Source organism: Paraliomyxa miuraensis, from assembly GCF_026337845.1.
Taxonomy (GTDB): Bacteria; Myxococcota_A; Polyangia; order Nannocystales; family Nannocystaceae; genus Paraliomyxa; species Paraliomyxa miuraensis.
In genome coordinates this window covers 230,418-287,853 of sequence record NZ_JAOVZF010000156.1, presented here as the reverse complement: position 1 = coordinate 287,853, position 57,436 = coordinate 230,418, and the positions used below count along the sequence as shown (strand labels likewise).

At 67.9% G+C, this 57,436-nt stretch carries 54 protein-coding genes and 1 tRNA gene (2 of these 55 only partly in view); 30 read left to right on the top strand and 25 right to left on the bottom strand.

The features are described 5' to 3' along the window. Positions 1-355, top strand: partial view of a hypothetical protein gene (locus tag OEB96_RS26670; protein ID WP_266219565.1) — the 3' portion only. It extends 218 nt beyond the left edge of the window; 355 of the gene's 573 nt are visible here — the last part of the coding sequence; its start codon lies off the left edge, out of view; its stop codon occupies positions 353-355. Positions 356-412: 57 nt separating this feature from the next. Further along, entirely contained in the window at positions 413-889 is a 477-nt protein-coding gene (locus tag OEB96_RS26665; protein ID WP_266219564.1) for a hypothetical protein, read from the top strand. A gap of 51 nt (positions 890-940) precedes the next feature. Here OEB96_RS26665 and OEB96_RS26660 read toward each other — a convergent pair whose 3' ends face one another. Next, positions 941-1,474, bottom strand: coding sequence for a hypothetical protein (locus tag OEB96_RS26660; RefSeq protein ID WP_266219563.1), 534 nt, complete (start codon positions 1,472-1,474; stop codon positions 941-943). A gap of 1 nt (position 1,475) precedes the next feature. Further along, complete coding sequence (locus OEB96_RS26655) at positions 1,476-3,746, bottom strand: zinc metalloprotease (RefSeq protein WP_266219562.1); 2,271 nt, start codon at positions 3,744-3,746, stop codon at positions 1,476-1,478. A 232-nt stretch (positions 3,747-3,978) separates the two neighbouring features. Between OEB96_RS26655 and OEB96_RS26650 the strand changes: the two genes are divergently transcribed. After that, positions 3,979-7,068, top strand: a complete 3,090-nt coding sequence (locus tag OEB96_RS26650; protein WP_266219561.1) for a DEAD/DEAH box helicase — start codon at positions 3,979-3,981, stop codon at positions 7,066-7,068. Positions 7,069-7,113: 45 nt separating this feature from the next. Here the strand turns inward: OEB96_RS26650 and OEB96_RS26645 are convergent, their stop codons facing one another. The 5 genes from OEB96_RS26645 to OEB96_RS26625 form a co-directional block, all read right to left on the bottom strand. Next, positions 7,114-8,076, bottom strand: coding sequence for a hypothetical protein (locus OEB96_RS26645; protein ID WP_266219560.1), 963 nt, complete (start codon positions 8,074-8,076; stop codon positions 7,114-7,116). Positions 8,077-8,121: 45 nt separating this feature from the next. Beyond that, positions 8,122-11,217, bottom strand: a complete 3,096-nt coding sequence (locus OEB96_RS26640) for an efflux RND transporter permease subunit (protein WP_266219559.1) — start codon at positions 11,215-11,217, stop codon at positions 8,122-8,124. Then, the gene (locus tag OEB96_RS26635; RefSeq protein WP_266219558.1) at positions 11,214-12,752 is read right to left on the bottom strand and encodes an efflux RND transporter periplasmic adaptor subunit; all 1,539 of its coding nucleotides are present in this window, start codon (positions 12,750-12,752) and stop codon (positions 11,214-11,216) included. Before OEB96_RS26635 ends, OEB96_RS26640 begins: the two co-directional genes overlap by 4 nt. A gap of 110 nt (positions 12,753-12,862) precedes the next feature. Next, the gene (locus tag OEB96_RS26630; RefSeq protein WP_266219557.1) at positions 12,863-13,447 is read right to left on the bottom strand and encodes an alpha-ketoglutarate-dependent dioxygenase AlkB; all 585 of its coding nucleotides are present in this window, start codon (positions 13,445-13,447) and stop codon (positions 12,863-12,865) included. 240 nt (positions 13,448-13,687) lie between these two features. Further along, positions 13,688-14,251, bottom strand: a complete 564-nt coding sequence (locus OEB96_RS26625; RefSeq protein ID WP_266219556.1) for a serine/threonine-protein kinase — start codon at positions 14,249-14,251, stop codon at positions 13,688-13,690. 629 nt (positions 14,252-14,880) lie between these two features. On the opposite strand from OEB96_RS26625, the gene OEB96_RS26620 reads away from it, so the two are divergent. The 12 genes from OEB96_RS26620 (at position 14,881) to OEB96_RS26565 (ending at position 24,592) form a co-directional block, all read left to right on the top strand. Then, positions 14,881-14,957 (top strand) — tRNA-Asp (locus OEB96_RS26620). A 298-nt stretch (positions 14,958-15,255) separates the two neighbouring features. Beyond that, positions 15,256-16,317, top strand: coding sequence for a tyrosine-type recombinase/integrase (locus OEB96_RS26615; RefSeq protein ID WP_266219555.1), 1,062 nt, complete (start codon positions 15,256-15,258; stop codon positions 16,315-16,317). Positions 16,318-16,360: 43 nt separating this feature from the next. After that, on the top strand, positions 16,361-16,654 hold the full coding sequence (locus OEB96_RS26610) for a hypothetical protein (protein WP_266219554.1): 294 nt from the start codon (positions 16,361-16,363) through the stop codon (positions 16,652-16,654). A 2-nt stretch (positions 16,655-16,656) separates the two neighbouring features. Further along, a complete protein-coding gene (locus OEB96_RS26605; protein WP_266219553.1) occupies positions 16,657-17,202 on the top strand; it encodes a hypothetical protein in 546 nt (181 codons plus the stop codon). Next, complete coding sequence (locus OEB96_RS26600) at positions 17,195-18,112, top strand: hypothetical protein (RefSeq protein WP_266219552.1); 918 nt, start codon at positions 17,195-17,197, stop codon at positions 18,110-18,112. The genes OEB96_RS26605 and OEB96_RS26600 overlap by 8 nt, the downstream gene beginning before the upstream one ends. Then, positions 18,102-18,668 (top strand): hypothetical protein, encoded by a 567-nt coding sequence (locus OEB96_RS26595; RefSeq protein ID WP_266219551.1) that lies wholly within the window; start codon positions 18,102-18,104, stop codon positions 18,666-18,668. The genes OEB96_RS26600 and OEB96_RS26595 overlap by 11 nt, the downstream gene beginning before the upstream one ends. Next, positions 18,665-19,051 carry a hypothetical protein gene (locus OEB96_RS26590; protein ID WP_266219550.1) on the top strand — a complete coding sequence of 129 codons (387 nt, stop codon included), beginning with the start codon at positions 18,665-18,667 and terminating at the stop codon, positions 19,049-19,051. The genes OEB96_RS26595 and OEB96_RS26590 overlap by 4 nt, the downstream gene beginning before the upstream one ends. Beyond that, the gene (locus OEB96_RS26585; RefSeq protein ID WP_266219549.1) at positions 19,036-19,803 is read left to right on the top strand and encodes a site-specific DNA-methyltransferase; all 768 of its coding nucleotides are present in this window, start codon (positions 19,036-19,038) and stop codon (positions 19,801-19,803) included. Before OEB96_RS26590 ends, OEB96_RS26585 begins: the two co-directional genes overlap by 16 nt. Beyond that, positions 19,800-20,237, top strand: a complete 438-nt coding sequence (locus tag OEB96_RS26580) for a hypothetical protein (protein WP_266219548.1) — start codon at positions 19,800-19,802, stop codon at positions 20,235-20,237. Before OEB96_RS26585 ends, OEB96_RS26580 begins: the two co-directional genes overlap by 4 nt. 449 nt (positions 20,238-20,686) lie before the next feature. Continuing rightward, positions 20,687-21,805 (top strand): hypothetical protein, encoded by a 1,119-nt coding sequence (locus tag OEB96_RS26575; protein WP_266219547.1) that lies wholly within the window; start codon positions 20,687-20,689, stop codon positions 21,803-21,805. Positions 21,806-22,181: 376 nt separating this feature from the next. Then, the gene (locus OEB96_RS26570; RefSeq protein WP_266219546.1) at positions 22,182-23,051 is read left to right on the top strand and encodes a DUF4238 domain-containing protein; all 870 of its coding nucleotides are present in this window, start codon (positions 22,182-22,184) and stop codon (positions 23,049-23,051) included. A 512-nt stretch (positions 23,052-23,563) separates the two neighbouring features. Then, positions 23,564-24,592: a hypothetical protein gene (locus OEB96_RS26565; RefSeq protein WP_266219545.1), complete on the top strand. Its 1,029-nt coding sequence runs from the start codon at positions 23,564-23,566 to the stop codon at positions 24,590-24,592. A 941-nt stretch (positions 24,593-25,533) separates the two neighbouring features. Here the strand turns inward: OEB96_RS26565 and OEB96_RS26560 are convergent. From OEB96_RS26560 to OEB96_RS26490, 15 genes are all read right to left on the bottom strand, one after another. Further along, complete coding sequence (locus tag OEB96_RS26560; RefSeq protein WP_266219544.1) at positions 25,534-26,574, bottom strand: hypothetical protein; 1,041 nt, start codon at positions 26,572-26,574, stop codon at positions 25,534-25,536. 19 nt (positions 26,575-26,593) lie between these two features. After that, positions 26,594-27,169 carry a hypothetical protein gene (locus tag OEB96_RS26555; RefSeq protein WP_266219543.1) on the bottom strand — a complete coding sequence of 192 codons (576 nt, stop codon included), beginning with the start codon at positions 27,167-27,169 and terminating at the stop codon, positions 26,594-26,596. Between the two features lie 70 nt (positions 27,170-27,239). After that, a complete protein-coding gene (locus OEB96_RS26550) occupies positions 27,240-27,737 on the bottom strand; it encodes a hypothetical protein (protein ID WP_266219542.1) in 498 nt (165 codons plus the stop codon). 57 nt (positions 27,738-27,794) lie between these two features. Then, positions 27,795-28,046, bottom strand: a complete 252-nt coding sequence (locus OEB96_RS26545; RefSeq protein ID WP_266219541.1) for a hypothetical protein — start codon at positions 28,044-28,046, stop codon at positions 27,795-27,797. Then, positions 28,043-28,588, bottom strand: coding sequence for a hypothetical protein (locus OEB96_RS26540; protein ID WP_266219540.1), 546 nt, complete (start codon positions 28,586-28,588; stop codon positions 28,043-28,045). Before OEB96_RS26540 ends, OEB96_RS26545 begins: the two co-directional genes overlap by 4 nt. A 16-nt stretch (positions 28,589-28,604) precedes the next feature. Further along, positions 28,605-29,300 (bottom strand): Ntn hydrolase family protein, encoded by a 696-nt coding sequence (locus tag OEB96_RS26535; RefSeq protein WP_266219539.1) that lies wholly within the window; start codon positions 29,298-29,300, stop codon positions 28,605-28,607. Then, positions 29,297-29,968 carry an N-acetylmuramoyl-L-alanine amidase gene (locus tag OEB96_RS26530; RefSeq protein ID WP_266219538.1) on the bottom strand — a complete coding sequence of 224 codons (672 nt, stop codon included), beginning with the start codon at positions 29,966-29,968 and terminating at the stop codon, positions 29,297-29,299. Before OEB96_RS26530 ends, OEB96_RS26535 begins: the two co-directional genes overlap by 4 nt. 5 nt (positions 29,969-29,973) lie before the next feature. After that, a complete protein-coding gene (locus OEB96_RS26525; RefSeq protein ID WP_266219537.1) occupies positions 29,974-30,726 on the bottom strand; it encodes a hypothetical protein in 753 nt (250 codons plus the stop codon). After that, entirely contained in the window at positions 30,723-31,301 is a 579-nt protein-coding gene (locus OEB96_RS26520; RefSeq protein ID WP_266219536.1) for a hypothetical protein, read from the bottom strand. Before OEB96_RS26520 ends, OEB96_RS26525 begins: the two co-directional genes overlap by 4 nt. Beyond that, a complete protein-coding gene (locus OEB96_RS26515) occupies positions 31,298-31,849 on the bottom strand; it encodes a hypothetical protein (RefSeq protein WP_266219535.1) in 552 nt (183 codons plus the stop codon). The genes OEB96_RS26520 and OEB96_RS26515 overlap by 4 nt, the downstream gene beginning before the upstream one ends. Then, positions 31,849-32,988, bottom strand: coding sequence for a hypothetical protein (locus OEB96_RS26510; RefSeq protein WP_266219534.1), 1,140 nt, complete (start codon positions 32,986-32,988; stop codon positions 31,849-31,851). The genes OEB96_RS26515 and OEB96_RS26510 overlap by 1 nt, the downstream gene beginning before the upstream one ends. Next, complete coding sequence (locus OEB96_RS26505; protein WP_266219533.1) at positions 32,985-33,416, bottom strand: hypothetical protein; 432 nt, start codon at positions 33,414-33,416, stop codon at positions 32,985-32,987. Before OEB96_RS26505 ends, OEB96_RS26510 begins: the two co-directional genes overlap by 4 nt. A 12-nt stretch (positions 33,417-33,428) precedes the next feature. Beyond that, entirely contained in the window at positions 33,429-34,226 is a 798-nt protein-coding gene (locus tag OEB96_RS26500) for a hypothetical protein (RefSeq protein WP_266219532.1), read from the bottom strand. Between the two features lie 170 nt (positions 34,227-34,396). Continuing rightward, a complete protein-coding gene (locus OEB96_RS26495) occupies positions 34,397-35,206 on the bottom strand; it encodes a hypothetical protein (RefSeq protein WP_266219531.1) in 810 nt (269 codons plus the stop codon). 197 nt (positions 35,207-35,403) lie between these two features. Further along, the gene (locus OEB96_RS26490; RefSeq protein ID WP_266219530.1) at positions 35,404-35,790 is read right to left on the bottom strand and encodes a hypothetical protein; all 387 of its coding nucleotides are present in this window, start codon (positions 35,788-35,790) and stop codon (positions 35,404-35,406) included. Between the two features lie 475 nt (positions 35,791-36,265). On the opposite strand from OEB96_RS26490, the gene OEB96_RS26485 reads away from it, so the two are divergent. Continuing rightward, positions 36,266-37,450 carry a DUF4062 domain-containing protein gene (locus tag OEB96_RS26485; protein WP_266219529.1) on the top strand — a complete coding sequence of 395 codons (1,185 nt, stop codon included), beginning with the start codon at positions 36,266-36,268 and terminating at the stop codon, positions 37,448-37,450. Between the two features lie 441 nt (positions 37,451-37,891). Here the strand turns inward: OEB96_RS26485 and OEB96_RS26480 are convergent, their stop codons facing one another. Together OEB96_RS26480 and OEB96_RS26475 are read right to left on the bottom strand one after the other, a co-directional pair. Then, the gene (locus OEB96_RS26480) at positions 37,892-39,250 is read right to left on the bottom strand and encodes a serine/threonine-protein kinase (RefSeq protein WP_266219528.1); all 1,359 of its coding nucleotides are present in this window, start codon (positions 39,248-39,250) and stop codon (positions 37,892-37,894) included. Positions 39,251-39,324: 74 nt separating this feature from the next. Continuing rightward, a complete protein-coding gene (locus tag OEB96_RS26475) occupies positions 39,325-39,753 on the bottom strand; it encodes a hypothetical protein (protein ID WP_266219527.1) in 429 nt (142 codons plus the stop codon). Between the two features lie 101 nt (positions 39,754-39,854). Between OEB96_RS26475 and OEB96_RS26470 the strand changes: the two genes are divergently transcribed. The 10 genes from OEB96_RS26470 (at position 39,855) to OEB96_RS26425 (ending at position 54,611) form a co-directional block, all read left to right on the top strand. Continuing rightward, complete coding sequence (locus OEB96_RS26470) at positions 39,855-40,790, top strand: hypothetical protein (RefSeq protein WP_266219526.1); 936 nt, start codon at positions 39,855-39,857, stop codon at positions 40,788-40,790. A 236-nt stretch (positions 40,791-41,026) separates the two neighbouring features. Further along, complete coding sequence (locus tag OEB96_RS26465; RefSeq protein ID WP_266219525.1) at positions 41,027-41,686, top strand: hypothetical protein; 660 nt, start codon at positions 41,027-41,029, stop codon at positions 41,684-41,686. Further along, positions 41,683-41,922, top strand: a complete 240-nt coding sequence (locus tag OEB96_RS26460; RefSeq protein WP_266219524.1) for a hypothetical protein — start codon at positions 41,683-41,685, stop codon at positions 41,920-41,922. Before OEB96_RS26465 ends, OEB96_RS26460 begins: the two co-directional genes overlap by 4 nt. 96 nt (positions 41,923-42,018) lie before the next feature. Then, positions 42,019-43,254: a hypothetical protein gene (locus OEB96_RS26455; RefSeq protein WP_266219523.1), complete on the top strand. Its 1,236-nt coding sequence runs from the start codon at positions 42,019-42,021 to the stop codon at positions 43,252-43,254. 87 nt (positions 43,255-43,341) lie between these two features. Beyond that, complete coding sequence (locus tag OEB96_RS26450) at positions 43,342-43,569, top strand: hypothetical protein (RefSeq protein ID WP_266219522.1); 228 nt, start codon at positions 43,342-43,344, stop codon at positions 43,567-43,569. Continuing rightward, entirely contained in the window at positions 43,569-44,087 is a 519-nt protein-coding gene (locus OEB96_RS26445; RefSeq protein ID WP_266219521.1) for a hypothetical protein, read from the top strand. The genes OEB96_RS26450 and OEB96_RS26445 overlap by 1 nt, the downstream gene beginning before the upstream one ends. A 3-nt stretch (positions 44,088-44,090) precedes the next feature. Continuing rightward, positions 44,091-44,240: a hypothetical protein gene (locus OEB96_RS26440; protein ID WP_266219520.1), complete on the top strand. Its 150-nt coding sequence runs from the start codon at positions 44,091-44,093 to the stop codon at positions 44,238-44,240. A gap of 166 nt (positions 44,241-44,406) precedes the next feature. Further along, the gene (locus OEB96_RS26435) at positions 44,407-44,556 is read left to right on the top strand and encodes a hypothetical protein (RefSeq protein WP_266219519.1); all 150 of its coding nucleotides are present in this window, start codon (positions 44,407-44,409) and stop codon (positions 44,554-44,556) included. Positions 44,557-44,614: 58 nt separating this feature from the next. Then, on the top strand, positions 44,615-53,056 hold the full coding sequence (locus tag OEB96_RS26430) for a DUF3560 domain-containing protein (protein WP_266219518.1): 8,442 nt from the start codon (positions 44,615-44,617) through the stop codon (positions 53,054-53,056). Between the two features lie 4 nt (positions 53,057-53,060). Further along, complete coding sequence (locus OEB96_RS26425) at positions 53,061-54,611, top strand: hypothetical protein (RefSeq protein WP_266219517.1); 1,551 nt, start codon at positions 53,061-53,063, stop codon at positions 54,609-54,611. On the opposite strand, the gene OEB96_RS26420 is transcribed toward OEB96_RS26425, so the two are convergent. Further along, positions 54,583-54,891: a hypothetical protein gene (locus tag OEB96_RS26420; protein ID WP_266219516.1), complete on the bottom strand. Its 309-nt coding sequence runs from the start codon at positions 54,889-54,891 to the stop codon at positions 54,583-54,585. The genes OEB96_RS26425 and OEB96_RS26420 overlap by 29 nt on opposite strands. A 144-nt stretch (positions 54,892-55,035) precedes the next feature. Between OEB96_RS26420 and OEB96_RS26415 the strand changes: the two genes are divergently transcribed. The 4 genes from OEB96_RS26415 to OEB96_RS26400 all read left to right on the top strand — a co-directional run. Continuing rightward, entirely contained in the window at positions 55,036-55,626 is a 591-nt protein-coding gene (locus tag OEB96_RS26415) for a hypothetical protein (RefSeq protein WP_266219515.1), read from the top strand. Further along, complete coding sequence (locus OEB96_RS26410; protein ID WP_266219514.1) at positions 55,616-56,446, top strand: hypothetical protein; 831 nt, start codon at positions 55,616-55,618, stop codon at positions 56,444-56,446. Before OEB96_RS26415 ends, OEB96_RS26410 begins: the two co-directional genes overlap by 11 nt. Before the next feature lie 77 nt (positions 56,447-56,523). Further along, positions 56,524-56,961: a JAB domain-containing protein gene (locus OEB96_RS26405; RefSeq protein ID WP_266219513.1), complete on the top strand. Its 438-nt coding sequence runs from the start codon at positions 56,524-56,526 to the stop codon at positions 56,959-56,961. 60 nt (positions 56,962-57,021) lie between these two features. Further along, positions 57,022-57,436: the start of a tetratricopeptide repeat protein gene (locus OEB96_RS26400; protein WP_266219512.1), read on the top strand. It continues 1,175 nt past the right edge of the window; 415 of the gene's 1,590 nt are visible here — the first part of the coding sequence; its start codon is at positions 57,022-57,024; its stop codon lies off the right edge, out of view.

Sequence of the window (57,436 nt, the reverse complement as noted above, 5' to 3'; positions counted from 1 at the left end):
GACGACCGATCCCGACACCACGGAGGGATCGGAAGAGACCACCGAGGGCCTCGTGTGCGAGGGCGAGCTGCCGCCGCTCATGGGGGAGGTCGACCCGCTGTGCGTGGCCTTCAACGAGCAGTACAACGAGTGCTACTACGACGGCACGTTGCCGCAGGAGTGCGTCGATCTCTATGCGGCCTACTGCCAGTACTACCTCGAGTACGCCATCATGGAGTACGGCGAGGCCTGTGGCACGGCGTACCTCGACTTCTACACCTGCCTCACCGCGCTCACGTGCGAGGAGCTCGAGTCGATGGAGGATCCCTGCGCCAAGCAGATCACCGCCCTCGACGCAGCGTGCGCGCCGAGGTAGCGGGTTGCGAGCCCACGCGACCACGGCATCACGCAGGTGCGATATGCTCGCCGCGTGATGCGTGCAGGCAACAAGACGGGGTTCGTGTTGATGGTCGTGCTCGGAGGGTGCGGGCCCTCGGTGGGGGACGACGCGGGCAGCGGCAGTGGGGGCAGCGGCGAAGCGGGCAGCGAAGGCAGCGGCCCGGGCAGCGGCGAGGCCACCGGCGCGGGGACGGTGAGCAGCGCCGAGTCGGGGACGACGGCCGTGGATGGGAGCGACACCGGGATGCCGATCGACTGCGCCGCGCTCGGGGGTGACGAGTGCGGCGAGCACCCGGAGTGCGAGACCGTGAGCGGGGCCGAGACGATGGCCACGGATGTGGATGGCGTGTACTCGTGCTCGGACCTGGTGGTGCCGTTCGGGTGTGCACCGGCCAGGTGCGAGAGGGTGGAGGCGCTCGTGTGCAAGGTGGACGAGCCCGAGGTGGTGCGGTGGGTGATTGGCGATTGCGTGCCGGGGGGGTGGGAGGTTTGTGACGTGGTGTGCGAGTGAGAGGAGCGGCGGTTCCACCGCGCGATCGACCGGTGGTGGAGCGCGGGGCATTCATGGGCACGGTAGGTCGGGCTCGATGGCGACGTAGGGCTCGCCGTCGATGTTGGCCGTAATACCCGAGAAATTGTTGAGACTCATGCTGTAGACGATGGCGGCCCAGTGCAGGTCTGGATGACAACATTCGAAGCCACAATCGAATGGGCTGTGGTCGAAGCCCTCGATATACACCCGCTTTCCAGGGTGCTCACATTCGAGGATCTCGGGATCGTAGCCGTAGTCGACGTTGGGATCGAGCACCGCAAGCGTGCGTTCCAGATCATCGTACGCGCGATCGGTCAAGAAGCCACATTTCCCTTGGAGGCGATCCTCGCGTTCGTAGTCGAAGATCACCTCGACTCGGCGGTCGAGGCGGTAGAGCCTTTCGTATGAATCCTCGTATACGAGCTCGCCGGGAGGGTGTTCTTCGTCGTCCACGTGGGGGCCACAGGCCGATGCGAAGGTGGCGAGGGTCGAAACGATGATGGCCTTCCTCATGAGCCATGCTCCGTCATGATCGTATCTGCGCGCCGTGAGCGATGTTAGCATCTCAGAATCCCCAGTGCATCCCCACGGGAGCAGCGTTGGGCGGCGTGGGCGCAGGAACGCCGCAGTCGAAGTCTCGGCTGCCCGGCAGGCAACGCCATACGTGCAGCATGTCGCCGACCGCGTCGAACCAGGCGATGTCGTGACAGCCGTCGGCATCGAAATCACCCACGTAGGGGCTGTAATCTGCGTCGAGCACGAACGCCTTTGCTTCGTGGCCGCCCATGGCGTCGAAGTACCATACGAAGCTCGGACCCGTGGACCAGGCCGAAGGTCCATGCGACGTCAGGCCCCAACTCCGCTGCCAGAAGATGTCGTCGATGCCGTCGCCGTCGAAGTCACCCACGAACGGGCGATAGCTGTAGCCGACGCTCTTGGAGACCACCGCGAAGGAGAGTTGCGTCGCGGTGCTCTGCGAGAGCCACAGCACGTCGACGGTGTCCTGTAGACCGGCGGGGAGGTTGGAGACTCCTTGCCACATGATGTCGGCACGACCATCGCCGTTGAAGTCGCCGATCGCCGGTATCTGCTCACCGCGGACGAGCCCGAGCTCGCTCTGGCCCACCTGGGTGGCTTGCTCGACCGCGAGGACACCATCGCCGAGGCGCCACGTGGTCACCCGGCGCTCGTGCGGCTCGAGCCACACGATGTCATCGGGGAAGCCCTCGCCGCGGTAGGGAGCCGCCAGGGGGTACGCGAAAGCGGACTGCTGGGCCACGTTCGCCACAATCGAGATCTTGCCGTCCGAGGCCACCAGCGCGGAGTCTTGCCCGTCTCCGGGCTGGTACAGGTAGACGATGTCTCGATCGAGGTCGCTGGTGTCGAAGCGGCCGATCACGGGCACCGCGAACGAATCCTGCGGGTGCTCGAAGGTCGTGGTGGTGAGCCCGGAGTTGAAGACCGCGAGATCGGTGACGTCGGGGCCGGGTCCGTGGAAGAAGAGGTCGAACGAGGTCACTCCGCTGGTGAGCTGCAACGGGATGACGACCTCGCTCTCGTTCGGATACCAGCCCCCGGGAGGTGGTGGCACGGGCCAGGAATGGGCAAATGCCTCCTCCACGAACGCAATCCCGCCGGGTCCTGCCAGAGGCCGCCAGAGGATTCCCTCGGTGGAGCCTTCGATGTGCCAGAGGATCTCGGCACCCTCGCCGAGGACACCGGCGTACCGGTATCCGAGCGAGGGTGACCGGGTCTCGAAGCGCGCACGAGGGGTGTGCTGAAGGAAGAATGCCGAGAGTCGGTCGCGAGGAGTGAGATGGTCGGCGTCGTCGGATAGCACGCCATCGCACACCTGAGACGGAGTCGTCATTATGGAGTTGGCATCGACGGGAGTCAGAGGCCGCGCGTCGGGGATCTCGCAGGGTTGATCGGGGACGTTGCCCTCTTCATGAACGAAGCCCATGATGTGCCCAAGCTCGTGTCGGAGGACCAGGAGCAGAGTGGCGTCGCCGAAGCTCGCGATGATTTGGGACTTGACTTGCAGGAGGCGGGGCAGCACCCCGCCAGGCAACGGTTCCAACTCAGGGTCGTCCCAGTCCTGCGGGGCTGCGTTCGTCACACCTTGCCAAGCGGAGTCAAACGCGAACATCCCAAAGTATGCCTTCGTCCCCGTTGCACAATTCGCTCGCGCGATGACGGTTCCATCACCCGCGGGGACCGCATCAAAGAGTTCATCCGGTGTGTCGTCAGCGATGATGTGCACGAAGTTTGCACCCGTGACCCGCTCCCACTCCGCCATCGTCGAGTGGAGCGCTCGAATCGTCTTGTGATAGTTCTCCGTCAGCACTGCATCCTCGCCAGGGACCGAGTTGATGCAGTACGACAACTCGAGCTTCCTCGACTCCCCCCAGCGCTCGTGGATGTGAGGCCCCTGGGTCGTGGCGCCGACCGGGCGGTCATCTCCGGTGAGCGTCGCCGGCGCTGGCGATGAACCCCGCGGCGGTGGCTCGTCCTCCGCAAGCATGGGCTCGCCCCGCAGCACCACGACGCGTTCGACCTCGCCCGGCTGCGACGCCCACGCCAGGTCATCAGGCGAGCCTTCGGGCACCAGTCCGCCGGCCCGTTCGCCACACGCCGGGCCGTGGGGCCCAGGGTCTTCGTCGGGCATGTCCTCGTCGCCACCCGTGCCCGAGCCCGCCGGGTCATCATCGCCGGGGCAGCCCGGGCAGGCGGACGCCATCCCCACGACCCACGAGAGGCCCCATGCCCCGAATGCCGTCCGGAGCCGTTGGCCCGCTTTCGCGTCGATCTTGCTGCATGGGGGACGATCGATCACCGCGCCAGCCTACGGAGCGATTCGGGCCCCGCAACACCGCAGACCGGCAAACCATCCCCGGGTGAGATGAGCGGTTCGAGACGTACCGAGTCCAGCCGGCTCGCTCGGGTCGTGCTCATCCGAGTCTCTCGTAGCGACCGAGGGAGAACTTCCGCATGGTTTCCTCGGTCGGTAGCGGTGGCCTCGGCTCGACTTGGACGAGACCTCGCAATCCGGCACGATCTACCCTCGGATGCCCCGATATGCACGCGGCCTGTACGAAGTCCTCGTCACCGACGACGCGGCCAATGCGCTCGAGCGGCTCGATGAACGCCTCGAGGCCGAGCTTCGAGGTCTACGGTCGGCCGAAGCGGCCGACCGAGTCGCGCTGCACCTCTCGCGCGTCGTGGAGCGTGCAGTGGCGTCGCTCGGTGACAAGGAGCGGGTCGCCCGGGGCATCCAGCTCGCGCGCACGCTGATCGACACCATCGACCGGGCAATCGCACCTCGTCAGTACGTACCCGATCGGCCGCGCCAGCCCGGTCGTGTCCTGCATGCCATCCGAGGGCATCTTCCCGATGGGCGGCTGGAGTCGATCGAGCAGCCGCTGCTTCCGCTGCTCGACACCACGATGCTGACCAATGCGCCCGGTGAGCCCGGGGTGGGTCATCAGATCCGCGCGGAGATCCAGTCGGCGGACCACATCGACCTCGTCATGGCCTTCATCCGTCGTAGCGGCATCAAGACCATGCTGGACCCTCTGCGGGCGCACTGTGCCGCTGGCCGGCCGCTGCGCGTGCTCACGACCACGTACACCGGCTCGACCGAAGCACGGGCCCTCGACGAGCTGCGAGACCTCGGGGCAGAGGTGCGGGTCTCCTATGACGACAGCAGCACCCGGCTCCACGCCAAGGCATGGCTCTTCCATCGCGAGTCCGGTTTCTCCACCGCCTACGTCGGATCCTCCAACCTGACTCACTCGGCCCAGGTCAGCGGCCTCGAGTGGAACGTGCGCATCTCCGGAGTGCGCAATCCCCATGTCATCGAGAGGATCGTCGCCGCGTTCGATGGCTACTGGAACGACGGTGACTTCGTCCCCTACGACTCCGCGCAGTTCTCGGCCCTCGTCCGAGCCAGCCGCACCGATGCGATCGAGCTGAGCCCGTTCGAGCTGCAACCCAAGCCGTTCCAGGAGCGCATGCTCGAGCAGATCGCACTGTCTCGCCAGCGCGGGCACCATCGCAACCTGCTCGTCTCGGCCACGGGAACCGGCAAGACGGTGATGGCCGTGCTCGACTATGCGCGGCTACGCCAGACGCTCCCACGGTCCCGGTTGCTGTTCGTGGCCCATCGCACGGACATCCTCGAGCAAAGCCGTCGCATGTTTCGGCACGGGCTGCGCGATCCCACGTTCGGCGAGCGCTGGGGAGACGGCGAGCGGCCCGAGCGCTTCGAGCACGTGTTTGCCTCGATTCAGAGCCTGCAGTCGACGGGCCTCGAGCACCTCGATCCCGGGCAATTCGACATCGTCATCATCGACGAGTTCCATCACGCGGCGGCTCCGTCGTACGTGGCGCTGCTCGAGCACTTGCAGCCACAGGAGCTGCTGGGGCTGACCGCCACCCCCGAGCGCAGCGACGGCCTGCCCGTGCTCGACTGGTTCGACGGACGCATCAGCGCCGAGCTGAGGCTCTGGGACGCGATCGAGCAGCACCATCTCGCACCCTTCGTCTACTACGGCATCCACGACGATCTCGACCTGCGGGCGCTCCCCTGGCGGCGCGGTCGCTACGACGTGGAGGGGCTCTCGAACCTCCTGACCGGCAACGACGTGTGGGCTCGCTTCGTGATCAAGGCGGTCCACGAGCGCGTCGACGACGTCTCTCGCATGCACGCACTGGGCTTTTGCGTGAGCGTGGAGCATGCCCGGTTCATGGCCCGTGTGTTCACCGACGCAGGGATCCGGGCCCAGGCCATCTGGTCCGACACTCCGACCGACGAGCGCCGCCGCGCGCTCGACCGCTTGGCCGCCGGTGAGCTGGCCGTGGTCTTCTCGGTCGATCTGTTCAACGAGGGCATGGACGTTCCCGCAGTGGACACGTTGTTGATGCTGCGCCCCACCGAGAGCCCCACCTTGTTCATCCAGCAGCTCGGTCGCGGGCTTCGGCGCAGCCCGGGGAAGACGGTGTGCACGGTGCTCGACTTCGTGGGCCATCACCGCGCCGAGTTTCGCTTCGATCGACGCCTCCAGGCCCTCCTCGGAGGAACTCGTCGCGAGCTCGAGCGCCAGGTTCGCGACGGCTTCCCCTTCCTCCCCGCGGGCTGTCACATGGAGCTCGACCGCGTGGCCACCCAGATCGTGCTCGAGAGCATTCGCAACGCGGTGCCCTCGAAGTGGACGATCAAGGTGGCCGAGCTCCGTGCTCTGGAGCGCGACGGCATGCACTGCTCCCTGATACGATACCTGCAGGAGACCGGCCTCGGACTCGAAGACGTCTACCCCGACGCCAAGAAGGGCTGGTCCAGCCTCCGAGCCGACGCCGGCCTGCGCGTGCTCGGGTCGGGTCCGCACGAGCGGGCCCTTCGGTCCGCGTGCGGGCGGTTGCTCCACATCGACGACATGGTGCGGATCGAGAGCTATCGACGGCTGTTGTCCGGACGATCCGCGCCCGTTCCCGAGCGCCTCGACCCTCGCGATCGACGGCTCCTTCGCATGCTCGTCGGCTCCATCGTCGACCAAGTGGTGACCACGGACACCACGCTCGCCGCCGGCAGCAGGCTGCTGTGGAAGCATCCGCAGGTGCGTGCCGAGCTGCTCGAGCTGCTCGACGTACTCGCCGGCCGGGTCGACCACGTGACCGTGCCGCTCTCCGATCGACCCGAGGTCCCGCTCCAGGTCCACGCCCGCTATACCCGCATCGAGATCCTCGCGGCCTTCGGAATTCGCGACGGAGCCAAGGTTCCCGCCTGGCAGACCGGCGTCTACTGGGCCGAGGCCGCCAATGCCGACCTGCTAGCGTTCACGCTCGACAAGACCAAGGGCCAATTCTCCCCGACCACGCGCTATCGCGACTATGCGATCAGCCGCGAGCTGATCCACTGGGAGAGCCAGTCGGTGACCCGAGCCGACGGCAAGACCGGCCTGCGCTACCAGCAGCACGCACGGCGCGGTAGCGACATCATGTTGTTCGCTCGCCTACGCACCGATCAGCGAGCATTCCACTTCCTCGGCCCGGCCACCTACGTGCGGCACGAGGCCGAACAACCGATGGCCATCACCTGGCGCCTGCGCCATGCGTTGCCCGGCGATCTGTTCGCCTCCTTCGCGGCCGTGCTGGCGTAGCCTCACCCTCTCCATGACCGGCAGCGCGGGCCTCACCGGGCCCGGTTAGAACCAGCCCATCAGGCCCAGCCCGGCCCCGCGTCGGTCGATCCCCGCCGACGCCGACACCCGCGAGCGACGGCGAACCGACGAGGCCAGCAGCGCGGCCCCCAGCGTCACCACGATCATCGACACGTCGGTGGCCACGATGCGCACGAGGGTGGCACGGGTCAGGCACTCCACGTCCTCGCAGCCACGTGCGGTGCTGGCGAGGCCAAGCGACGTGGCCAGCACCCCGGCGCCTCCGATGGCCGTGAGCGTCGCCCCCACGCCCAGGCGCGCCCGACGGGCTCGCTCGCGGCCCCGCGCATCGATCCCCAGGCGGCTCACTCCTCCCGCGGTCAACCCCGCTCCGCTACCCCACAGGAGCACCGCACCGAGCTGCGCCCACCGAATCGAGGGGCTGGGCCGGCTGCAGTCGAAGTCGAGCGCGCTCCCGAAGCATCGCTGCTCCACGATGCGCAGCTCGATCCGCTGCACGACCACCCCCGCCACGACCACCGTCGCCGCGCCACCCCACAGCCCCGCTGCGATCATCCAGTCGCGACGGCTCGGCCCCGGAGCGTCCGGAAGCTCGACGAACGGATCGTGCAGCTCGGGGTCGGTCGGGCCCGTCGCCTCGCGCGGCGGCGAGGCTGGCCCGACCACCGGTGCCTCGGGCGTGGGGTCCTCCGGCTCGGGTGCTGGGCTCGGGTGCGGCACGGGCATCCCCGCCGGCTCGGGTGCCGGCACGGGCATCCCCGCCGGCCGCTGCACGACGGGAGCCGAGGGCGGCGCACCCGAGTCGGCCGAGGGTGGCGCACCGGGAGCGCCCTCGGGCCGCTGCACCGGCACCGGGCTCGCTTCCGTGGGAGCTGGCGTCGTGGGGCGCTGGACCACCGGTCGCTGCACCTCGATCGTCTCGGGGGTCGCGCTCGAGACCGCAGCGCAGAGCCAGAAGAGAGCGGGGCCGATCGTCACGGACAGCATCTCACGGTCCTCGGCCGCCGAGGTTCCGAACCCCGAGCATGCCCGTCAGTCCTCGGCCAGCCTGGCCGTCAGCCCGAAGTCGGCCAGGATCGCATACAGCGAGGGCACCACCACCAGCACCAGCACCGTCGAGGCCAGGATCCCGAACACGATGCTGATCGCCATCGGGATCAGCACCTGCGCCTGGAGGCTACGCTCGGCGAGCAGCGGCAGGAGCCCCGCCACCGTGGTCGCCGAGGTCAGCAAGATCGCCCGAAAGCGCAGGCGGCTGGCCTGCCTCGCCGCCTCGCTCACGTCCTGCCCCGAGCGGATCCCGGCCTTGACGAACTCCACCAGCAGGATCGAGTCGTTGACCACGATCCCCGCCAGCGAGACGAACCCGAGCAGACTGGGCATGGTGAGCACGGTGCCCATCAGCAGGTGACCGAAGATCACCCCGATGAGCGCCAGCGGAATCGCCACCATCACGATGAGCGGCTCGGCGTAGCTGCGAAACTGGAAGCTCAGCAGCACGAACACCCCGAACAGGCCCAGGGCCATGCCGCTCATCATCGATTGCATGGTGGTCGCCGACTCGGCCGACTCGCCCATCACCGCGATCGTGACATCGGGGAACTCCTCCCGCAGCGCGGGCAGCAGCTCCGCACCGAACACGGTGATCAGCTCGCCCACGTTGGCCACGCGCGTGTCCACGTCGCCGGTCACCGTCACCGTGCGCAGGCCATCCACGTGGGTGACCTTCGACCAGCCCCGCCCGTGTTCGAAGCTCGCGATCGACCCCAGCGGAATCCGCTCGCTGCCCGCCTCCACCAGGAAGTACTCGAGGTCGCCGAGATCGCTGCTGTCGGGCCGTGACAGCGCCACGTCGACCGCGGTCGACTGCCCGTCCACCTGCACCTCGCGCGCCGTCTGCCCCTGGAACGCGGCCCGGAGCTGACGCACCAGCGCCGAGGTGTCGACCATGGCCGTGGTCGCCCCGGGCCGCAGCCGGATTCGAACCTCCGGCTTGCCCGGGCGCAGATCGTCGCCCAGCTCGCTCACTCCCGCGTACTCGCCGAAGAACGCCTCGATCCGCCGCGCCGCCTCTTGCAAGCGCGACAGGTCGTCGCCCTGCACCCTGATCTCGATCGGCCGCCCCGCCGGACCCAGCCCGGGCTCGGCGTACGTCACCGAGATCGTGTCCGAGAGGATCCCCGCCTCGTGCGACCACGTGGCGAAGAATTCGTCGATCGGTGCGTCGCGGATCTCCGCGCTGAGCAGGTCCACCGAGATCGTCGCCACGTGCGGGCCCGACTCGGCCGCGTCCGCGTTGGTGTCGTAGAGCGTGCTCACGTGCTGGATCAGCCGCTGCCCCTCGGGCTGGCGGGAATCGAGCCCCGCCCCCGTGCGCTCGAGCGCCGCGGTCATCCCCGCCACCACCTCCTCGGTGCGCTGGAGCGACGTGCCGGCCGGCAGCAGGATCCTCGCCTGCGCCGTGTCGCCCTCGATGTCCGGAAAGCCCTGGAACTTGAGCACGCCGCCGCCGAGCATTCCGATCGCCACCAGGAACGCCGTGACCACCAGCCCCAGCGTGACGTAGCGCCAGCGCATGGCCAGGTCGATGGTGCGGCCCAGCCCCTGCTCGCGCACGCGGTCGAACGCCGCGTCGAACGCCCGCCGAAAGCGCCCCGGCGGATCCTGCTCGTGACCATGCAGCGAGTGCGCGAGGTGATTGGGCAGGATCAAGAATGCCTCGACGAGGCTCACCGCCAGCACCACGATGAGCACCACCGGCAGCACCAGCAGCACCCGGCCGATGCTGCCCTCGAGGAACGCCATCGGCAAGAACACGCAGATCGTGGTCGCGAACGACGACAGCACCCCGGGCACCACCTCGCGCACGCCCTCGACCGAGGCCGCCAGCGCCGACTCGCCGCGCTGCAGGTGCGCGGCCACGTTCTCGGCCAGCACGATCCCGTCGTCCATCAGCAGGCCCAGCGCCAACAGCAGCCCCAGCATGGTGATCATGTTCAGCGAGTAGCCGACCAGCCCCATCACGAAGAACGCGCCCAGGAACGACACCGGCAGCCCCGCGGCCACCCATAGTGCCAGTCGCCAGTTGAGGAACAGCCACAGCGTCACGAACACCAGCACCAGCCCCTGGTAGCCGTTGACCACCAACAGCTCCAGGCGGTCCTCCACGATCGACGTGGCGTCCTGCGTGAGCGCCATCGTCACCCCCGGCGGCTTGGTGTGCTCCTTGGCTGCGATGAACCCCTCGAGCTCCGCCAGGATCCGCAGGCTGTCCTCCACCGACGTCTTGGAGATCTTCAGCAGCCCCGCGCGCTTGCCATCGAACAGGATCTTCTGCTCGTCCCGCGCAAAGCCCAGCTCGATGCTCGCCACGTCGCCGAGGCGCACCTCGCCGCCGCGGGGATCTCCCATCAGCACCAGGTCCTCGTACTCCGACGGCGTGCGGCGCTGGTCCGCGATGCGCAGCAGCACCTCGCCGTCCTCGTCGAGGATCGAGCCCACCGGGGCGTCCACGCTCTGGCGGCCGATCGCCCCCACCACGTCCTCCACCGTCAGGTCGTACTGACGGATCGCCACGTCATCGAGGCGCACCTGGATCTCGCGCTCGGAGAACCCCGTCACCTCCACCAGCGAGACCTCGGGTAGCCGCGACAGCTCGCGCTCGAGCACGCGGCAGTAGGCCTCGAGGTCCGCATCCGGCATGGGCCCGGTGACCGCGATCGAGACCACCGGCTGCGTGTCGCCCTGCCGCGTGATCACCGGCTCCTCCGCATCGTCGGGGAACTCGTCGATCGCCCCCACCGCCGCCTCCACGTCGGCCTGGAATGTCACGATGTCGCGATCGGCCTGCATCTCCACCGTCACCACGGCCAGGCCTTCCTGGGCCGTGCTCACCACCTCTTCCACGCCCACCACGCCATCGACCGAGTCCTCGATCGGCTGCACCACCGACTCCTCCACCTCGGTGGCCGAGGCGCCGGGATAGATCACCCGAATGGTCACCGTGGTGCTGGCGAAGTCGGGGAACGTCTCCCGTCGCATGCCCGGCAGCGCCGTGACGCCGAGCACGATGATCATGAGCATCAGCAGGTTGGCTGCCGTGCGATGGCGTGCGAGGTACTCGATCACGGCTGCTCCCCCGCGCCCGCCCCTTCGTTGCCGTCGACTGCCGCGGGCGGGGTGGCCCCGGCTTCGTCGGGCGGCGGTGGGGTCGACGGGGTCTCGCTCGGAGCCGACGGGACCTCGCTCGGAGCCGACGGGACCTCGCTCGGAGCCGACGGGGCCTCGCTCGGAGCGGCTGCCGCCTCGCTCGGAGCGGCTGCCGCCGCCAGCTTGGTCCCGGCCTCCTCGTCGGTCACGGGGTCGAGCAGCATGCCCTCGATGGCCGGCACGAGATCGGTGAGCACCACCTGCTCGCCCGCCGAGAGCCCCTTGGCGATGCAAGCATACTCGGGCTGTCGCAGCTCGAGTTCCACCGTTCGCCGGGCGAGCCGCGAGTCCTGGTCGACCACGTAGAGCACGTCGCCGTGCAGCGCCGAGCGTGGCACCGCCAGGCAGGCCTCGCGGGCTCGCCCCTGCAGCTCCACCTCCATGTACATCCCGGGCACCACCGGTGGCTTGCGCTCGGTTCGGCCCGCCCGGTAGGGATCGGCGATCGTCACCACCACGCCCACCGTGCGCGTCTGCGGGTCGACCGACGTGAAGCGATCGAACGACGCCGACCACTGTGCATGCAGGTCCGACGACTCCAGCCTCACCGTGGCCGAGAGCCCCACCAGCTCCGGCAGGCGGCTGAGGCTACGGGTCGACAGCGGCGTCTGCGTGGGCGAGAACGGCACCAGCGGTCGCAGCTCGCCGATCGTGAACTGGGCGGGGATCTCTGCCATGTCGATCCCATCGGCCACCGCCAAAACCTGCCCGCCGCCCACCACCTCTTGAAGCGACGTACGCACATCTCGGATCCGCACGTCATAGGGCGCCACGATCTCGGTGCGGGCCACGTCGCGGGCCGCCCCCTCGAGCCCTGCTTCCTGCTGCTTGATCTGCGCCTCGAGCACCTTGCGGCTCGCGGGTAGCTGTCTCAAGGTGTTGCGCTGGGCCTGCACTGCCTTGCGCTGCGCCAGCACGTTGCGCTCCTCGGCATCGACCTCGGCCGCCGACACTGCTCCCGAGGCGCGGAGCGTTCGCAGGCGCTCGAGCGAGGCCTCGGCCAGCTCGAGCGAGCGCTCCTCGATCTTCAGCGACTCGCGCGTATTGGCCTCTTGCACCCGCAGCTCGGCGATCTGCGCCTGCACGCCCTCGAGGTTGGCGGCCTGACGCGCCTCGCTCAGCTCGTAGTCTCCCGGATCGATCTTGATGAGCGTCGTGCCGGCCTCGACGAAGTTGCCCTCTTCCAGCTGCGGCGCCAGCTCGACCACGCGCCCCGAGACCTCGGCCACCATCTGCCACTCCTCGCGCGCCTGCACCACGCCGTAGCCCGTGGCTCGCGGCACCACCTGCATCGGCTCTGCCGTCAGCGCTCGCACGCGCCGGCCCGTCTCCGTGCGATCGACCTTCTGCGGCTCCGCCCGCGAGGCTCGCAGCGCCACCAGCACGATCACCCCCACTGCGGCCACCGGCACGAACGCCAGCCGCCGACGCCACGACTTGCCCGGGTCGTCCATGCGCCGCACGCTACCACGCACCTTCGCGCGCCGGACCTCGCTTCGGGTCGATGCTCGTCGGTCGGTGTCGATCGATGCCGATCGAGGTTTCGCGCTCGGATCGGCCGAGGTCACTCGTGGAACGCACGGATCGTCACCGAGATCCGGCGCCCCTGGGTCTTCTTGGAGGCCGGCACCTCGTGGGTGAACGCCCGGTTGGTGTCCCACGGGATCACGATCACCGAGCCATCCGTCGCCGGCACGTCCACGAACCCCTGGGCTCGCCACGGTCGCATTCGGAACATGCGCACGTCACCGAACGACAGCGTGACGATCGGCGAGCCCTCCACGCGGTTGATCTCGCTGTCGCGATGCTTGCCGATGTAGTGATCCGCCGTGCCGTCGTACCAGTTGAGCAGCAGACCATTGAGCGTGGGGTCGAAGTGCTCCCGGGCCCAGCGAAGCCAGGGGTGCATGGCGGGGGTGAGGGGGAGCGCGCGGTTGGTGTTGCCCGTGTAGCGGTAGTCCGCGCCGTAGGCTTGCTGCCAGCGCGGGGTCTTCACCGGGCGGCCGTGCATCTTGATCTCGTGGAACGCGGCCGGGTGGATCGACCACAGGGCATCGAACGCGGGGCGATCGGGGACGAGCGATGCTGGCAGCTCGCCGACGAGGACGGCGTGCGTGTCGTCGAGGGCGATGCGTCGCAGGTCGGGCATGGGGCGGGGAGGGTAGCGCGAGCGGGCGGGCGAGAGCGCGCGGACTTCCGAGGGGTCGGCTCGACGCCGACGACCGTGCCCGTGCACCCGTCGATCGTCACGGACACGACGACCTTCTCGCTCCACCGTCGGCGACGTCGGTGTTGGCGTTCGAGGGGCGCACCGTGGCGAGCACGTCCTCGGGGCTTGCTGGCGTTGGCCGAGTGGCTTGCTGCTGCAGCTCGGTGAGCGCGTCCTGGGTCAGACTCGTTCGCTTGCGTGCGCGCGCCGACGAGGGATCGAAGACCAGCGCGGCGACGTAGTGGTCTCGCGCGAACGGTCGACCGCGAGGTGTCGATACGACGCGGACGGCCCGAGCCCCTCGGTGCCATCGAGCCCCCGGGCCAGCCCGAGGTCGAGCACCCGCACTCGTCCGTCTTCGTCGATCACGCAATTGCTCGGCTTGAAGTCGCGATGCACGAGCCCCGCGGAGTGCACGGCCGCCAGCCCCAGGCCGGCCTGCCCGTAGACCACCACGCACTCGCGCCAGCTTCGCACGCGCTCGTATTGCCATCGCAACAGGCTCTGGCCCCGCACGAGCTCCATTGCGATGAAGGTGCGCCCCTCGATCTGCCCCACCTCGTACACGCCGACGACATTGGGATACGACACCTTGGCCAGCGCCTGGGCTTCGCGGAGCAGTCGCTGCGAGTGGTGCACATCGACCTCGCGGTGCAGGAGCTTGATTGCCACGCGGCGGTGGAGCTGCTCGTCGTAGGCTGCGAGCACCGTCCCCATGCCGCCCGACCCCAGCTCGTCGAGCATGAGGTAGCGACCGCTCCGCAGGCGGGCCTGGCCGACGGCACGACGACCGACGGCACGGCGGCCGACGGCGGTGCGCTCGAGGAATGCCGCGGCAGGAGCCGCGCCGGGGAGGGGCGCCGCACGAGCGACCAGGGAGCGGCCGCGAGGCCGTCCTCATCCACGCCGTTGCGGAGCCGCATGACATCGGGCGCAGAGCCGGCGCAACGAGCCATGGAGGCCGGTCTGCGGTCCCTCATCACCGCAATGAAGCCCTCCATGCCCGCGCGCATGTCGTCGTCTGGAGCGGGTTCCGTGGAGACTTCCATGATGCCGGGGGCCTTCGCGTCGGGTCGTCTCCAATGGATAGTGGGCGCGCTGTAACCAATTGGACGACATGGGCAATAATTTTGGAAGAACGGTGTTTAGGTGGGGTGGATCGGGGGAGTGGCTGAGAAAGGGCGGTTGAGGGTAGGCCGGGTGGGAGGTGAGCGTTGCGTGGGGTGGGTGATGGGCGTGGGGAAGGGTCGGGAGTGTAAGGCGATGAGATCAAAAGGTTTTGTGCGATGGACGGCGGGATCGAAAAGGTACTTGACAGCCCCGAGGGTGGGAGGCATCTTCCCTGCCCTCGATGACGCTGTTTCGGCAGCGTTGGGGCGGTAGTTAAGTTGGTTATAACGCCGGCCTGTCACGCCGGAGGTCGCGGGTTCGAGCCCCGTCCGCCCCGCCAACCGTGCTCCCCGAAGGTCTGAGAGAAGGACCGACGGGGGGAGCGGAGGGCTCCCTTGGGGAGCCTGGCGGTCGCAGCGGGTACCGCTCCCACGACAACCGGTAGAGCAGGTCGGTGGTGAACCGGCGGCGACATCGCTCTTGCCAGACGAAAGGCAAGAGCCGTGTACCAGGCACCTACCATTCCCTCGGCGATCACCCCTCGCCGACATCCGACTACCCGCTCGAAGGGCACCGACTGGATCCAATTTCGAGAAATCGATCACGACCCTGACGATTCTCTGCAACGACCTGCGCTCGTGGCCGAGAAGGTCAATGTGCAGTTCGACAAGATTCCCTCCTTTGCCGACTTCGCACTTGCTTGGCTCGGTGAACGAGAGGCAGAGCATCGCTGTGGCGAGCTGGCAATCGCCACGTTCCGTTCGTACCGACGCACCGTGCTGGGGCTCTTGATCCCCATGCTCGGAGACTTCAGCCTCGATTCGGTCGGGCTCGACGAGCTTCGCGATCTACGGGTGGCCACCGAGCGCATCCCGGCTCGCGGCAACCAGGCGTTGGATCTAGCGCGACGCATCCTCAGCGAAGGCGAGCGATTGGGCCTTCGCAAGTCGCAAGGCATCCTGACCCGCCGCATCAGGCGCCACCCAGAAATGGCGAGCGCCCGGCCTGCCGACCCGGCGATGGTCTACATCATCTTCGAGACCTGCGACGAGATCATCCACGGCGAGCTCCAGATCTGTCACCCGAACATGGCGGCGATCTTCCAGCTCGTGGCGCTCACGGGGGCACGGCCGGCGGAGATCCGCAACCTGCGATGGAAGGAGGTCTACCTCGAGGAGGGCGACTACGGCACGTTGCGACTCCGCCGCCACAAGACCATGCGGATCATTGGTGAGAAGCGAATCGTGCTTGGGCCGACGGCGCGCGCGGTGATCGATCGGCAGCGACCTCACCGTCCCCAGGACGCGATCTGGGTGTTCCCGTCGCACGTCAACCGCGGATACCCGTACAACGACATCACCCGGGCGTGGCGGCGCGTGGCGTTGCATGCATCGCTCGATGACCTGTGCTTGCGAGACCTGCGAACCGGGCTCGCCACCAACGCCTATGACAGTGGGGTGCCGCTCGAGCAGATCCAGGAGATGCTTGGCCACAAGTCGATCGCGACCACACGCCGGTATACGCGGATCTCGGCCGCGCGTGTGGGCAAGGCCTACGAGGTGGTCGAGCGCGTCGTGTTCTCGAAGCGGCACCGGCCCAAGGAGGAGCCGAAGCTCGAGCCCTGGCGGTGCGGACCCAGGGAAGAGCGGCAGCCCGAGTCCGGGCAGAGTGACCGCGGGAAGGAGGAGCGCCGTGAATGATGCGACGCTTCGAATCCATCGGAGCCGTGAGGCGGGGCCTGCGTTGCTCTCCACGGTTCTGCTCGATCGCCGGGCGGGGGTGATCTCGCATCGCGAGCTCGGCGTGGTCGAGATCGTGGACCACCTGACCGCGTGGGTGTTCGAGGACGGCACGGTGCTCGCCGCGGTGAATCGGCGCTCCGCCGTGCACGACGATCGAGTGCTGAAGGAGTACGTCGTCGCTCCGGCGCAGCAGGTCGGACTGACTGCGATGGAGCGGCTCGACGTGCTGCACGTGGCGGGGCTGCGGGGCGTGCCCGCGCCCGAGATCGGTCACGTCCGATGGGAGGTGGCGTAGCCATGGTCGGCCAAGGGATTGCGCCGCTGCAGGCGGCCACGTGGGTGGTTCGCTCGTGCAGCAAGGAGAAGGTGACCTGCCCGCACTGCGAGGAGGAGCTCGAGCTGGGGTCGGCGCTGCGGGAGGACAGCCCGTCGATGGTGTGCCCGTGCTGCGAGCACGAGAGCTTGCTGGTGCGGATGACGACGGTGCTACACCGTGCGGTGCGGCAGCCCGAGGAGGTGCTGGAGTTGCTCGGGCTCGAGACTACGCCGACGCCGGCGGTGATGACACCGGAGGAAGTGTTCTCGCTTCCGGCGTCGAGGGGCTCGGTGCTGCTGCTCGCGATGATGTGGAATCGCGCCGAACAGACGGGGTCGACCCTGGTCGAGATATCGATCTCCAAGCTTGCCCGACGACTACGGGCCCAGCGAGGCGTCATACGGGGATGGCTCAAGGAGCTGGCGAAGCACGGGGCGGTGCGGGAGCTGTCGGAGTCGGATGAGCCGTCGCGGGTGTGGGAGCTGCTGCCGATCGCCGGCGCGGGGGAGGAGGTGGGTCGTGGTTGATCTGCTGACCTTCTTTCGAGGAACGCTGGGGCACCGGGTGCCCCGGGAGGCCGAGGGGTGGCTGCGTGGGTACGTGGAACCCGACGAGGCGATCGAGCGGGCGCATGCGGTGCATCTGATGTGGCTGTCGTCGCTGTGCGAGGAGCAGACGTCGCAGGAGATCGTGGCGGTGTGCTTCGGGCGGATCGAGGCGCGACAGATGTACGCGGAGGCGCAGCGGGAGCCGCAGGACTCGGCGGCCGCGGCTGCGCTGGCGCTGGCAGCACGGCGGCTGCGGGAGGCCCTGCAGGGCACCCGGTGGTGGGCGGCGCTGGTGGAGCGCTGGGAGGCTCGGCAGACGCGAGGGCTGGGGGTGGCCCGGTACTCGCTGGCCAGGGTCGACGTGGAACCCGTGCGAGGGACGCGGGTGGGGCGGTTCGCGGTGCGGGAGCTTCGGTGGGACGAGGCGCGGCCGGTGATGCTGCCGGCGCTGCGGTACCGCGAGGAGACGCCGCGGTGTCGAAGGCACGAGGCGGGGCCGGAGCGGCTGTATGCGGTCGACCTGGTGGAGGACGGGCGGTCGCTGGGGTCGTTCGCGAGTGCGGCGGTGGCGTTCGAGGTGGCCGCTCGGTTCGACCGACGGGGGCTGATCGAGCCGCCGGTTCCGAGGGCGCTGCAGCGGGTGCTCGACGAGTACCGAGGGCGACCGCCTCGGGTGCACGCACGGTCGTGGCCGGCCGAGCCGCACTGGTCGTTCGCGGAGTGCCGGCGGCGTATGCTGGGGTGGGGTGACGGCGATCGTCGTGATCGGGACGACGGTCGCGGTCACCCCGTTCGTGTCGAGCAGCTCGGCGAGCGGGTACACGGTGGCGACGCCGGGCGCGTCGAGGCCGACTGTCGGCGCGGAGAGGAGGTGGGTCATGCTCGGTAGCGGCTGGCACCGGCTCCCGTGTGGGGCAGCGGTTCGCGTGGACGAGGTCGGCCAGCCGTTGCAGGTGTGCGACCTGGGCACGGCCACGCTGGAATTCGACTACGGGGTGTTCGCGGGCGACCAGGACTTCCTCGACGCGCTCGCCGACGATCTGCGCGACCTGGGCTTCGAGGTGGTCCTCGATGACTGGGAGTCGGCATCGGACGCGCTGCGGTCGTCGCTGGTGCTGGCCCTGGGTGACGACGAGCTCGAGGAACGAGCCGCGTCGGCGGCCGACGTGCTGCGGGTGGAGCCGACCAACGCGAGCACTCCGCCCACGCGGGTGGTGCCGGGGTTGCCCGGGCGGGCCGACGTGGAGGTCGACCGCTACGGGGCGTTCGTGGTGGAGCGCGGCGCCGACGGTCGCCGGCGCGAGCTGCCGCTGCGGGAGCACGGTGGTGTGCTCGAGGTGGAGCTCGACGGCGTGACGTGGTGCGTCGACGAGCTGGTGCGCCGGGCCTGGGACGACACGCTCGTCGAGCTCGCGCGCGTGGACGAGGGGAGGTCGCTGCCATGAGCGATGCTTCCCAGCAGGGCCTGCTGTTCGGGTGCGACGGCAAGGTGGTTTACCTGCCCGGGCCTGGTCCCGGGCGGGAGGCCGAGCCGCCCGTGGCACGCGAGCGGCCGACCAGCGTGGTGGCGGGTCGGAGGATCCGCATGCCAGCCAAGACCTACCGCGCCCAGGTGCACGATTCGCTGCGGGCGGGGCCCAAGACCGACGAGGAGATCTGCAGGGCGACCGGGCTGCGGGGTAGCACGGTGCGGCCGCGTCGGCTCGAGCTTCTGCGCGAGGGTCTCATCGAGGACAGCGGGACGGTGCGACCGACCCAGAGCGGACGCGAGGCCATCGTGTGGCGGTGCAGGGAGACCGCCGAGGAGACCGGGTGCCGGTCGAGCTGATCCACACGGACGCCTTCGACCCCCAGCTCGGACTCGTTGCCCACGGCCCCGTCGACCACGTGGTGGCCGACCCGGCGTACGGCGACAAGGTGCACACGCGTCACCGGACCACCCTCGAGGGCGCGGGCGGGGTGCGTGCCGAGCAGGACCTGGGGTTCGAAGCGCTTACGCCCGACGTGCGACGACGGGCGGCCGAGGCGTTCGCCGCGGTCGTGCGGCGGTGGGTCGTGGTGTTCAGCGATCTCGAAGGCGCGGGGGCGTGGTGCGACGACCTGGCGGCGGCGGGGCTCGAGCCGGTCCGGGTGGGCGTGTGGGTCAAGACCAACGCGACGCCGCAGCTGGTGGGCGACCGGCCGGCGTCGCCGGGCGAGGCGCTGGTGGTGGCGCACGCGAGGAACGGGCGGCGGCCAAGGGCCAAGCGATGGAACGGCGGCGGGCGGCCGTTGCTCTACCGCGGGCCGACCGAGCGCGTACGTGGGGGTCGAGGGCATCCGACCGCCAAGCCGCTGTGGTTGATGGAGGCGGTGGTCCGGGAGCTCACCGATCCCGGTGAGCTGGTGGCCGATCCGTTCGCGGGATCGGGGACGACGTTGGTGGCTGCGAAGGGCCTGGGCAGGGACGCACGCGGCTGGGAACGCGTGGAGCAGTGGGCTCGGGTGGGTTGGCGGCGGCTTGCGAGGACGTGGCCGCAGCTCGACCTGCTCGAGCGGCCGGCCGTGCGCGCGAAGCAACTGAAGCTGGAGGGCTCGTGAAGCAACACCAGGTGAAGCTGGGGCAGCAGTATCAGGACCTCGATCCGCGACGGGTCGAGCGGATCGGCACGGTGGTTTGCGTGCGGCGGTACAGCGTGCGGCTGCGGTGGAACATCTCCGGGCACACGACGATGGTGGCGCGGCGGCAGCTGTCGGCGTGCGGGAGTCGGGGGTACGTGCTGATCGAGGACGTGAAGGAGCCGCCGGTGGCGTTGCTGCCGGTGGCGAAGCCGACGACGGCGGGGGACCGGCGGGCCGGGTTCGATGCGCAGGGGTGGCGGTTGTGGAAATGCTTGGGGTGCGGGGCCAAGGGGCGGCTGCGTCGGCCGTGGCGGGTGCTCGTGTGGACGCGAGGGGCGTGGGCCGAGCGGAGCACGGTGGTGTGCTCGGACGAGTGCCATCGGCGAGTGACGGGAGGGCACGATGCTCGGTGAGCCGAGGTGTCGCGCGGGTACGCGTCCATCGGTGGGCGGACGCGTGAGGGTGAAGTGGTTGTTCCAAGGAAGCGATCGAGATCGCAGCGAGCGAGGGAACGATGGCTGAGATGCCGAGGGAGCTGTATGCGTTGCCGGTGTCGTTCGGGGCGCGCTCGCTGCTGGGGCTCTTGTGGAGCTTCGGAGGGAGCGATCGGTTCGTGTGGCCGTCGCGGCGGAAGCTGGCGGAGACGTTGGGGGTGGATCCGCGGAGCTTGCGAAGGATGCTGCGGAGCCTCGTGGAGGTAGGGGCGATCGAGGAGGGCAAGGCGCGGCGTGGGGCGTACGTGCGAGAGGGGTGGTGGTTGGTGGAGGCGCCGGCCGGGCTTGGTGGTGGGGGTGATCGAGGGGGCGGTGGAGCGGAGGACGAGCGCGGTGGTGCGGACGACGGGCGGGGCGAGGAAGAGAGAGTGCTCGAGGCGATCGAGGCGATGCCCGAGCAGGTCGAGATCGAGGCGACCGCGGACGACGTCGAAGGGGACGAGCGCGACGTCGTTGGGGTCGGCAACCTCGGCGAGGGTGAGGTCGTGGAGCGCGGGGACGTGAGGAAGGAGGAGGACCGTGCGGTCCGAGGCGGACGCGAGGGCCCGGGGGGCGTGGGTGTTCAGCGGACCGATGAGTCCGGGGAGGGGGACCCTGGAGTCCGGGGGGGAGGACCGTACGGTCCGGGGGGGAGGACCGTACGGTCCCCCCGAAGAAACCAAGAACCACCAGGAACCAACCAGGAACTCTGTGTGCGGGTTCGCGCCAGTCGGGGCGAGCGCGGGGCGTCGGACCCGGAGGGGGAGGACGCGCTCGACGTGGAGGACGAACTACGGGCACTGGCGCGGTGGCGGAGGGACGGGGGCGATCCCGACGGGCTGGGACCGTGGCCGGAGGCGGTGGCGCCGGATGGGACGGTGCTGCCGCGGTTGGCGTTGCGGCGAAAGGATCTGCGGGCGCGGCTCGGCGAGGGGCGATCGGCGGTGGAGATCCACCGGGCGGTGCACGGGTTCGCCGAGCTGGTGCGGGCGGGGGTGCTGGGGGTGGAGAACTGGCGGGCGCCGTACTGCTTCGCGGGGTTCTTCGATGGGCTGGTGGTGGAGGTGCGGCGGTTGGAGACGAAGCGGGAGGCCGAGCGGCGGCGAGAGCTGGATCGACAAGCAGAAGCTCAGGAGCATCGCATCAGCGAACAGCAGGCGGAAAACCTCGATCTCACCACAGAGCGAATGGCAGTCGCCTATGCAGAATCGGAGACATTGCAGTCCATGGTCGCAGTCGTCCGGGCGGAGGCAACCCCGAGCCACTCGACTAGACGGCCCAGCCTAGACCAAGCCGAAAACGAGCTGCTGAATGTTCGCATCCGAGTGCATGCTGTGGCGGACATGCTCGACCGAGAGGTCGACGAAGTACTTCACGCCTTGGGTCGGGCCTCTATGCGAGAAGTAGTACGAGCGGATGCAGACCAGCTTGATCGAGTCTTCGTGGCCCTACGCGATGGGGCCTGTCAGCACCACGCCAAGGTGTGCACGTATGGTCTGGAAGACTGACATCCAGAAGACGCGGTGTGAATGCGCGTTTTCTGGCCCTTCGTGGCGGAAGACTCGATCGCAGGCCGAGACCGAATACCTGAGTCGTTTTTCATCTGGACATTGCGCAATGGTCTGCTACCTGACCACAAAGCCCCTCTCTACAACCCATCCTAGAGATCACACGACCTGAGAAGCGCACCGATTTGAACTCAACAAGGCGAAGAACAAATTCTCCTTGCGTCTCACTTTCGCTCTGCTACATGGCTGGGAGGACCCCCCCCCCCCACAGGACCCAAGGGGCTACCACGCCGAAGTTTCACCTAAGAAGAGGCCCAGTAGGGGTGCTCTCAGGTTTGCTCAACGAAAACTAAAACCGACGGAAGAGGAAGTCATTATGTCAAACCAATCGACAAGCTGGCGACATCACTATATCACACAGTTCTACCTGCAGCAGTGGGCACTTGATGGCGGTAGACTGTGGGAGACGAAAAAGATCGCCCACAACCAAAAGATCGTCTCATATCCCAAGTTTCCAAAAGAGACAGGATTTGCATCTTACCTCAACACACTGGAGCCTGATCTTGTGACCATTTCGGACCCGAATGCCCTTGAGAAGCGCCTTGCAGTTGAAGACGACAGAGCTTGCCACGCTCTGAACGCCTTGCTGGAAGCCGACAGATCTGGCGTGCCGATAGAGATCAAGCGGGCATGGGCGTGGTTCATGTACCTTCAACGTGAGCGACACCCCGAAAAAATGGCGCGCCGAATCGAACTGGGCGAACAGATTCGCGAGGAAATCCTGACCAGTACACCCTGGCTGCCACCGGACAGTACCGTACGCGATTTATTCTCACCTGAAATGGTGCGCAATCTTGCGCGCAGTTGGATGGTTAGCTCGGCTCGGGAGCAGGACTGGGAGAGCCTAGCCGAATGGACCTGGTACATTGTGGGAGGACGACGGGACTTCATCACCACAGATTCTCCGGTGCTTCTCAATGCGGCTCATGGTGAGGCAGAAGAGGCATCAGTCTACATGGTATCCATGGCCTTATCACCAAAGCGATTGCTTATATGTGTTCCGGCATCATGGGCAGCCGAAATCGACGACGAATGGCTCGGCGTTGTAACCACCATGCACAACGGACTACTGATTTCGTTGGGGCCAAGCTATATCTACTCATCTGTGGCGCTAGGCGGGATGTCAGAAATCAATCTTCTTGCGATGGCGGCCCACTGTTTGAAGCCCTATTGCGAGCCTGGATGAGCATTCGGGTCGGCAGAATGCCGTACTGGGACAAGCGGGTCCAAAATTGGCATTCGCTCTCGATGAGAGGGTCTGGCGGCCACGCTCATACGGGACGCGCCGCGAGGCTCACCTTCGCGGCGGTCACGGCCGCCTGCCAGCCGCAGGCTGAAGTCCTGCCCGGTCGAGGCGAGTCGCCAGCCGGAAGCGATGTGCTTCTTGAACTCCTTCGGCTGGTCCCGTCCTAGCACCGAGGGTCCTTCAGCACACCCAGGCGAACGAGGCACCGAGTTGGTGGCGGTCAAGCACGCGGTCAGGCCGTCGAAGTGGAAGCCTTTGAGCGCCTCGGGGGCGTGTGGGCCATGGGGCGACGTAATAGGTGAATCGTGAAAGGCGCCCAGCGCCGGCTACGACCTCGTGCCCGAGGTCGTAGCCGGACCCGGACACGTCGAGAAGCCGAACAACTCGTGGATCGAGGGGAGGCCGACGCCAGCCGGTGGTGGTATGCTTCTCAAACCAAGGGATCGCTGTTCATGCCCTCCAAGGAAGAGACGGACGCGATGTTCGCGGCCCTCGTGTCGAACGGCATTGAGTTCATCGAGAGTTCCATTGCCGAGCTTGGGGCGCGGCCCAGTTTTTCTGTTGCTCACTTCGCCACGGGCGTCGAGCTCTTGCTCAAGGCGCGTTTGTTCGGTGAGCACTGGACGCTCGTCGCCCATGACCCGCATTCGTGCGCTTGGACCGGAATTAAGGACGGGTTGGTGACGACGGTTGCCGCTTCCAGCCTGTGCGCTGCGGTGACCTCGGTGACGGGGACTTCTCTGCGAGTCGAGCAGGACGTATTCAGCAAAGTGTTCGCTCACAGAAACCGCGTGCTGCACTTCGTTCCAGCCGATGACATTGCGACCACCGCGGCCGAGCAGTGCCGAGCCTGGTACCTCCTTCACAACCTGCTTCGGCGGCGGTGGTCGTCGGTGTTCGTCTCCTTCGCTGACAAACTGGACGAGATCGACAACAGGCTCCTCGCGCACCGGCCATACCTCCAGGCGCGGTATGATGCCACCGAACTCCAACGGCGAGGGCTTGATCACGCTGGCCGGCTGTTCGAGTGCCCCGCGTGTCGGTACCGTGCGGCGGTGCTTACGCCTGCAGCTGAACCCGTCTCCGATTTCGAGTGCCTCGTCTGCAAGACACGCGGCCACGTCGCGCTCGTTTCATGCGGCCGTCATCTCTCGCTGGATGAGATTCCCGCGGAGTGTGAATGCGGTGCGGAGCATGATCGGGACGAACTTCTTGAGCGCCTCGACCCGACTCCCGTCCTCGGTCCCAAGGAGTCGCTGACCTATTACCCCGACCGGTCCTACTGTGGCGAGTGTCTCGACCCCGAGGTCAGCATTGTGCGTCAACGGAGCGTGTACGTGTGCGTGGCGTGCGGCCAGACCTTCAAGCCCGACGACCAAAGCGAGTGCCAAAATTGCGCGGAAACGTGGTTCGGCTATGACACGGAGTCCAGCGCGTACACGGGCTGCGAGTGGTGCAATGGTCCCGAACATCGCGACTGAGCTGCAAGATCGCCACAACCAGCGCTATACGGTCATGGATGCGGGCAGGAGGGCTAAACGGAGCCCTGCTTCAACGCGAGGGTTCTACTCGAGCCAGGCCGCCGGAAGATGACGACGATCTCGTTGGGCTAGCGCGCCACCGATGTCTAAAGTCCAAGCAGTTGACCCCCCAGCGCCCCCACGGGATCGCAAACTCAGGCGTGAGTCCCGCGCGAGTGGGCCAAGGAGGTGGAGTCCGTCATCGATCCCCAAGCTCGCTCCCTCGGACAAATTCGCCATTATTGGCCCCTTGCGATGGGCGACGGACGGATAGTTGCCATAAGGACCCCGACCCCAATGGGATGACCGTTCAGGCACCGCACTGCGCCACGATGGCTGCGTTGCTCGTCAGTTACGTAGCCCCGTTACGCGCCCTCCTCGCGCCTGCCCTCGTGGCGCAGCCCGGCACCTGAATGGCCATTCCATTGGGGTCGAGGTCCAAAGGCCGGAGTCATTCTGGCCAACGCAGCTCAATCTGATCCAGATCTGACCTACACCATGCATTCTCGGGAAAGGGAGCCCCCTTCGGCCACCATTGGGCCTTTACAAGACAGCAATACCACCGTATTTTGCCAGCCTTTCGCGTGGGGCGACAGAATAGCTTGTCATCCACCCACTCCCCGTCGTCGTTGCGACGTTGGACGGAAACATAGCCCTCGATTCTTCGCCCCTCAAGATAGACGCCGTCGGGTCGGCGCTCAATTCTGTTGGATTTGGTCATTTTGGTCTCTATACGAGGCAGAAACGGGTGCCATTCCGCTGGGCCTCGGGCGTAATCGCCCGTCCGTTCTGGTGTCCCTTGTCTTCCGAAGTGCAACCAGTCGTATAAGTGGTACAGGTAGCAAATTTCGGGTGGACCCTCGGCGTTCCTTCCTCACGCTGACCCTCCCGCGGAGAGCGACTTACTCCGCCGGGGTGTCCTCGACCTCGACGTGGTAGCCGAGGTAGGCGAACTCCGGTGGCACCACCGGGGGCGCCCTCTCCCCCACGAGCTCGGCCACGGCTCGCTCGAGCGGAAGCGGCTCCCACGGTGACTGCGGGGGCCACGGCTTGCCCGCTCGTACGGGCGCGAAGTACTTGGCGTCCACCACGGCGAGCTGCTGGAGAAGGCTCCGCCCGTTGGCCACACGGACCTTGGCCAGGTTCCACGTACATCCCGGGAAGCTTGCCTCGAGCAGCCCCTGGACCAGCCTCACCCGCGACGTGGTCCTCACTCGGTTGCGGATCCACGACTCCGCCCACGCGATCCACGAGACGATGCTGTCGACGGTGATCCGCGTGCAGTCGTCCCACACGTTCAGCCCGTGGCGCCGGGCCATCAGTGGCGACGAGCCGTTCGACGAACCCACCTCGAAGCCAACGTCGCCGTTTCCCTTGACGTACAGCGGCCCGGGACCGGGCCCGGCCTCGGGCGGGGTCACTCCCTCCAGCCCGGCCTCCGCCCCGGGCGGATCCGGCTGCGGCTTGGGTGGCATCGGGAGGAACGGCTCGACCGGCAGCACGCCGAGTGCGTCCACGTAGGCATTGGCAGCCACACGGGAATCGTCGTCGCTCTCCTCGATCCCTGCCCCGAGCTTGACCGCGTCCTTCTCGGCCTCGGTCGCCGGGTGCTCGGCGGTGGCATGGACCCGCCACCGGATACCGGTCGATAGCCCAGTCAGGTCGATGGTGTACGGCCCTCGCGTGTACTCGTCGTAGGGCTTGGGGAGCCAAGGCTCGGTGGGCTTGGGCCCGGCGGGCTTTGGTTCCGTGGGCTTCGGAGTGCCTCCGCCCCCGGGCGCGGGTGTCTCTCCACCTCCTGGCGCGGGCGCATCACTGCCCCCGCTCGAGCTCCCGCCGCCGTTGCTCGAGCCACCGTTCGCGGCGGTGCTCGCCGAGCCCCCAGCCGCGAACGCGACCGTCCCGATTCCCGCAGCCCCCATCAACCACAACCACTTGCTCATCACGTACCTCGTTCTTCCTTCAAAGCACCACGTCGCCCCCGCCGGGCACTGCTCCGAACCCTCGCGCCAGATCGTTCGGCGCCACCGGCCGCCCCTTCGGCCACGCGGGTACCCGCCCTCGCAGCGCCCGGGGCAGGCACTCGTAGACCAGCTGCGAGCACACCAGCCCGCCCACCGGCCCCTCCTTCGGGACGATCAACCCCAGCGCATCGTAGGGCTGCCCCACTCGCCCGCGGACGCACCCATACAGCTCCCGCCCTTCGCACAGCGGTAGCCACACCCGCAGGCGGCCGCGGTCGCCGTACTCGGCCTCGAGCACCCGCGCCACCCCGAGCCCGGGCCGGCAATCGATCAGCAGCGGCCGCCCCTGGTCGTCGGCCTCGCACCCATCGATCGCCACGTGCGAGAACCCGTGCCCGCCCGTCGCCTTGTCGAGCAGCGTCGACTCCACCCCGTCGGGCTCGAACAGCACGATCGACACCCCGCATGCCGGGCGGATCGTCCCGACCGCGGTGCCCTGTCCCGATCCGCGCGCCAGCGTGAGCACGGCCAGGGTGAGGCCCACGCCGACGACGGTGCCCGTCAGCAACGTCATGCGCCCTCCTCGGCCTCGCCGCCCTCTACGACGAGCTCGGCGGTCCCGGGAGGCAGCGCATCCCGGAGGATCACTCCCGACGCTGTTGCGATTCCCAGACGCGTCGCTGGGCGTTCTCGACCTGCACGAGCAGCACCGAGCGCTCGATCTTCATCGCTGCCTTGGCCCGTTGAAAGCGGACGGCCGTCACGTACTCGAGCACCGTTACGAGAACCAAGACACCGATGCACGCCAGGCCCAGCAAGTAGCCCAGCAGGAGGCCGATCGAGTCCAGCGTCTCGAAGCGAACGCAGGCAATGAAGAAGATGCCGGCGGTCGTGAAGGCCACTACCTCGGCGACCGCGCGACGGAGCGACGGAACCGGCTCGTGGTCCTTCTCGAAGGCCATGAAGGGCTTCTTGCGCACTGCCCACTCTCGGTCGACCCGGTCGAGGTCGTTCTGGAGCTGACGCACGCGTACGTTGCGCGTCTGCCATTCCCGATCGAGCTGCGCCCAGTGCGTCTGCCACTCCCGATCGAGCTCGTTCAGTCGATCGTTCAAGTGCCGCTCGTTGGTGCTCTCGAGCATCGGGCAGACGATACCGACGAGACCCAAGCGTCATGCCCACGATCGTCCTGGCCGGCGTCACCCGTCGTCCTCCTCGCCCAGGTCGTCGAGCTCGACCTCGATCTCGTCGTCGTCGTCGAGCTCACCCGCCTCGCCCCCTGCCACGCCCGCGCCCGCCAGCTCGTCGGCCGACACCGCGACCACGACCACCTCGGGCTCCTTGCCGAACACCCGCCGAAGCAACAGCCCCGCCGCCGCCGCGCCCAGCGTGAACACGACGCCCTTCACGAACACCGCGGCGAGACCCTCGCCGTCGTCTTGGGTGCTCACCGTCGCCCGCTCCTTGGCCCGCGACGCGATCGCGTGCCCGGCCCGAACCCGAGCGCCCGTTGCAGGCCCAGCCGCACCAGCCAGCTCGCGGCCGCGGCGGCACCGTTGGGCTCGTCCATGCTCACGGCCAGGTCAAGGCCGGCGATCGCCTCCTTGGCCAGGGCCATCGCCTCGGTCCAGCCCATCTTCTCCGGTCCGAAGGTCGTGGTGCTCGGCGGTGGCCAGGAGCATTCGGGGAACAGCAGCGTCAGCGCCTCGACGATCGCCGGCTCGGGGTTGGTCCGCAGCTCGTCGAGCTTCAGCGCCCACTTGGCGAACTTCAGCTTGTTGTCTATCCCCCACGCCTCGACCGCATCGGGGTCGACCCACTCGAAGTGATCGCAGCCCTCGTAGCGGATCCCATGCCGCACGCCGCTGTCCTGCAGGCCCTTGCCCTTGTTGGGGTCGTCCTCTTCGGTGGCCGCGCTGGCGGTGCCCACCGCGACCACACCCACGCCCAGCAGCACCGCCGCGGCGATTCCCCACTTCACGCTCGCTTTCATGTCGTCCTCCGTTCGTTCATGCCGCTTGCAGGCGGTCCAGCACCTCGGCCCCCGTCACCGGAAGCGGCGGCGGCCGTCCATCGAGCCACGACGCGGGCAGGCCCACCTCGGCCGCGTCCTTGGCGAGTTCCACCCGGGCCTTGGCTAGCACCGCCAAATCACCGCCTTTGGCCGGCCGGCCCCACATGGTTCGCAGGTTGAGCCACGTGGGCACCTTCGCGAAGCCGTCCCAGCGCATCAACCCGCGGGCGAAGCCGACTGCCATGGCCAAGGCCACCCGCGGCTCGAGCACCGACGACGGTGGCAGGCAGTAGAGCTCCTCGCCGAGCTGGGCCAGGCCGTTGGCGGGGAGCATCCCGAACCATCCGCCCGACCCGAAGGTGTAGGCGTCCTCGGGGTGGCCGCATCCTTCATAGCGCTCGCGGTTGCGGTCGAACGCCTTCGCCGCAGCCGCGGCCTCGCTCACCGAGTCGTTGACGGCCTGCGGATTGCCCTTGCTCTCGCGCCATGCCACCAGCGCGAAGAAGTCTCCCCACGCCGCGGGCAGGCCGGCCTCGGCCGCCAGCCCCCGCACGGCCGCGACCCGGTACGCGCCCTCGCCCGTCGCCACGCCCGAGCTCGCACCCGCCGTGCCCGACATCGACACGAACGCGACGATCCCCGCCACGACCGCCGCGCCCCACACCGCCGGGCTCTTGCTCCGCCGACTCATGCGACCGCCCCCCACCAGTGCGCCGGGATCGGCTTGCCCTTGTTGACGGCGAAGCTCTCGCCGCCCCACTGCAGCCCATGCTTGCGGATCGCCCACGCGCCGATCTCCCGCCACACATCGGGCCCGGGGTCGTTCTCGCGGTTGGGCCCGCCCTGCCGATGCGCGTAGATGTGCGTGAGCCACCCTTGCCGCCGCAGCGCATCCACCAATGCTCGCCCGCCCTCGATCTGCGGCTGCTCGAGCTGGTCCATCCCGAACTTCTCCCCGCCCCAGAACGCGTCGGGGTTGGTGCTCCCGGCCCGGCTGGGCAGGTTGCCCGCGAATTCCACCGACACGCTCTCGGAGTTGAGCCCACCCGCCGCCGGCAGCCGGGTGGTGTGGTCGTGCAGCCAGTAGATGCCGCCATCGGGGAGCACCACGTAGTGCGCGGTCACGCCGTCGTAGCGCTTGGGGTCGTTGCCCCGCGAGAACCCCATCTGGTGCAGCACCAGCGCGCGCACGTCCGACGCCTTGCGCGTGGTCGTGTGCGATGCCGCATCGTCGGTCAGTCGCGCATGCTTGCGGCGGTCGACGATCTTGCCGCCGTTGGGCAGACGCGAGCTCGAACGCTGCGACAGCGTCAGCAACAACGCGCCGAGCCCGGCCACGGAGATCCAAAGCGGAATCATGACGCTCACACTCCCGGTTCGAAGGCGATCTCGTCCGACCACCACTCGTGCAGATAGAGGTCGAGCCACAGCATGAAGTCCTCGAGCCAGTCCTTGAGCCCATCGCCCCAGTCCTCGGGGTTGACGTCCATGCAGGTCGGCGCGCCGTCGAGCGACATCGTGGAGGCCTGCCGCAGCAGCTCGGCCGTCATCCGTCGCGTGGCGGGCAGCGGCTTGGGCAGCCCGCGCTCGGTCCAGTGCGTCTCGACCCACGCATCGAAGATCGGCACCGAGGGCAGCTCGCGACCGTTCATGTACCAGTCGATGAAGCCCGCCACGGTGTTCTCGTAGTGGACCTTCAAGACCGCCTCGAGCTCCTTGCCGACCTCGTAGTCCTCGTACTCGCTCGGCTCGATCGCGTAGACGTCGAAGGCATCCTTGCGCGGCCGGAACAGGGCGCCCTCGACCACGCCGTCGCACTCGGGGGCGATCCACAGGCCGTTGCCGCTGAAGTCGAAGTCGCCCCACAGCTCCGCGCCACCGGAGCCTCCACCGAACACCTTGCCCTTGCCGCCGGGCCCGGGGTTCCACGGATCGGTCGAGCCGCCGCCACCCGAGCCACCACCGCCACCCGAGCCGCCGCCACCACCACCGGGCCCACCGCCACCGGGCAGGAGCCCGCCGCCGCCTTCGGCCGCGGAGGCCAGCCCGCCGAGGGCCAAGAGGGCCCCCACTCCGGCCACGATGGCCAATCCCTTGCTGCCCTTGCGCTTCCTCATCGTCGTCCCTTTCGTCGCTTGTGTCGTCGCCACAGGAGCACGCCGCCCACGGCCAGCGCTCCGGTCATCAGCACCCCGCCCAGGCCACCGCCGGCCTGGTCGTCGTCATCGCCCGGGCCGTCGCCCGAGTCGGGCTCGCGCTCCGGATGGCTCTCGGGAAGCGGCGGGCGTTGGTAGTAGGCCGCCGCCGCGTCGAGCATCTCGAGCACGCACGTGCCGTCCTCGGCGACGGCGATCGCCTCGCGGATCGACGGCTCCCAGGACAACCCGTCGAAGTCGAACGGGTTGAGCGGGTGCTTCACCTCGTCGAGCTTCTGCGCGAAGTCCTGCAACAGGAACAGGAGCTGGTCGCGCTCGGGGTACGGCCCGGGAACGGGCGGCTCGTCCATCGTGGCCAGATCGTTCTCGATGGCCAGCAGCCAGTTCCAGCGTGTGAACACCTCGCGGGCGACGGCGTGCGCCACGTCGTACCACTCGTCGTAGTCGAAGATCGTCGGCGGCCACGTCCACGGATCGGCGGGCGTCTTGCCGTCCTCGGTGACCAGCAAGTGTGCATACGAGCTTCCGCAGGTCATCGGGCTTCCTTCCCGCGTGCGCGTCGCCGCCACCAGAAGACCCCGCCCACCGCCAGCGCCCCGGTCACCACCACGGCACCCCAGCCCCGACCAGCCGCTACGGGCGAGCGCTTGGGGCGACTCTCGGGCAACGGCGGTCGCTTGTAGTAGGCCGTGGCAGCGTCGAGCTGCTCGAGCACGCACGTGCCGTCGCGCGCCACCTCGATCGCCTTCTTGATCCCCGGCTCCCAGCTCAGCTCGAGGACCGAGCTCGGATCGAGCAGCACGTGCGGCAGCGCCTCGAGCTCGGTCGCGAACGCCTTCAGTAGCGTCAGGAGTTGGCCGCGCTCGGGGTAGGGTCCGTCGACCTGCGGGTCGTCGAGCTTGGCGAGCTTGTCCTCGATGGACAGCAGCCAATTCCAGCGCTTGAAGACCTCGCGGCCCACGAGGTGCGCCACGTCGTACCACTCGTCGTAGTCGGTGGGGCCCGCGTACCAGTCCCACGGGTCGTCGGGCGTCTTGCCGTCCTCGGTGACCAGCAGATGCGCGTAGGTGCTTCCGCAGGTCATCACTCCACCTCCAGCTCGCCGTCCGAGCCCGGGCAGCCGAAGTCACCCACCAGCGCGCCGCTCAGGTCGTCGATGCCCAGCCACATCACCCACGGCGGCGGGTTCTCCATCGAGGAGCCGTCGTCCCACTCCATCCCGGTGGTGGTGAGCACCTGGCCGGCCGACTCCCACAGCACCTCGCGGTCGATGGGCGGCATCCACAGCAGCTCGTAGTCGCGGTAGCTGCCGTCGGCGGGGTTGCCCGCCATGGTGATGTTGCGGAAGGGGGCGAAGCGATCCTCGATCCGCTCGGCGGTGGGGCCGTGCACGGGCCGCAGCAGGATCGAGCGCCCGTTCTTGCTCGCGTGCGAGACGGTGACCGGGTTGGCCCCGTACATCGCATCGTTCCAGCCGCTGCATTGGATGAGATCGATGATGCGCAGCCGCAGCTTGTCCTGCTTGGCGATCGCCAGCGCCCACGCGCTCGCGTCCTCGTGATCGAGGCCGCCCACCTCGCTCGCGGCGAGGTAAGCCTCGGAGAGCAGGTAGCGGTAGGCGATCGAGTAGGTGGAGTTGGTGCCGCCGAAGCGGTCGTTCTCGACGACCGGATAGAAGGTGCCGCCGCGGGGGTAGGGGTCGAGCAGCTCGGACCACGGTGGGTCGAACTCGTCATCCGGCTCCGGAAGCACGGGATCGTCGTCCTCGGGCGTGTCGATCGGCGGCATGGGGCCGTCGGTGGTGCCGGGCTGGGTGGGCTTGGGGGTGGGCGTGGTGCCGCCGCCTCCCTTGCCGCCACCGATGTGCTTGCCTGGCTGCCAGGGCTCCGGGTCGGGGTCGTCGTCGTCCGGCGGAGGCGGTGGAGGGAGATCGCCGAAGGGGTCGTCCGGCGGAGGCGGTGGAGGGAGATCGCCGAAGGGGTCGTCACCCGTGCTCGAGCCGCCGCCGGTGTCCGAGCCTCCGTCGTCGGAGCCACCGCTGCCACCGGAGCCCGAACCGCTGCCCGAGCCCGAGCCGCCGCTCGATCCACCGGAGCCCGAGCCGCTACCCGAGCCACCGCTACCTCCGTTGCCAGACCCGCCCGAGCTGAGCGCCCCCACGGCCAGCAACCCGCCGCCCAAGCTCATCAGGCCGATCAGGCCCCATCGTCGTCGCTTGTTCATACGCGCCTCATCCGTTCGGTTGGGTCGATCAGCCGGTGGCCGGCCAGGTGGTACGCGTGCCACTGTCGCCACCGGTCCAGCGCTCCCTGGGGCAGCAGCACCACGCGGTGCTCGTCGCGGGCACGCGTGGGCGCGACGCCACGGAGCTGGTCGAGCGCACGGGCGTGGCCCACCGAGATCGCGGCGATCGGCCCGCACGATGCCCACATGCGTGCGAACACCAGCGGGGCGTCCTGGAACACCGCCTCGATCGCCGGCGCATCGGGATGCCACCGCACCCCGGCCATGGCTGCGCTGGGCGGAGGATCGCGATACGCCGCCCACTGCCGCAGGTACCAGCGGCAGTTGTGCTCGGCCAGCACGTCGAGCATCCCCTCGAGCACGCCTTGGCTCGGGAGCTCGGCCAGCCGTAGTGACACCTGGTACACGTGCGCGCTCCTTCACGAGGTGATGGTCCAAACGAGGGTGAACAGCCGCGCCGCCGCATCGGGCTCGATGCGCAGGTGGGTCGCCGACGGCACGTCGATCTCCATGCGCGGCCGGTCGGGCGACCACGCCACCAGCCCCAGCGGCACCGCCATCACGGGCGGGTCGCCGCGCAGCCACCGGAACACGGGCGCGGCCACCAGCGGCGATGCATAGGCCGTGAGCCGCCGTGCTCCCGCGGGCACGCGCTGCACGTGCGCTCGGCCAGCGGGGACGTGGAAGGACTCGGTGAGCAGCACCGACGCGACCCCGCGCGAGGCCTCGAGCCGCATCATCCGCACCAGCACCTGGCTCTGGAACAGCAGGCCCTGCTGCGGCGCGACGGGTCGGCCGGTGTCGAGGAGCACGCTGCCCTCGGGGGCGAGCAGCGCCACGTGCAGGGCCTCGGTGTAGAGCTCGAGCGACTGGCCCAGGTCGAGCTCGTAGGCCGTGCCTCGGGCCGAGTCGGTGGTGGTGATCCGCAGCCGCATCACCGACCGTCGGGCGAGGCTCAGCCCGCCCACGCCCGGTGGACCGATCGGCACGGCTGCCCACCGCAGGGCCTCCTGCACCGTGCTGCCCACCATCCACAGGTGCTCGCCTCCGCGGCACTCGGTGGTCCACGTGCTCACGGTCTCGGTGATCGGGCGCAGGCCCGCCGCCGTCCCGTCGTCCGACACCACCCCGAACACGGCCGCCCCGGGCGCGGTGCGACGCGAGACGTACGCGGCACCCAGCCGGGGGTCGTCGTGCTCGGGGTTGGTCGGGGTCATGGTGCTGGTCCTCGGAACGGCGGTGATCGGCGTGGGCGCGCAGGGGCCCACGGAGGCCTCGCTCGGCTCTCCGCGCGGTCGGATCTCGGCCCGCGGAAGCCTTCGCTCGGCTCTCGGCTCGGCCGCACGTCGGCTACGCGCGGCCTCGGGTTGCTACGGTCGAGCCCGGGTCAGCCCACGGGCACCGACGACGGATGCGGATCGGGCAGCGGCAGCCGCCCCGGGTGATGCCCGCACTTCCACCCCTGCGGCAGTGCCTCGATCTCGTACCCCCATAGCTCCGCGCGGGCGTTGAGGAACATGCCGGCCACGTAGGGGTTCCAGCCCACCAGCACCAGGTTGTCGGCCTGGGCCGCGCGCGAGAACGGGCCCCAGGCGATCTCGAAGGCCGGCACCTCGCCGGCCGTCTTGCCGTCGTAGGCCACCGACTCCACGCCCACCACCGTGCTCGGGCCGGGGTTGGGGTCGTGGTAGTTCTCCTGCGGGTGGTTCTTGACCATCACCGCGGTCAGCAGCCACACGCGCACCTGGTCCGGGTCGTCGCTCGCCCGCCCCGACAGCCGCACCGCGACCGGCAGGAAGTAGTTGCTCTGCGTCGGTTCCACTCGGAACTCGATGCGGTCCTGCCCGTCGACCCGCAGCACGCCGCCCGAGGTCACCTTGAGCGGGCACCCGTGCTTGCTGGCCACTTCGTGGTAGCAGTCGTTGATCGACGTGGGCCGGCAGATCGGCACCTGCGGCTGGCAGGTCGCCATGGGCTGGCACGCGTTGGGGGAGCTCGGCGTCGACGAGCAGCCTCCGTTGCAGCCGCCCACCGCGAACCGCTCGATCTCCTCGGGCGAGGGGGCGCGGATGGGCGGGGGTACGGTGACGGCCGCCTTCGCCCGTTTGGCCCGATGGGCTCGGGCGGCGAGCACCGCCTGGTCGGCGGCATGTTGGGCATCGAGCTGTCGCTTGGTTCGGATCTTGAGTCGTTGCATGGGTGTGCTCCTTCGAGTCGCTGCCCACGTTCGAGGGCAAAGCCCCCACGGCCTGAGCGCCACCGGGTCTTGGTGTTGGTCGAGCGCGTGCCCACGTTCGGGAGCGGAAGCTCCCACGGCCTGAGCGCCACCGCGTGCTCGTGCGTACGGGACGGCCTTTGCGTCCCCCGGCCTCGAGCGCGCCGGAAGTCAGGGCCTCACGCGAACGACACGCCGCCGATCTTGCGGCCCGCCGAGCGCAGCAGCGGCACCAGGCCCGCATTGGCCACGCCCTCGGCCGCCTGCACGACCATCTCGTCCTCGGAGAGGAACGCCAGCGCCGACGCGCCGAACGCCAGGATGTGATCGAGGCTCGCGGGCGTGCCCATCAGGGACTCGAAGCCCGGCTTCTTCTGGTAGAGCAGGCCCGTCAGCAGCGCGACCGCCGCAGTCGTGCCCATGCGGACGACGCGATGTTCGACCAGCTTGGCCTCGTGGACCTGGACCATGGCCTTGGTGTCCCGCTTCTTGAGCTGATCCTTGAGCTCGGTCTTGGACAGAACGTCGTACTTGTCGGAATTGATGGTTGCCAGCTTCGTCGTCATGGGTCTGCTGCCTCGGATTGGGGAGCGCGGGCCGGATGGGCCGCGGGTACGGAGGCAGTGAGCCATGGCGGGCTGGCGGGGGCGAGTTGGGGCGGGCTGGCGAGGGCGCGGGGAGGGCGCGCGGGAGGGGAATTCGGGGCGCAGAACCGTTTGGAAGCGCTTTGGAAGCGTTCGCGAAGGGGGGCGGAAGGGCGGCGGATAGGATGTTGGAGACGAACGCTAGGGAGACACCGACTCGCGAAAAATTAGGCTGCTGTCGGCTCATGGCGCTCTCGACTCGGCGGGCAGTGGACAAGAGCCACCACAACTTGCACCGCCCTGCCAACCGCGACTCCGATGTAAGCTCGTGTGTGCCGCCCTTTTCATTGCCAAGAAGGCATGCCGGAAGCCTGTAGATTCCCCGCCGACAAGCGTTGTAATGTTGCCAAGCACGCGGGAATTGAATCCCGCCAGACAACATTCAGCCCTCGCGCCAATGTCCGATCTCAAAATCTTCGTATCCTCGACATGCTACGATCTTGCGCCTGTCAGAGAACAGCTGCGCTCGTTCATTCGCGGGCTCGGACATATCGCGATAATGAGCGAATACTCCGATGTCCTGTTTGACCCCAGAGCCCACACGCACACCTCCTGCATACAGGAGATCCCAAACTGCGACATCGTCGTTGTGATCATTGGATCTCGTTTTGGAGGAACAGCAGTGCCAGAAGCACTTGGCTCCCTGGACATTTCCAGCCTTGAGACATCTGGCATGGACAAATGGCTGTCCTCAATCAAGGAAAAGGTCTCCGTCAGCCAACTGGAGACAGCGGGCGCAATCATTCACAACATTCCCCTGTACATATTCATCGACACGGCAGTATGGCACGACCACCGCGTTTACGAGAAGAACAAGAGCAACCCAGACGTTATTTCGAAGATTCACTTTCCATCGATCGAGAAATCAGACACGGCAAAGTACATCTTTGAGTTCATCAACTTTCTACGAAAGCGAGACCACGGCAACGCGATACAGACATTTTCTCGAATCGAAGATATCCAAGAACACCTCCGACGCCAATGGTCCGCCTACTTTCAGCGCCTGCTCGGCGAGCAACGACGAGGCGTGCTTCGTGCCAATGAGACCCACAACATCAACGAGCAACTCGAAGCTATTAAGGCGGCCTTGCTCGCATCGATTTCGTCGGACGGCTTGCGTGCGACAGCAAAAGGCTCGATTCGATTCAGGTCGCTTGTAGACCTTGCGACATCGCTTGGAGGCGCTGGCGTACTCAAGCAGGACACCGCTCTGCCTTGGGAAGATTTCTTCGATCACATAAAAATCGACGGCATCTTTGAGGAGGCGGACAAAAAACGCGCCTCTCTGATCTTTGTGTTTAAAGACAAGAGTTACGTTGTTGGAAGATTTCTCCACCGACGGCTATTATCCTCACTTCGCCAGGACTGGACGGACTTCTTCCACCTCACCGCGGCATCCAGATCCGCGATAGTAGACGCCGTGCTTGACGCTGCTGAGGCCAGAGGCATCTACCTGAAAAGGGACAACTCGGACGCTTTGCCTTTGTACGAATTGCAGCAGCTTGACATCTATGGGAACCGCATTGAAAACGAATATGCCGTGCGCATACCAGAGCCGTCGGATGATGACATCCCGTTTTAGCGCTGGAAAGAACGCCAGGTGCCACATATAGCACTACTGAGCGCGTGAGTCCCCTTCCGAGGCCCGGAGGCTTCGGCGCAGCGGCCTCGGTTTTTCTAGAAGCGGCTCCTTTCGATCGCGGCGCGAGGGGTTGACGGGAAAGCACCGCCCGTCGGAGGGCACCATTGCCGACCGACGGGCTGTGCTCACGCGGCGCCGAGGCTGCGCGCGAGGATGTGGAGCTCGGGTCGCCACGCCAGGAATCGGAACACGAGGCGACGACCGGTTCGGACGATCTGCGCAGGGATGAGCATGAAGCCCTGCGACTTCGCGAAAGCACACGGCGACCGCTGATCAAGCCCGGCGTCGTGAGCAGGCCGACTTCTCGGGGCTATCGCTTGTTTAAGGTCTAGGAGCCCGCATCAGGCATTCCTGGGTATGCACCCTTTGTTCGCTAGAACGCTAGAACGGGATGTCGTCGTCAGGCACTTCTGGCTCGTGGACCAACTCGGAAGACGCTGACTCAATCGGTTCGTAGTCGTCAACTCCGCCATCGCCTCGGCCACGACCACCGTAGCCGCCACGTCCACCGTAGCCACCACGACCACCGTAGCCACCACGACCACCGTAGCCACCACGTCCACCTGTGTTCCTCGCCTCTCGTTGGCACTCCTGACATCCGTTCGTCATCGCATCTGCGTCCATCTCGGCCACAGTCAGAAAAGCATCGCATTTCGAACATAATGGAATCTTGAATATCAACGCGCCGCAGTGGCTACAGTGTGCTTCTTTGGAGCTAGCATCAGACGCGATCTCCATTGGCAGCAAAACACCGCAGCTCGGACAGGCTCGAATGAGCTTCATTCCACATCCACTACAGAACTTAGCCGTGGTCTTCTCCAAAATCCTAGGTCCGTAGTAGAAGCGACCATGTCCCTCATCACCCCACCGCGCCGCCCTACACTTTGGGTTGGCACACAGCGCTATCCCTTCGCCGAACTCTTTGTCAGACCCAACCACGCTGTCCAAAGCATCCCAGAAACCTTCGGCACTTAGGTACCGATCTTCTCGGTCATCCGCCGCTGCGCGGCGGATGACCTCTCGAAGCGCCTCGGACACCCGTGAGAGTTCTGTATCGATCGTGTCAAGTCGAAGGCGGACCCGAGCACCAAGCATCTCCGCAAGGACGACGCCGGCCGAGTAGATATCCGCACGATGATCGACCGACGAAGCGTCGCGAACCTGTTCCGGTGCCGCATAGTCATGAGTGCCGACGCCCTGTCCGGTATTTGTCATCCTTGACAGACCAGGCTCGTGGTGGAGACAGACACCGATTGAGAGATCAAGGAGGTAGATTCCGCGATGGGAGACCATAATGTTGGCGGGTTTCACATCGCGATGGACCATGTCTCCCGCATGGATGGTCGCAAGCGCGGAGAGAACATCTCGCATGATGCGGCGGATCTCACCAAGCTCGATCCCTTCTCGGCTCTTGAGACGCTGCTCCAACGTACGACCAGTGACGAATTGCATCACGATGTACGGGATGCCCTGTCCATCACATTCAACCGTTCCCTGAGTGAGTACGTATGGAACTGAGGGGTGTTCCATCTTGGCAAGCAACTGTGCTTCACGCTCGAAGCGTCTCCTGGTCGCTTCTCCCCGTGCAAATGGATTGTAGAACTTGACAGCTACCTGGCGTTCCAATTTGGGTTGCCAAGCTTCGTATACGCGTCCGAAGGCACCACGACCGATCTCGTCGCCAAGCTCGAAACCTTGCCTGCGAAGCATATCTGCGTACTCTTTCGGAGGCCCTGGCATGGGCCTAGTCTACAATGCAAGCCGTCCCACCGCATCAACCCGCGGGCGAAGCCCCTCCCCCGCTTTCGTGTTCACTAACCCACGTTGGACGAGGTGCCCCGCGCGAGCACCTCATGACCTTCCGCCAGGTACGAACCGACGATCCCACCTCCCCCCACAACGACTCTCGAACCCGCCTGCTCGAGAAGGTCCTCGCGCGTCATCCCGCGGAGGGGATCGACGTGCTCGAGCTGCGGCGGCAGATGGGCAAGGCCGGCTACGTCCCCACCGAGCACCGCTGGGAGGACGATGGCCATGGCGACGATCTCACCGATGACGACGGCGCCCTCCTCTTGATCGGCGGCATGCCGCCGGCCGATCTCGCGGCCGAGATCCTCGACACTGCGCGGCAGCACGTCGACGAGACCAACGAGCGCAAGAACTACCACGTGGTGGGCCTGCGCCGCATCGAGGGCGAGGACAGCGACGAGGAGCAGGAGGAGCTGTTCCGCTTCCTGCTCCAACACAGGGGCAACCTCGGCTGGCGGGGGGAGGGTGCTCCGACGACGTTCCTGTTCCCTGGTCCCTCGAGATCCGACAACCCGGGCGGTACCCTGGACCAGCTGTGGCCACCACCGTCGTCGAGCCCCCCGCCTACGTTCTCGATCAGATCTACCAGGACCGTCGCGACGGCCCGAACCAGTTCATGCGCTGGCTGCGGATCAAGGCCACCGGAGGCATGCGGGAGGTCTACCGCACCAAGCGCACCAGGCGAGGCTCCTACGCGCCGGATCTTGCTGCGCTCGTCTTGGTGAGTCGCTCGATCTCCGGCGCGCGGTACAACCCCTGGGAGGACATCGTCGATCTGAGCCGCGGGCGCATCTATTACTGGGGCGACGCGAAGGCGGATCACCGGCGAGCCCGGGACGACTTCAGCGGCAACCGACTCCTCTCGCAGATCTGGTCGTCTATCGGTGCCGAGCGGTGGGCCGAGATCCCGCCGATCCTCCACTTCTCGAAGGAACAGCGCGGGACCGTTCGCTTCACCGGCGTCTGCGCCTTGGCCGAGCTGCGGGACGCCTGGTTCGAGGACCGCGGCAAGCGGGTTCGCAACTACCGGGCCGAGCTCGAGGTCCTCCCGATCGAGCGGGTCCCCCTGGCGTGGATCGAAGGCCGTCGACGCGGGCAGGAGGTACAGGCATCGCTGCCCTGGCGGCTCTACGCCACCAGTGGGGTTCGCGATCGCTTACGGCTCCATGCGAAGCGAGTCCGCGACCGCGACGAGCAGCTGCCGCCGGACGGCACCGCAGACCGCCGGGTGCTCCACGATCTCCATCAGCTCCCGCCCTCGACCTTCGAGCGTCTCGTGGTCCGGGCCTTCCGCGAGTCCGAGGTTAGGTACAGCATCGAAGGGACTCGGCTCCACAAGGACGGTGGCTTCGACTTCCACGGGTCGCTCGAGCTCCCGCCACTTTGGCCGACTCCGTGCCGCTCCAGGGCGAGGTCAAACGGCATGCCCCCGGCCGGAATTCGGTGGGCCCGCGGGACGTCGCGCGACTAGCGTGTTCGTGACGACCTCGTACTCTACACGCCAGTTGCCAATAGGGGGCTTCGAGCACCGGTACCCGGTGGAGTTGGTGTCGAGGGACCGGTTGCTGGCGAGGCGGCAAGTGGGAACCGGGGCATCGAACATGGTTGGAAAGGATGTCCACTGAACGGACTGCGTGGCGCGCGCGCAAATGAAGGTCCCGTGCTAAGTGCGTGGCGTGAGAAGATCTGATATCTTTTTGAAAGATCATGTCGACCAAGGGGAGCAAAAAGAGCGAAACTCAAGAACTAACTCGCGCCCTCGTTGAGTCGCTTCTTCATGGGCTAATAGCCGATGGCACCATTGTCCCGGCGGACAAGACCAAGGAAGATCTTATTAGAGAAGTTCTGTCATTTTGGCTGAAGTGGAGGAAGAGCGGTGGCGACCTAGATGTGAAAATTGATCATAGATGTACACTGCTTGCGGATGCGCGCAGAAAGCGGACTGAAGGATATCAGGATCTGTCGATTCTTCTGTACGCCACATGGTTTGAGCATTCGATAAATGCCCTTCTTCTGCACCGATCAGATAGTGTTGGAATGACAGAAAAGGAGGCGATCTCAATGATTCGCGAGACGAGCATGTCTGCAAAGCTTGGCTGGCTTCTAAAGCTACTATGCCTTCCTCTTGTGGCGACTCATCATGCGAAACTGATGCTCAAGGTGGCCGATCTTCGGAATGCATTTGTGCACTACAAGTGGCGCCCGTCGCCAGACCTGACGCCATCTAAAAAGGAAACTGCCCGGGCCTTGGCGAATGTCGAGAAGACAGTGGCCTACATGAGACGGTATGAGCGTAGGGTGATGTATTCCGGCAAAAAGCCGAAGCTACCCCTATCCGCGTTCAGTCATGACAAGGGACGAGAATGATGCGGCCGCTGAGTTACTACTGGGGCGACGCGAAGGCGGATCACCGGCGGGCCCGGGACGACTTCAGCGGCAACCGGCTCCTCTCGCAGTCGTCCATCGGTGCCGAGCGGTGGGCCGAGATCCCGCCGATCCTCCACTTCTCGAAGGAACAGCCCGGGACCGTTCGCTTCACCGGCGTTTGCGTCTTGGCCGAGCTGCGCCAGCTTCGGCGGCAACCGAGCCCACCGCCCACCTAACTCCCCGAATTCGTCACCTGCGCAGCCATTTGCCCCCGCCCCCGCTTTCGTGTTCACTAACCCAACGTTGGACGAGGTGCCCCGCACGAGCACCTCATGACCTTCCGCCACGTACGAACCGACGACCCCACCTCCCCCCACAACGACTCTCGAACCCGCCTGCTCGAGAAGGTTCTCGCGCGCCATGCCGCGGAGGGCTTCGACGTGATCGAGCTGCGACGGCAGATGGGCAAGGCCGGCTACGTCCCCACCGAGCACCGCTGGGAGGACGATGGCCATGGCGACGATCTGACCGATGACGATGGCGGCCTGCTCCTGATCGGCGGCATGCCGCCGGCCGATCTCGCGGCCGAGATCATCGACACGGCGCGCCAGCACACCGAAGAGACCAACGACCGCAAGAACTACCGCGTGGTGGGCCTGCGCCGCATCGAGGGCGAGGACGGCGACGAGGAGCAGGAGGAGCTGTTCCGCTTCCTGCTCCCCGCCACGATGTTCGGGGCGGTGGGGGCCGACCCGGCCACGGCCTCGGAGAGCCGCGAGCACCACGACGCGCTGATGGCTGCCAACTTGCAGCTCCAGCGCCAGAACGATGCGCTGTTCCGCGTGCTGATGGACGTGGTGCGGCAGTACCCGACGATCCTGGGCAAGTCGGCGGAGCTGCTCGAGCAGCTCGGCGACCAGCTCGGTGGGGGGCGGCAGCAGGACCTCCAGCAGGTGCTGTCGATCCTCGAGCACGAGTCCACCCGCGAGCAGCGGTGGATGGAGCACGACCTCTCCAAGCAACGCTCGAGCCAGCGGGCGGAGATGTTCGGCAAGTCGATCGACATCGCCGGGCCCGACCTGATGGTGCTGGTGCGGAAGGTGATCGAAGCGATCATGCAGCAGGCCGCCGCGGCGCAGGGGCAGGGTGCGGCGCAGCCGGGACAGGCCACGTCGCCGTCCGAGCCCGCCGCGAAGGAGCCGCCGCGGAGCAAGGCGAAGGCCAAGGGCACCACCACCGCCACCCCGCCGCCGTCCGAGCCCGCCGCGCCCAAGCCCTCGTCGTCGCGCTACGCCCAGCGGCTCGAGCAGGCACTGGCCAAGGTGCCCGCCGAGGGCATCACCAAGGCCCGCGCGATGCTCTCCGAGGACGACTGGTCGCTCATCGAGGCGGCTCGCGAGGCGGCCGACGACGAGGAGTTCTCGGCCATCTTCACCAAGCTCGGCGAGTCGTGGACGGCCAAGGGTGAGGCCGCCACGCAGGCGCTGATGGCCCAGCTCGTCGACGTGCTCGGCATCCAGCCGGCCCTCGCGCTCGGCCAGCTCATCAAGGAAGTCCGCGGCCGCTGACGGCCCGGGCTCGCCCCGCAGATCTCCCGCTCCAACCCCGACCCGCTCACGGGTCGCTCGACCCATTGCACACGAAGAGAAGACGACATGCCCGAAGAAACCAACCCGACCAAACCCATCTACGTCTGCCAGGGCTTCCCGGTGGTCGGCCCCGAGCAAGAGGCCGCCCAGGCGACCTGGCTCGAGACCCAGGCCCAAGAAGGCTACCGCCTGGTGGACCGCAAGGTCTTCGAGAGCGGCGGCGCGAGCAAGCGCGTGCACCTGGTGATGGAGCTCGTCGAGCCCTCGCCGGACGCCGAGGAAGGGGGTGAGTGATGGAGACCCTCGACCAAGGGCTCGCGACCGCGCTGGTGCTGCTGGGCATCGCGGCGATGCTGTTCGGAGTGGCTGCGCTGTGGCGGTCGGTCTCCGACGCCAAGGCGCACCAGCAGGCACTGGCGCTCGACCGGGAGTCGCACGAGATGGCCCTCGGGGACCGGGTGGCCCAGGAACGGAGTCAGCGGGAGCTGTTGCTGGCGCTCATCCCCGCCGGCACCGCGCTGCTGGGGCACTGGCTGGGCGCCCGCAGCACCCCGCCCCCGCCCGCCCCCTACTCGGCGCCGTGCATGGGCTGCATCCCCAAGCCGCCGCGCCCGGAGCCGCCGCCGCTCGACGAGGACGACGACGGCACCATCGAGCTCGACCTGCGCTCGCTGCTCGACGCGGCCATGGAGCTCGGCATCGACCGCTGGCTCGCCAACCTGACGCGGGGCACCAAGGCCAACCAGGCCGAGGCGCCCGAGGACGACGACGACCCCGAGCCCACGCCCAGCGTGGTCCCCGGCATGAGCTGAGCCATGCCCACCGAGACCCGGCCGATGCATCGGCGCGATGCCAAGCACCCGCGGTACTGCCCGTTCGGCGCGTTCGTGCTCGTGCTCATCCTGCACTTGGCCGACCTGCCAAGGCCGGCCGACGACGAGGAGCCCGCCCATGGCCAAGCCTGAGGCTCGCTCCCGTCGCGGCCGGTCGCGTGCCAAGGGTGCGCGGCCGGGTCTCGACCTCCTCGACTTCTTCACGACCAGGCGGACGGTCCCAACTCCGGGCCCTTCTCCAACCCTCGTCCAACGTGCATGTCAGGGGCGGGGGCCGTCCGACCTGGTCGACCCTTCGATGGCCGCGCAGCTCGAGCAGCTCGAGGCGGTGGGCCGCGAGCTCACGCGTCGCGGGCCGCTCGATGTGTTCCGCCGCGTGCGAGCGCGGACCAACGAGCGCCTGGCCAAGCTGCTCGGCCGCAAGGGGGACGACCACGAATCGACCTGAGCCCCACGCCACGGCCGGGCCGCGCTCGGCCGCGGCGTGGATCTTCGCGAGGTGATCGATGCCCGAGACCACCACGACCGACTCCACGAGCGAGCCCTCGACCTCCGCGGCCGCCGACGCCAGGCCGGCCGAAGTGGTGGTGCGGTACCGCTACGCCGACGGGATCCTGCTCGAGGGCGAGACCTATCCGCACCGCAACGAGGTGAAGAAGGCATACCCGCGCTGGCGGTGGTTTCGGTCGCTGCGCAAGTGGGGCGTGCCGCGGACGCGCGACCGGGCGCTGTCGAGCTACCAGGTGGAGGAGTACGCCCGGGGGCTCACCAAGGCCGGCGTGCCCAACGTGCGGGTCGACTACCAGGAGCCGCGGCCAGAGGACGTGCGTGACTTCGGCGAGGTGCTCGAGGAGCGCAGCGAGCGAGCCCTCGACCGTGCCGAGCGGCTCGAAGAGCGAGCGGACCGGCTCGCAGCTCAGGCGGCCGCTGAGTACCAGAAGGGGCGGGCGGTGCTCGACAGGATCCCGATGGGGCAGCCGATCCTCGTGGGGCATCACAGCGAGGGACGGCACCGCAGGGATCTCTCCCGCGCCGATGCTTCGATGCGGCGGTCGGTCGAGGCCAGCGACGGCGCAAAGGATGCCCGCCGCCGAGCCCAGTCCGCCGAGCACAGCGTGGCCAAGCACGAAAAGCCCGGGTTCGCGCTACGTCGGGTGCTCGAGCTGGCCAAGGAAGCGCGCGAGCTCGAGGTGAAGATCACCGGCAAGACCCCGAGCGGCTGGCGCGGCCTCACCCCCGATAGGCCGGCCACGGGCGAGTGGTTGGCGCGGCTGCAGACGGCCGCCGAGGAGAATCGGCAGAAGCACGCGCACTACCGGCGGGTGCTCGACGAGGCGGGCTACATGCCCACGAGCCAGCTCGTGCTGCGCAAGGGCGACCGCGTGCTCACCAACAAGGGCGGGGCCACGGTGCAGAAGCCGCTGTCGCAGCTCGTCGAGCTCCGCTTCGACCGCGCCGTCGGGATGGACGGTCCGCGGCTGAAGTACGTGCAGCGGGTCGCCTACGACCGCGTGTGGGCACCCAAGGCGACGGTCGAGGCACGCAAGGTGTCACCGAGCACGCCGGCCCCGGGCAGGATCTCGACGGCCCCGGCGAGCCGGGACGCTCGAGCACCCTCGGCGACTGCAACCACCCCCTCGCCGGAGACGAGCGCGGCAGCACCAGCGGGCGCGGAGGCTCGAGTCCCGTCATCCCTGGCCGCGCCCCCTCCCTCGCCCACCACGACCGCAGCTCCGTCCTCGCCCACCACGACCGCCGAGCAGATGCTCGCCAAGCACGCCGACCCCGACCGCTACACCGGCCAGCAGCTCACCGACGCGCTGGTCGAGGCCGAACGGATCGGCGTGGGCCCCCAGCTCGTACGGCACTTCCGATCGAAGCTGCGCGACGAGGACGTGCTGCTCGCCCACGGGCAAGCGCGGGGGATCCTCGCGTTCGAGCGCGACGCGTGGCCCCCGACACCGTTGCGCGGCGAGACCTACGGCAAGGACGACTTCCGCGGGGTTCTGCTGAGCCTGGAGCACCACCCCGTGATCGCCGAGCTGCTCGCCGAGGCGCGCACGTGGCCCGAGCGCATGAAGGCCATCACGGGCGGCCGCCACATTCGATGGTTCCCGAAGGTCGTCCGCGATGCCACCAGCGTCGTGCACGACACACGAGCCCACTACGCCTTCGAGATCGCTCGTGGCGAGACGCCCACGCCCGCGCTCGCTCGTGCCGCCCGCGATGCCGGCGTCGCGCGTGCCAAGCGGCAGCTCCAGGAGCTTCGCGAGGCGCAGGATCCCTCGCTCTACGATCCGAAGTCCGACCCCAAGGCCGTCTATCCGCGGCTGTGCAAGCTCGACTCCACGACCGCGAGGATGGTCCTGGAGGACGTCTTCGGCGTCGAGTTCCACTGGGAGGACAAGGACGAGGAGGCAGACGAGCTTTGCGACGGCGAGATCACGCTCGAGACCCTGGCCGAGGGCGCCGCGAAGCGGGCGGAGGAAGAGCGGGAGAGGAAGGAGCGCGAGCGAGCCCTTCGCGAGGCCGATGCACGCGAGTTGCTGAATGTGCACCGCGAGGCAGCCTCGCGCGGCGAGGTCACCAAGGGGCGCTTCAACGCGGCCTACTGGCGGCTCCATCCCGGGCTCGCGAAGCCTGCCCGCAGCCGACGGGCGCTCACCGTGACCAACGAGGGGGCGAAGGTCGAGGCGATGGTTCGCGGTCCGAAGGACTGGGGGTTCAGCGTATCGCTACGGCTTGGAACCGACGAGCAGGCCGCCATCGAGGCGCTGATGCGTCGGGTCGAGCAGGAGGCCGGCGAGGAGGGCACGGCCGAGGCCACCGCACCGGCCAAGCCCACCACGAAGGGAAAGCGCGGCGCCAAGGTCGACGTGGAGGCGCTCGCCAAGAAGCACGGCATCGGTACCGCCGCGCTCAACGGCTACGAGGTGCACCCCGCCCTGCTAGCCGCCGAGCGCCTGGGCGTCGGGCAGGAGATGGCCCAGCTCATCTCCAAGCGAAACCTGCGGCACCCGGAGCAGCTCAAGACCGACCTCGGTCAAGCGCGTGGAGTGGTCGCGCTGGAGAACGACGCATGGCCGCCCCCACCGCTGCGTGGGTCGGTGTACGGCAAGCACGACTTCGAGGGGATCATCCGCAGTCTCGAGCAGCACCCGAAGGTGGTCGAGCTCCATCGCGAGGCCAGCACGTGGGCCGACCGCATGAAGGAGATCTCGGCCGATCGCGATCGCCACTGGTTCCCCAAGCTCGTCGAGAACGCCCGTCTGGTCATCTGGCACAACCTCGAGATCCCTCTTTGGAGGATCGGCCGCGGCGAAGAGACACCCACACCGGAGCTCGCCGGGAAGATCCGCGATCGCATCCTGGGCAACGCCAAGGAACGGCTCGAGAATCTCCGCGACGCGCTCGACCCTGCGCTCTACGACCCGAAATCCGATCCCGAGGTCGTCTACCCGCGGCTTTGCAAGATCGACTTCGATTCCGCTCGGCAGGTCATGATGGATGTCTTCGGGCTGCGCTTCGGGGAGCGATATGAGGCCCTCGAGCTGTGTCGTGGCGAGACCTCGATCGACGAGGTGAAGCGCAGGGCCAGGGCGCGGGACGAGGAGAGCGAGCGACGGGCCGCCGCGCGAGGGGTCGTGCGCGAGGCCGACGGTCGCGATCTGCTGGCGGTGTACCGCACGGCACAGGAGCTCGGCGAGGTCGGCCGCAAGCGCTTCAACCTGGCCTACTGGCGGCAGCACCCCGAGCTGCGCCCGTGGGAGCGTGAGAGTCGATCGCTGAAGATCAGGGACCGTCACGGCAAGGTCGAGGTCACCGTACGCGGCCCGAAGGAGTCCACGTTCTACACCGCTTCGGAGACGGGGACGGCCGAGCCCGAGGCGATCGCCGCCGCGATGCGGGACATCGAGCAGGAGATCGGCAAGCAGATCGTGGCGGAGGACGCGGCCGAGCCCACCCCGCCTCGAATGCTCGAGCCCAAGGTCGCCCAACCCGAGGACACGACGGTCGCCGACGCGGCCGAGGAGGAACCCATGGCGGACGAGAAGGACACGCCGCGGGGCGACGCAGCCCCGGGCAGCTTGTGGACGGTCGAAGAGGAGGGCTTCGCCCTGACGGCCCCGCCCGGTGAGGGCAAGCGCGTACAGGTTCCCACGGATCATCAGCCGGCGTTGTTCGACGTGGGCAAGCCCGACCCCGCGGTGCTCGAGCGGATGCGTGCCGAGGAGCTGGCCGAGCGTCGCGCGAAGCGGCCGCCTGCGGACACGTCCGATCCGGTGCTCACCAAGGTGGTGAGCGAGCCGTCGAACGCCAGCGAAGGCCGAGCTGCATCACCGACACCACCACCGGTCGCCAGCGAGGACAGCGAGGACCAGGCACCGGCCGCGACGATGATGCGCATCCGGCCTTGGGTGGGTGAGATCCAAACGGTCGCTAACCGCATGGGCGACGAAGGCCGGCACGGTGACGACTTCGTGCTCATCTCCGCGGTGTGGAAGGCCGTACGAGACCAGCCGGTGCTGGCGGGTGCGTCCATCGATGCCTTCAAGGCGCGGCTGGCCCGGGCCAACCGTGACGGGCTGCTGCGACTGCACGGGGCCGATCCCAAACGAGCGATGGATCCCGAGCTCGCGCGCGAGTCGGAGATCCGCGACGGCAACGCCACCTTTCACGTGATCGAGGCATCGCCGCCCATACGGCCGCCGGCCCCCGCCGGCCGACGGCACCCGTTCGAACCGCTGCGTTCCACCGATCGGATCCCCCGAGGCTTCATCGAGCGTCAGGTTCGCGCCGTCCTGACCAACCGGATCGCCGACGATGGCCCCAACGGGGTCTCCGAGTTCTCCACCAAGCACGAGCCCCGCCACGTTCGCGCGATCAAGGCGATGGCCAAGCGCGGCGAGGTCGAGATCCTCACGGCACCACGAGGGTACGTGCGGATCATGGCCGGCCCGAAGTGGGGAGTGACGGACGAGCCGAAGCCCAAATCCAAGTCCAAGCCGAACCCCGCGAAGGCCAAGAGCTCGAGCAAGTCCTCGACGCCGGCGCAGGAGACCGATCGGAGCCCCACCAAACCGGGCGCGACCACGAAGCGACCGTACAGCCGCCCGGATCCATCCCATGTGGTCCGCGACGGCCGCGTCCTCTGCACCACGCACGACTTCGAGCCCCTCGATGCTCACCGGGAGAAGTGCAACGCCTGCGGCTACACCCGCAAGCGCCACTACCCAGACGGCGAGCCCGACCCGGAGCCCGAGTACCGCCGTCCTCGCCCGTCGCACGAGGTTCGGGGCGGACGCATCTACTGCACCACGCACGACTACCAGACCGTCGACGAGCACCGGGAGAGCTGCGTCGTTTGTGGTGCCTCGCGCAGCCGCCAGCATCCCGACGACGCACCAAAGCCAGAGAGCACCACGCCCACTCAGGAGATCCGCAACGGCCAGATCGTGAAGTTCGAGCATCACGAGTCCGGCATGATCAAGCGGTTCGGCATCGTCGTGCGCCACGCACCCGGGCAGCGCACCGCGGAGGTCATGGCTCCCGGGTTCGCGCCGTTCGGCCATGAGGTGGCACCCACCCGGAAGTACCACCTCCATCTGCTGACGAATCGCGTACGCGCACCACGTGCGACCGACATCGGCGCCAAGGGCCTGCGGTTGATGAAGCGCACGGCGATGCACTGGCTAGATCTTCGTCACTCGGGCCGTGACGCCCGGGACGAGTACGACAGCCTTCGCGCCGTGGGGCTCATGCATCGACGCCAGGACGTCGATCTGGGCGGCGAGGACGGCTCCCTCCCGGGTGCCCCCCTGGTGGTGGAACCGACCGAGCTCGGTCGGAAGGTGCTGGAGAGCCTCGACCCACGAGAGGTCAACCTCATCACACGCCTCTACGTGACCCCGCATCGCGAAGACATGGGGCGGGTGTTCCCCGTGGGCGATGACCTGGACGGGCCCGACGAGAACGTCTCGTTCCATGTGCTCGAGGACACCTTCATGCCGACCGACGAGAGCCGCGGCTACTCCATCGGCATGGTCGTGGCCTACGACGGTTACGGAAACTGGCGCGTGCTCGAGGGCTTCACCATGGGCCGGCTGCACGACGACCCCGAGTGGGACGACGAGCACGCCTACGACGACGAATGGACCGCACGGGCAGGGTTGAAGGAGCGGCATCGCGAGCACGTACAGCGCATCGCCCGGGAGAAGCACATCGCAGAAGAGGAGCGCATCTGGGGACCCGAGGGGCGGAGTTGGGGGTTTCCGCCCCTGGGGCATGAGGGCGCGGACGAGACTCAGCTGGACCGGAGGGGCGGTACCTTGCCGGAAGCGTCTCGCAGGGCGGCGACCGAGCGGCACGGAAAATCGACGACCAAGGGCCGGAGCGTCACCGAGGCAGCCGGGTTGACGACCAACGCTCCCGCAGCGAACGACCGGCCGGCGTCGGCGAAGCCTGCGGTCACCATCGCGCCGATCAAGCTGTCGCCTGACCTGGCCCGGCGTGTGAGGGCCGAGCAAGCCAAGCTCCACACGTTGCCGACGCACCAGGATCCGAGCTACCGGCCGGTGGTGGTCGTGGCGTGGAAGGGGCGTCGTCGACCGGACGTGTTCTCGCGCTATCACACCGAGCCGCTCGGGGCCCTGGTCACCATCGACGGCCACTATGACCGTGCGCAGATCGTGGCCGAGCTCGAGCCACGGCCCCCCAACGGCGGCACGAGCCCTTCGAGCGACGGTGGCCCGGGCTCGCCGGGCACCGAGGCGTCGCGATCATCGACAAACGGAGGGTCGAGTTCGGATGACACCAAGGCATCGAGCCCTCCGCCGCTCGACTCGTTCGAGGAGGATCTCATGCGGTCGCTGCTCGACCAGGGCGACGACGGGATCGAGCCCGACAACATCGACGAGGCGCGTGCGTTGGAGGGCATGGAGGGTCGTGGGCTGGTGGAGAGAACTGACGAGGACCGCTACCGCGCGACCCCGCTGGCGCGGCTCGAGTACGTCGACGTGGCGACGGGTGTCCCGGCCGACCCCAGCGAGCCGGGCACGCTCTCGACCGGACGGATCGTCGCGGACATCGACGGGGAGACGGTCGAGGTCGACGAGGAGGATCTCATCGGGCATGGCACCGATCCCGATCCACGCAAGCGGCGGTATCGCTTCGACGTGGAAAGCCCCGCCGACTACCCGGGTCAGGCCCAGGCCAAGAAGGCCGCGCGCGCGGCCGAGAAGACCGAGGGCACCAAGAAGGGCAAGGGCAAGAAGGGCAAGGCCACGCTGGCAGCCGGACTGCGCGCCACGTTCGACTCGCCGGCCAAGGCGGCGAAGATCTTCTACGACCACAACGAGGACTACTTCGACAACGTGGTCGACCCGTGGGACGGCCTGCGCGACTGGATGGATGGCATCGAGGTACGCGTGGGTCGAGGGCACCGCAAGCTCTCCAAGACGCCGGCCGGGCAGCGGATCCTGAAGGAGAAGCACGCCTCTCGGGCGATCCGTGGCGCGCTGGCCTACCTCATGGGCCAGGCCAAGGGGCGGCGCTGGGAGACCGTGCCGTGGGCCCAGGTGGAGCGGCTCGGCGAGGCGCTCGAGCGGTACTTCGAGGCGCCGAGATCGGGGGCTTCGCAGGCGGGGCTCTACTGGCGGCCGTTCACCGGGAACGTGCGCGCGGAGGACCTCGATGCCATGACGCCCGAGCAACGCGTGTCGATCCGCGAGCAGGAGAGCGTCAAGGAGATCGGCGAGCAGCTCGAGGAGCTGAAGGAAGCCTACGAGCGCGCGAAGGGCTGCCTACCGGATGATCTACGGCGGGTGATCGAGCGACGGACCGCTGAATGGTCGCGATGGGTTGAGGACCCCTCGAAGATCCCCGACTACGCCTGCGAGCCGGATCCAGAAACGGCGGGCTACCTATGCAACTACCCCGCCGTGGCCGGCGAGCTCCGCCAGCTCCGCAAGTCGTGCGAGGACGCGTACGACCCCAACTGGGCGGCCAAGGAGAGTAGGGAGGGCGCGCCCGGGTTCCCGGACACGAGTCACGGCGAGGACGAGGAGCCAACACCTCGGACGGCGTCGGCGAAGGCTTGCTGCTCGCGCGAGACCCCCAAGGAGAATGTCTGCAGCGCGCCCGTGTGCCAGATCGCCGCGGGGCTGATGGAAGAGGCGGGAGAGGGGACGGCTGCGGACACGGCGACCAGCGAGGCCGCCAAGGAACCCACGACCAGGGCGGCGCCCAAGCCTGCAAAGCCGTCGGATGACGGCGCCGAGCCCTCGGCCAAGGCCGGCAAGCCCTCGGCCAAGGCCGGCAAGCCCTCGGCCAAGCCCACCAAGAAGACCTCGACGGCCAAGAAGGGAGCGCGCTCGGTCGCCGGAAAGCAAGCCGCGTCGAAGCCTTCCACCGCCACCAAGCCCAAGCCCTCGCGCAAGCTCACCGCGGCCGAACGCAAGAAGGCCCTCGCCGAGCACAAGAAGACCGCCGAGCAGCGCCGCAAGCAAACCGCCGCCGAGCGACGAGCCCAGCGCTTCCAGTGCTCCGCCGCGGTCGCCGTGAAGCAGGCGGAGGCGATCGACACCACCTCCTACCGCCGCCGGGTCGAGGACGCCGCCGCCGCGGTCAGGAAGGCCGAGGAGCACGTCAAGCACCACGAGCGCGACCTCAAGACCGCCCTGCGCGAGGCGGACGCCGTCATGCGCAACCGCAAGGCCATCCCGATGGACCGCGAGGTCGCCCGCCGCAAGGTCCGCGAAGCTCGATGCCAGCTCAACGTGGCCCAGGGCACCCTGCGCCAGCGCAAGCGTGACCACCAGCGCGCCCAGACCGAGCTCGAGCGCGCGCTCGGTCGCGTCAAGCGGCGCGAGGCCGTGGCCGCCAAGCGGCTAGAGGAAACCAAGAAGGCCAAGGCCGAGGCCGAGGCGCTGGCACGGGATCGGAAGTGAGCCGATGCGACTCGATGGCGACGACGAGATCTGGACCGGGGTCGACGACTACTGGGTCTCGCGCGTGATCTCCCCAGCGCTGCTCGACGCGGCCCGGGGCGATCGCTCGCTGTGGGCCGACATGGGCCAGAAGATCTCGGGCTTCGACAGCAATGCCCTCGTGGGTGCCCGGGCGTGGGCAGCCGCGCAGCGATCCGCGATGCTCTTTCAGGGTACAGGCTCGCTCGGCCTGCCCGCGGACACCCTCACCTCGGTGGTCGATGCCCTCGGCCCGCTCGTCCTGCAGCCGCCCGACGATCTCGACGAGCTGTTCGATCGCCTCACCCGGACTGCGGTGGGCATCGTGGTGGACGCCCTCGCAGCGATCCCCGTGGTCGGTGCCATCGCCCGCGCGATCGGCCAGATGGGGCTGATGCTCTGGGACCTCTCCAAGCGACCGCAGGAGCAAGCGCGGGACTACCTACCGCCACCGCAGGTCTACGACCGCAAGGACGAGGAGTACGTGATGAACACGCAGCTCCTCCCCGCCCTCTCCACCCGCGACTGGACCGGGCTCTTCCTGCCAAGAGTCGGCAACGACCTCCAGCTCATGGAGATCGACAATGGATGGCTCATGCGATCGCGGGATGGTGGCCGCGGTCTCGGCTTCATCCCGGGTACACAGCAGATCAACAGCATCACCCAGGCCTTCTGGCACAAGAAGTCGAGCCGTCCCGGAGGCTCGTTGGCAACGCACCAGGACGTGGGTGACTTCTACCCCGGCCCAGCACAGCTCATGACGGCGCTCGACCAGCACGTCCAGCGGCCAGGCCCGGCCATGTGGTCGGTGGTCCCTTCCGAGGTCCGTAGCATCTGGCGCGACCATGTCGACGCGGTGAAGGGCTTCGCCTACGAGGCGTACTTCGGCCGAGGCATCAAGGGCACGGGGCTCGACCGGCTCAACGAAGAGCATCGGCGGCTCATCGTGCAGCAGCTCGTCGCCCCGCTGCACGTGGTGGAGCTCGATGGCGAGCTCCGTCGAGGGATCCTCGCTGCGAACTCCTGGACGCCGAAGAATCCGCCAGACGACATCATCGAGGCGTTCGTCGACCCGTGGTGCGACCGGCTCGAGCGGCGGCAGGAGCAGTACCTCGAGACCATCGCGGTTGCCTACGCCGATCCCAAGAGCGCCGCCTTCGTCAGCAATGCCAAGCTGCGAGAAAAGCTCCAGCAGATGCGCGCGCTGCTGCTCGAGCATCCTGCAAGGCATCAGGTCGACCAACGAGACGTGATCGACCCCGAGTACCGCGCCGCATTGTTCGATGCCACCGTCGGCGACCAACTCGCGGCACCCACCGAACCGTCCAAGTCCGCGGAGAAGCCTCCCTCCCTCGGAGGTACGGACGCGGAACCCGAACCGCCCGCTCCGCCCCAGGGCGGCGCTCCCTTCCACGTGGTGGTCGCCGAGACGACGCCCACCGGAGAGGGTGGGGGCGGCCTGGCCGTGGGGCTCGGCGTGTTGGGCCTGTTGTGGGGGCTGCATTCGGTCAGCCGTCGTCGCCGAGGCAAACGTTGAGCCTTCCCCAGAAGTAGGCGACGTCTTCGGGATTCTTCATCGCGAGATCGAGTCCCGTTGGGACTGTGTCGTCGACCAAGTCGATGCACTCCGATTCACACGCCGAGTGCAGCTCGTCTTGCGTGAGCGCCTGGTCGTCGCCGCGAACGTACTGGGCATCGCGACAGCCCACGTAGCACCGCAGCCAGTCCCCGCAGCCGGAGGATGCGGGAGGTGGCTCGTCGTCGCATGCACCGAGACCAAGGAGGAGACCGAGGGCGAGTCCGAGGAGCGGGCGCATCGTGGTGGAGAGTACAAGACCAGTCCTGGAACGGTGAGCCCAAGAGGACCCTGGTAGCATAGAACCCAGGGTCGGCGCTCTTGGGGGTATGAAAGAGCCCACTGGTGAGCCCCGTCTCAGGGTGGTAACTGAATCGGGACGAGCATGCGCGTCGAGCTCGGCCGATGTTGGCCGTTCTCGCTGCGTGGCGTAGCAGTGCGTGCCGAGATGGAGGTGTTGATGATGGTGATCTCACGAAACGACGATGGGTCCGGCGTAGCCATGAGCACGGCCCCTTCAGCTGAGGGGCATGGTGGCGGAAATCCACCGGGAGCACGACCTCGACGTCGAGCCGCGAAGCGGGACGTCGCCCTGGAGCCTGGATTGGACCAAGCATCGGTACGATCCCTCGCTGCATGGAACGAGGTCGGTCGATGGCTGTTCACGCACGATGCCATGCCCAGTCGGCGGCAGATCTGGGAAGCCGTGGATCGTCTCCTCATGACCGCGGCGAAGGAGCGCTGCGGCGGCAACATCACCTTGATGGCGCGCGAGCAGCAGACGAGCCGCCGTTCGATTCGTGAACGCCTCAAGCGGCACGGGTTGTACGACGGGCCTTCCTCGTCCGCCAACGACGGTGACGAGTCCAAAGGGGACGACGAAGCCAATGCGGGCTTGGACGAGAGAACGAGCGTGGACCGCATCCACGACGAGCACCGAGTCCAGCACGAGGAGGCACAGGCCGATGCCCGGTGAGCCCGAGCTGGAGGTGGAGGCGATCCTGCGGGCCGTCGGGATCATCCATGCGCCCGCGGTCGTCTACGGCCGAGTGGGCCAGCCGATGGTCGTCGAGGATGGCGTGATCCGGTTGGAGATCGTCCGGGGCGAGAGCGGCTGGCGATGGTGTCGCAACGGCCAGGGCCGCGGGAGGCTCGAGGGGCTCGATCACTTGACGCGAATCCTGGTAGCGGAGGCCGAGCGCTACGCGGAGGCAAGCCCCGTCCTGCGGGGGATCGCCGCTCAGTGCGTTGCGGAGCGGTACGCGGACTGGCTCGACGAGGCCGATGACATGGTCGTGCCGCGCCCCTGGGGCGTGTGTGCGCCCGGCCGCCCGGGTGAAGGCATGCGGCGACAGTGGGTGCTGTTCGATGCCGACGACGACGTGACGGTCGGCCGCATCGGCTCCGAGGCAGCGCGGCTGCATCCGGATGCCTACGTGTGCATTGGGCAGGATCTCCCCGTGCTGGTCGACGATGGCATGGTCTCGATGCTGTTCCTCGAGCAGCAGGACGGCTGGCAGTATTCCATCGACGGGGTCGACTGCGGGATGGTCCAGGACTACCTCGACCTGCAGGTCATCCTCGTCGACCGAGCCATGGCCTACGCAGCTGCGAACGACGAGGAGCGGAAATGGGCAGCCAGGCGCGTGGCGGAGCTGGCCAGCCTCCCGTTCGAGCAGCGGCGGTCGAGAGCACGGGAACGCGCGATGGATCGTAGGATGCGGGCGAGCGAGATCGTGGAAGACACGCGGCGGGTTCCCGTTCCGGCCGGGCTGCGGGAGGGTGCGCGACCATGAGGGCACCGCTCATGAACCGGAAGCGGACGTTGAAGCCCCGCGTGACCCGTCGCCCGAGGTGGCCCGTCCACTGGCCCGTGCCCACGTGGGAACACGTGCCCTACGGGCGGAAGATCGAGAGCGCCAAGGATCTGGACTTCCTCCGACCCTTGCTCGGCCCGCTCGACTTCGAGGTCGCGATCACGGTGGGGGTCGACGCCTGCCTACGCCTGCGCTCGGTCCACACTGTGGGGATCGGCACGCAGACGAGCGTCGACTTCTCGGCCTCGGCGGCATTCCGACCGTTGGTGATGGCGGGGATCGGGGCGGCGATCCTCGTGCACAACCACCCGGGCGGGAGGAGCACGCCGAGCCAGGCGGATGTGATGCAGACTGCCTCGATGGTCAATGCAGCGGGCATGGTCGGGATCGAGGTGCTGGACCACGTGATCGTCACGCGGCGGGAGGTCGTGTCGATGGTCGAGCTGGGGGTGCTACTCGGGGGAGGCGAGGGTCGGAGGGATGGGATGCGGTAGCGATTGGCGTCCTCGCCGACTTCGCACGACACGTGGGGACGCGATACGCTCCCGGTTCCCATGACGCGCCACCGCAAGTGGAAGCGTGCCTCCGGCTCCCGCCGCCGCTCCAAGCTCGACGTCGACGATCTCTTCGCCGACGCGATCGACCACCACCGCGGCGGTCGCCTCGATGCTGCCTCCTCGGCCTACGACGAGGTCCTACGCCAGGCTCCCGAGCACGCCGCCGCTTGGTCCATGAAGGGCGTCCTCGCCCTCCAACAGTCCCGCCCCGCCGACGCCGTCCCCCTGCTGAAGCGGGCCATCGAGCTCGACGCCACCCAGCCCGGCTTCCACCTCAACCTCGGCAACGCCCTTCGTGGGGTCGACCGCCTCGATGACGCGATCGACTCCTACCGCCATGCCATTGCCCTCGACCCGGACATGGCGCCCGCACACAACAACCTCGGCAACGCCCTCCGCGATCGCGGTGACC

Coding starts and splice junctions, on each gene's coding strand:
- OEB96_RS26595 (WP_266219551.1), top strand. CDS start 18,102: ATGCTCGGTAGCGGCTGGCACCGGCTCCCGTGTGGGGCAGCGGTTCGC.
- OEB96_RS26625 (WP_266219556.1), bottom strand. CDS start 14,251: ATGCTCGACGAGCTGGGGTCGGGCGGCATGGGGACGGTGCTCGCAGCC.
- OEB96_RS26490 (WP_266219530.1), bottom strand. CDS start 35,790: ATGACGACGAAGCTGGCAACCATCAATTCCGACAAGTACGACGTTCTG.
- OEB96_RS26630 (WP_266219557.1), bottom strand. CDS start 13,447: ATGCCCGACCTGCGACGCATCGCCCTCGACGACACGCACGCCGTCCTC.
- OEB96_RS26430 (WP_266219518.1), top strand. CDS start 44,615: ATGCCCGAGACCACCACGACCGACTCCACGAGCGAGCCCTCGACCTCC.
- OEB96_RS26550 (WP_266219542.1), bottom strand. CDS start 27,737: ATGCTCGAGAGCACCAACGAGCGGCACTTGAACGATCGACTGAACGAG.
- OEB96_RS26535 (WP_266219539.1), bottom strand. CDS start 29,300: ATGAGTCGGCGGAGCAAGAGCCCGGCGGTGTGGGGCGCGGCGGTCGTG.
- OEB96_RS26420 (WP_266219516.1), bottom strand. CDS start 54,891: ATGCGCCCGCTCCTCGGACTCGCCCTCGGTCTCCTCCTTGGTCTCGGT.
- OEB96_RS26500 (WP_266219532.1), bottom strand. CDS start 34,226: ATGACCCCGACCAACCCCGAGCACGACGACCCCCGGCTGGGTGCCGCG.
- OEB96_RS26635 (WP_266219558.1), bottom strand. CDS start 12,752: ATGGACGACCCGGGCAAGTCGTGGCGTCGGCGGCTGGCGTTCGTGCCG.
- OEB96_RS26605 (WP_266219553.1), top strand. CDS start 16,657: ATGGTCGGCCAAGGGATTGCGCCGCTGCAGGCGGCCACGTGGGTGGTT.
- OEB96_RS26530 (WP_266219538.1), bottom strand. CDS start 29,968: ATGATTCCGCTTTGGATCTCCGTGGCCGGGCTCGGCGCGTTGTTGCTG.
- OEB96_RS26415 (WP_266219515.1), top strand. CDS start 55,036: ATGCGCGTCGAGCTCGGCCGATGTTGGCCGTTCTCGCTGCGTGGCGTA.
- OEB96_RS26510 (WP_266219534.1), bottom strand. CDS start 32,988: ATGAACAAGCGACGACGATGGGGCCTGATCGGCCTGATGAGCTTGGGC.
- OEB96_RS26465 (WP_266219525.1), top strand. CDS start 41,027: ATGTCGACCAAGGGGAGCAAAAAGAGCGAAACTCAAGAACTAACTCGC.
- OEB96_RS26570 (WP_266219546.1), top strand. CDS start 22,182: ATGTCAAACCAATCGACAAGCTGGCGACATCACTATATCACACAGTTC.
- OEB96_RS26665 (WP_266219564.1), top strand. CDS start 413: ATGCGTGCAGGCAACAAGACGGGGTTCGTGTTGATGGTCGTGCTCGGA.
- OEB96_RS26555 (WP_266219543.1), bottom strand. CDS start 27,169: ATGACGTTGCTGACGGGCACCGTCGTCGGCGTGGGCCTCACCCTGGCC.
- OEB96_RS26525 (WP_266219537.1), bottom strand. CDS start 30,726: ATGAGGAAGCGCAAGGGCAGCAAGGGATTGGCCATCGTGGCCGGAGTG.
- OEB96_RS26455 (WP_266219523.1), top strand. CDS start 42,019: ATGACCTTCCGCCACGTACGAACCGACGACCCCACCTCCCCCCACAAC.
- OEB96_RS26410 (WP_266219514.1), top strand. CDS start 55,616: ATGCCCGGTGAGCCCGAGCTGGAGGTGGAGGCGATCCTGCGGGCCGTC.
- OEB96_RS26445 (WP_266219521.1), top strand. CDS start 43,569: ATGGAGACCCTCGACCAAGGGCTCGCGACCGCGCTGGTGCTGCTGGGC.
- OEB96_RS26645 (WP_266219560.1), bottom strand. CDS start 8,076: ATGCTGTCCGTGACGATCGGCCCCGCTCTCTTCTGGCTCTGCGCTGCG.
- OEB96_RS26450 (WP_266219522.1), top strand. CDS start 43,342: ATGCCCGAAGAAACCAACCCGACCAAACCCATCTACGTCTGCCAGGGC.
- OEB96_RS26520 (WP_266219536.1), bottom strand. CDS start 31,301: ATGACCTGCGGAAGCTCGTATGCACACTTGCTGGTCACCGAGGACGGC.
- OEB96_RS26515 (WP_266219535.1), bottom strand. CDS start 31,849: ATGACCTGCGGAAGCACCTACGCGCATCTGCTGGTCACCGAGGACGGC.
- OEB96_RS26660 (WP_266219563.1), bottom strand. CDS start 1,474: ATGCTAACATCGCTCACGGCGCGCAGATACGATCATGACGGAGCATGG.
- OEB96_RS26540 (WP_266219540.1), bottom strand. CDS start 28,588: ATGAAAGCGAGCGTGAAGTGGGGAATCGCCGCGGCGGTGCTGCTGGGC.
- OEB96_RS26425 (WP_266219517.1), top strand. CDS start 53,061: ATGCGACTCGATGGCGACGACGAGATCTGGACCGGGGTCGACGACTAC.
- OEB96_RS26495 (WP_266219531.1), bottom strand. CDS start 35,206: ATGCAACGACTCAAGATCCGAACCAAGCGACAGCTCGATGCCCAACAT.
- OEB96_RS26565 (WP_266219545.1), top strand. CDS start 23,564: ATGCCCTCCAAGGAAGAGACGGACGCGATGTTCGCGGCCCTCGTGTCG.
- OEB96_RS26485 (WP_266219529.1), top strand. CDS start 36,266: ATGTCCGATCTCAAAATCTTCGTATCCTCGACATGCTACGATCTTGCG.
- OEB96_RS26650 (WP_266219561.1), top strand. CDS start 3,979: ATGCCCCGATATGCACGCGGCCTGTACGAAGTCCTCGTCACCGACGAC.
- OEB96_RS26435 (WP_266219519.1), top strand. CDS start 44,407: ATGGCCGCGCAGCTCGAGCAGCTCGAGGCGGTGGGCCGCGAGCTCACG.
- OEB96_RS26560 (WP_266219544.1), bottom strand. CDS start 26,574: ATGAGCAAGTGGTTGTGGTTGATGGGGGCTGCGGGAATCGGGACGGTC.
- OEB96_RS26480 (WP_266219528.1), bottom strand. CDS start 39,250: ATGCCAGGGCCTCCGAAAGAGTACGCAGATATGCTTCGCAGGCAAGGT.
- OEB96_RS26590 (WP_266219550.1), top strand. CDS start 18,665: ATGAGCGATGCTTCCCAGCAGGGCCTGCTGTTCGGGTGCGACGGCAAG.
- OEB96_RS26440 (WP_266219520.1), top strand. CDS start 44,091: ATGCCCACCGAGACCCGGCCGATGCATCGGCGCGATGCCAAGCACCCG.
- OEB96_RS26460 (WP_266219524.1), top strand. CDS start 41,683: ATGATGCGGCCGCTGAGTTACTACTGGGGCGACGCGAAGGCGGATCAC.